This window comes from Venatorbacter sp. C2-1 (assembly GCF_022832715.1).
Lineage (GTDB): Bacteria > Pseudomonadota > Gammaproteobacteria > Pseudomonadales > Oceanobacteraceae > Venatoribacter > Venatoribacter alkanivorans.
On the sequence record NZ_CP094879.1, the window covers coordinates 288,357 to 335,000 of the forward strand.

Genomic DNA, 46,644 nt, shown 5'->3' on the forward strand with positions numbered 1-46,644 from the left:
GGAACTGGATCTGAAACCCGTTCCTTAAACCTAAAAACTGACTCTGGCCTTCATTCAGACCAGCTTCCTGCGCCCAGGCGGATAAATCCGCCGGTTCGAATCCCAGCCACAGATCGCCGCAGGATTCTCTGGCCCAGACCTGATCGTGACGACACAGATCGGTGACCAGCAAAGTACCGCCATCGCGCAACAGCTGTGCGACATCGGTGAAAATAGTTTTCGGTGCCGGCACGTGGTGCAACACCATATTGGCGACGGCAAAATCAAACTGACCGTCCTGCTGTGCGCGCAATGTGCTGGTGTCGCCCAGCACACAGTGCACATTCTGCAGCGCTTCGCGGCTGATGGTCTGCTGCGCCTTGCTGAGCATGTCCGGCGAAATATCCAGTGCCGTTACGGCACTGAAACGGCGTGCCAGCTGGGGTAAAAATGCCCCCTCGCCAGGACCGATTTCCAGAGCGTAGCCAGTGCTCACCGCTTTTCCTGCTTGTCCGGTCAGGGAGGCAAGAATGGTCGTCAGGGCCTCGCCATACTGATCCCAGGACGCGATCAGATCCTGCTGCTCTTTAAACTCACCGGCATGGCGGGCAAAGAACTCAGCACAGGCTTCAGCGCGTTCGCTCAGTACCTGCTCAACCGCGCCGCTGTCCAGCTCGGACGTTGCTGCATCAATGGCGCTGAACAGCGACTTTAACCACAGGCTCCAGTGACCATTGGCGGTCAGCAGCGGACGGCGGTAAAAAATACTGTTGCCTTCACGCTGGCTGCTGACCAGTCCGGCCTGAGCCAGCACCTTTAAGTGATGGCTCATCGCGGACTGTTTAATGCCAAACACCTGACACAGCTCCAGTACACCAAACGCGCCCTGACCCAGTAACTGCAGAATTCCCATACGCAACGGGTCGCCGGCGGCTTTTGCAGCCTGTGCCAATTGCTGCAGGCTCATTTCTGTCGCTGCGGGTAATTCAGATAAGGGGGGCGCGGTGTTCATGCTGCGCAGTTTAGACGCACAGGAAATCTATATCAATTTTTTTTGATATAGAATTTCCGGTCATTGTGGGTATCTGTGCAGTAGTAATGGTTTTAATAGAAAATTTGAATCAGCATCTTTTGGAAATACGATTTCAGCTATGAATGAATCCTGCTTAGTCTGTTGTTCATCCGGCACACAGATGCCATCGTCACAGGAGTAATATGATGAAACAGGTCCGAACTTTGCTCACTCAACTCAGCCGTCGCCGGAAAACCGTTGTGACCACGCAGTGTAACTTGCAGTGTAACTACAGCAACGATTACTACGGTGATCAGGTCTGTCAGCCACTGGTGAAGGGTGAAGTAAAGAAAGGTGATTAGATAAAAACAATCTAATGCCAAAGTACTGGCAAAAGCTTCCGCCGCTATACTGAAAGCAGTCCGACCGACGGTGTCTGTCTGCCGCCGGCCTTCTGCCTGTTGTGTTTCTGCGGGGGAGGCTGCTATGAAACATTCACTTTTTCTGGCCGGAGCGGCGGTGACCTTGTCACTGGCTCCGGCTGTCCGGGCTGATCACAACTGGAACGGTTATCACTGGGCCAGTACCGTCAGTCCTTTTACCCTGACCCTGATTAACAGCACGACCAGCGAGTGGGACCCCTTTGTCACCCAGGCGGTGGCCGACTGGTCGCTGTCCTCACGGTTGACGCTGGTGGAAAGTGAGGGCGATACCAGCAGTAAAACCCGGCGCAGCTGCAAAGGTGGCAGTGGGGGTATGCGTATCTGCAATCTGGCCTATGGCTATAACGGCTGGCTGGGTGTGGCGGGTATTTCGGTGGATGGTTATGGCCATATCACGTCGGCCTATACCAAACTCAATGATTCCTATTTTTCTCCGGGTTATGCCAGCGGCTACTACGACACTTTTGAGTGGCGTCAGAGTGTGACCTGTCAGGAGCTGGGCCACGATCTGGGTCTGAATCATCAGGATGAGGTCTTTGACAATCTGCCGCTGTTTACCTGCATGGATTATCAGGACCCGCCGTACCCTTACCCCAATGCGCACGATTATGAGGAGCTGGACAGTCTCTACAGCAGCCCTGACAGCTATGACTCTTACGCTGGTGGTGCTAGTGGTGGTGGCGGTGACAGCGGCGGCTGTAATGCGCCGCAGGGCAAAGGCTGTAATAAGGCCGGAGTGGAGGATCATCCCGGCTGGGGGATTTCAGTTTCACGCCGTGGTGATCTGGAAGTATTCCTGCGCATCGACAGTCAGGGCTTGCGCCATTACACCTTTGTGCACTGGGTTAAAGAGCACCGCCACTGAGCCCGGCTGCTGGCTCTGAACGGAACCTGAGCTGGCGCATCAGTCCGGTGACCAGCTCAGCAGCAGCATTGCCTGACGGCTGACCGGCTGGCCGACCAGCGGGCTGTCCTGCAGGGTGTCGTCCAGCCATTCCTGCTGCCAGCGCAGGCGCAGCAGCCACTGCGGACTGATGGGCCACAGCGCCTGCAGCGTCAGTTGCGGATTAAACGCCTGCTGCGGCTGGTATTCGGGGCGCAGTGCGTTGCTTTGTTCCGGGCTGATGCCATACACATAGCGGCTGTAAGATTCGCTCAGCCAGCGTGTACCGGCAAGCAGCTGGGCGCGCGTACCGCCCTGCAGATAAAACAGGGGCAAGGTGATGCTGGCATCGGCGGTCAGTGCGCCGGAGTGCGAAGAAATATCCTGCTCGACACCAGCATTCAGCCAGCCCCAGCCGCCGCGCAGCTGCAAGGTGGTATCGCCACCATCGCTGCGATAGCCATCAAATACCGGGTCATTGCTGTCGGCTTTGCCCCATAAGCGGCTGTCGAACACCTCATCCCGCAAACCGATGCCAGTACTCAGACTGATGCTGTTTTGCTGCCACTGATACTGCAGCAGGGCACCGTCGACGCCCAGGCGCCAGTTGCCGCGCCGGGCTGACAGCAGCGGAAAATTAAAATGTTGGCTCTCCGCCTGCTGCCAGGGCGTTGAGCGCTGCAGCGTGCCGGCGCCATATTCCAGCTGCCAGTATTCAGCCGGAGCCGTTTCACTGGCATACAGCGCCGGGCTCAGTGGCGCCATGCACAGGCTGCAGCTGACTGAGGTGAATAAAAGATAGATAACCTGATTCATACGTCGCTCCGCCGGTCAGTGGTATCCGATGCTAGAGCGGCGGGGCAGCGCTGCCTTGTGGCAAATGTCACGACAGCGGTGCGGCGGCAAATGTCACGACAGACGTGCGGCGGCACCGGGCCGACAGGCAGAAGATGACATTTGCCCTATTCAGCAACGGCAGCGCCTCTGGCACACTGCGGCCGTGAACAGAATCAAACCCAACCTCATTATTGCCGCCGATATTATTCTGGCGGCACTGACCATCGGCTTTCTGGCTGCGGCGCTGATCTTCCTCTGGCTGGGCCAGGTGGAGGCCGTTACCCGGGTGCCGGCGACCCCCGCCTGGATTGCACTGACAAGCGGCTTGTTCCTGCTGAATTTGGTTGCGAATGTGCTGGCACGTCTGCCGCCCTGGCGTGAGGCCCGGCGCCCGCCAGTCTGGTTGTGGCTGGCAATGGTCAGCGCTCTGTTGCTGATGTTGCTGTTTGGCAGTGGCATCTGTGCGGTGCTGTGGATTCTGGTGATTGCGCAGTTACCGCGTTATTTCAGCTGGCGCAGTTGCCTGCTGGCCGCGCTGCTGGTGCCGCTGCTGGTGGGCCTGTATCAGGGGCTGTTGTTTGACCAGGACTTTGTGCTGATTAATACCGTGCTCTATGCGCTGTTTAACCTCTTTGCGCTGTACATCTGTTTTACCCTGCAGGCGGAACAGCAGGCGCGGGAATATGCCTCGCAGCTGGTGCGTGAGCTGAAAGCCACGCAAAGCCTGCTGTCGTCGGCCAGTAAGCGCGATGAGCGTTTGCGTATTGCGCGCGAATTGCACGACCTGCTCGGGCACCATCTGGCAGCACTCAGTATTCAGCTGGAGATTGCCCGCCATACCGAAGCGCAACCGCGGGATCACGCGATTGACCGCGCCGGAACTATTGCTCATCTGTTGCTCAGTGATATGCGCGAGGCGGTGTCTGAATTCCGTGAACGGCGCGGGCTGGATTTGCGCCAGGCGCTGACCTCCCTGCTGGAAGCGGTGCCGCGTCCGCGGGTCTGGCTGCAGATTCAGCCGGGTCTGATTATCGATGATGTGCACTGCGCCGAAGTGATACTGCGTTGTGCGCAGGAAGCGCTGACCAATATTCTGCGCCACAGTCAGGCCGGTCGTGCGGCTATCCTGTTGCGGCAACAGGGCGCCAGCCTGCAGCTTACGGTAGAAGATAACGGCGGGCTGCGGCAGCTGCCGGTGCCCGGTAATGGCATGCGTGGCATGCAGGAACGGGCGCAGGATATCGGTGGCCGCTGCGACTGGGAATGTGGCCTGCATGGTTTAAAACTTACACTGACCCTGCCCTGGGATAATGGACTGCTCGTATGATCAATGTGGTGTTGATTGAGGATCAGCAACTGGTGCGTGAAGGCATCCGCACTCTGTTGCATCTGCGCCCGCTGTGCCGGGTGGTGGCCGAAGCCAGTGACGGCGTGCAGGGACTGGCGGCCATTGAAGAGCATCAGCCGGACGTCATCCTGCTGGATATCCGTATGCCGAATATGAGCGGCACAGAATTACTGGCAGAACTGCACCAGCGGCGCTGCAATATACCGGTACTGGTGCTGACCACCTTTGATGACCATGAACTGGTGCTGGAATGTATGCGCCGGGGGGCTCGTGGTTATCTGCGTAAAGACGTGGCGCTGGATGAGTTGCTGGCCGCCATCGAAACCCTGCATCAGGGCGGGCAATGGGTACAGCCGGCGGTGACGAGTAAGATCAGTGGGCACCGCCTTGAGCTGGAGTTTGACAGCAGCACCAGCCTGGCCGATGAGCCACTGACAGCGATAGAGCTGCAGGTTCTGCGGCTGGTGGCGGCAGGTTACACCAATCAGGAAATTGCCGGAGCCTTGCATAAATCGACGGGTACGGTGCGTAATCAGGTGTCCTTTATTCTGGCCAAACTGAATGTACGCGACCGCACCCGGGCGGTGCTGAAGGCCATTGATAATGGCCTTCTATAACGCTCAGACGCGGAAACGCGACAGGTTTGAGCTGATATCGTGACTCAGGGTATGCAGCTGGTGAGACTGCTGGGTTGCCTGCTCAACGTTAGCCGCCAGATCATCCGACGCTGCCTGAATGGCGGTGGCAATACGGCTGATTTCTTCGGTGGCGGCATGCTGCTCACGCGAGGCATTGGCGATGCTCTGTGAACGGCTGGAAATATCGTTAAGCGCATCGGCAATCGCGGTCAGACTGTCGGTCACCTGAATGGCGCTGCCGGCGGTTTCGGTGGTCAGCTGTTTGCTGGTTTCCATAATGCCCACGGCATTCTGGCTGTGGTGTTTCAGGCTGTCGATCATTTCCTGAATTTCGCCTGTGGCTTCGTGGGTACGCTGGGACAGGGTGCGAACCTCATCGGCAACCACGGCAAAACCACGGCCCTGCTCACCGGCACGGGCAGCCTCAATGGCGGCATTCAGAGCGAGTAAGTTGGTTTGTTCGGCAATGCCCTGAATCGTCGCGAGAATACCGGTAATCTGTTGCGCCTGACTGTCGAGCTGATTAATTACCTCGGTTGCGCTGTCCATCTGCTGCGATAAGCCATCCATACGGCGTTTATTTTCCTGCGCATTCTGAATGCCCTTATTACCTTCCGCGGTTGCGCTTTGTGCAGCATTGGCCGTATCGGAAGCATTGGTCGCGACTTCGGATGAGGTGGAAGACAGCTCGTTGACAGCTACCGCAACCTGACTGATTTCGTTCTGCTGCAACTGCACCGCCTGATTATTGTTTTCGGCATTTTCGCGTGCAGATTTGGCAATGCCATCCAGTTCGCGGGAAGAGTCGCGGCTCTGGGAAACCAGTTCATGGATGGATGAAACAAAGACATTGAAAGAGTTACTCAGTGCGCCAATTTCATCGTGCCGGGTCACCTGCAGGCGACGGGTTAAATCCGCTTCGCCCTGAGCAATGTCCGACATCGCACTGTTAAGCACGACCAGTGGTCGTAACAGGTAAGAGATAATCATGCCGGCAATCAGGGTTACCACTACGATGGTAAGAATGCCGATCAGCATGCTTGACCAGCGCAGGGTCGCCAGGCTGGCAAAGGCTTCGGCCTTATCCATCACCAGCAGCAGACGCCAGTCAGTACCGTCGATGGAGTAAAGCCCGACCAGACTATTGCGCTGATTAAAGCTGGCCTGCTGGATTTTATTCAGCTGCAGTTGTGTACCGTTGCCGAGAAGGGCAGAAACATTTTTACCCAGCAGCTTCTGATCCGGATGGACCATAAAATCGCCTTTGCTGTCGAGCAGGGCGGCATAGCCACTGTCTCCGAGCTCGATACCCAGTACTTCTTTTACGATGGCTTCGAGAGAAATATCCCCACCGATCACTCCGCCACGCAGCGGCTCGGCAAAGGTGACGATTAATTCGTTGGTGGTAACGTCAACATAAGGCGCTGTCAGAACCTGGCGTTTTTCTGCCATCGCCTGCTGATACCAGGGGCGGGTGCGCGGATCGTAATCGGCTGGTAACTCATCATCCGGACGCATGATCATTTCGCCGCTGTCGGTGCCCAGATAGAGGAACATATAGTCACCGGATGTCAGCCCCTGTTCGATCACCGTTATACGGTCGCCATTAATTAATGCTTTGGCGGTGCCACTTAAGACCTGACCTTTATTATTGATCCAGCTGCTGACGTAGCGGCTGGCACGTTCACCGGTTACCTGAATGCGCTCACCGATGGCTTGCTCGAGACTGCTGCGGGCCTGCTCGTAAGTAAAAATGCCACTCAAAGCAAGAAGCACCAGAATGGTGCCACCGACGGCGAGCATCATCTGTTTACGGATACTGTTACGCATAGGATTTATCCTGAAAAACGGGCTGTTTTCAGCATAGATCAAATATTGTACTGAGCGTTTTGTTAAAAGAGCCCGGCAATACGCGCAGGCGCTGGCACGTGAACAGGGGCTCGGCTATGATGAGTGCTGTATAAAAATACAGTTATTTCCATGCGCCTGATTATTGCCGAAAAACCCAGCCTTGGCCGTGCCATCGCTGCCGTGCTGCCCAAACCACACAGTAAGGGCGAGGGATTTATCCGTGCCGCCAATGGCGACGTGGTGAGCTGGTGTATCGGCCATCTGTTAGAGCAGGCAGAACCGGATGCTTACGATCCGGCTTTTAAGCAGTGGCGGCTCGATCATCTGCCGATTGTCCCTGCGCAGTGGCAACTGCAGGCCAAAGCGCAAACCCGTAAGCAGTTGAGTGTGCTGCGCAAGCTGGTTAAAGAAGCCGGCAGTCTGGTACATGCCGGCGATCCGGACCGTGAAGGCCAGCTGCTGGTGGACGAGGTTATTGAATTCCTGAAGGTGCCTGCTGCCAAACGCCAGGCCATGCAGCGACTGTTAATCAGTGATTTAAACCCGCAGGCGGTGAGCCGGGCACTGCAGCAGCTGCGTTCTAATCAGGAGTTTATTCCGCTGTCGGTTTCGGCGCTGGCGCGCTCCCGTGCCGATTGGTTGTATGGCATCAACCTGACCCGCGCGTACACCATAAAAGGTCGTCAGGGCGGAGTTAACAGCGTGTTATCCGTTGGCCGGGTGCAGACGCCGGTACTGGGGCTGGTGGTGCGCCGTGATGAAGAAATAGCTGACTTCATCAGCAAACCTTTTTACGAGGTGCAGGCAGCTGTTCATTTAACGGCAGAGTCCCCCCTGAGTTTTTACGCCAACTGGCAGCCGAGCGATGCCTGTGCCGCGCATCAGGATGAGGAAGGCCGGGTGCTGAATCCGAAGCTGGCCGCCAATGTGGCTGCCCGTATCCGTCAGCAACCGGCGCAGGTGGAACAGGTTGAGCGTAAAGAAAAAAAGCAGGCACCGCCGCTGCCGTTTAATTTATCGGCGTTGCAGATTGATGCCGCCAAAGCGCTGGGCATGAGTGCGCAGCAGGTTCTGGACGGAGCACAGAGCCTGTATGAAAAGCATCAGTTAATTACCTACCCGCGCTCCGACTGCCGTTACTTACCACAGGAGCATTTTGCCCAGCGCCAGCAGGTTCTGAGCGCTATCAGTGCGCACAGCGAAGCACTGGCTTCGGCCTGCGCTCAGGCCGACAGCTCAATCCGCAGTCAGGCCTGGAATGATGCGAAAGTGGGGGCACACCATGCGATTATTCCAACTGCCAAAGCACTGCCTGGCGGACGGCTGAGCAGCAGTGAACAAAAACTCTATGCGCTGATCGCCCGCCAGTATCTGCTGCAGTTTTGTCCGCATTATGAATACGCCGATACCAGAATCAGCCTGACCATCAGTGGTGGACATTTTACCGCCAGTGAGCGTGAAACCCTGAAGCCGGGCTGGAAAGTCTTACTGCCACAAAGGGAAAATCAGGCGACCGCCAAAGCACCATTGCCGCCGTTAACGGCAGGACAGATGCTGTGGAGCGGAGAACCTTTGCTGCAGGAAAAACACACCCAGCCACCGGCACATTTTACCGATGCCTCTTTGCTGGCAGCGATGACCGGTATCGGCCGCTTTGTGCAGGACAAGGCGCTGAAAAGCATTCTGAAAGAAACCGATGGATTGGGAACAGAAGCAACCCGCGCCGGTATTATTGAGCTGTTATTTAAGCGCCGGTTTCTGCAGCGTGAGGGCAAAAGTATCCGCGCTACTGCTCTGGGAAAAGCGCTGATTAATGCGCTGCCAGAAGCAGCCACAAGACCGGACATGACAGCGCAGTGGGAAAAGCAATTACAGGATATTGCCCATAAAAGTCTGAATTATACGGCCTTTATGCAGCCGCTTACTGAGCAGCTGCAGCATCTCATCAGCCTGGCGCTGACAGCCGATAGTGTGCAGTTTTCGGGGTTAGCGGGAAGTGCAGCGAATACTGCAGGCAGGCGCAAATACAGCACGGGAAAAAAGAGCGTCAGCAGGGCAGGTACTGCGGGAAAAAGTAAAAGCACAGCGGGCCGGCGCAGGACAAAAACACCGGCCGCAGGCCCTAAGGTGTTTTAACCGCGTGTCTCTGAGCCGGCAGCATTTAAGCCGGCTGATTTTCCTGCAGGCATTCCATCAGCGTGTTGTAGCAAGGCGTCAGATGCTGGCTGAGACTTTGCAGGCGGCTGTTATCCTGCTCACGGGCTGCCTGTTCCAGCAATGCACTGAGTGCCATTAACTGCATACCGCCAATATTTCCGGCTACGCCTTTCAGCGTGTGCGCCTGTGCCTGAATACTGCTGATATCCTGTGCCGCCAGCGCATCCTGCAATGCCTGCAGCGTTTCTCCGGAAGTATTGATAAATAATTCCACGACCCGGATCAGAATACTTTCCCTGTTCATCAGACGCTGTAAGGCGCCGGCACGGTCCCATACTGTCTGGCTGCTGACCTCAGCCGGAAGCCTGTCGTCATTCTGCATAAGATTGTCTGCCTGTCTCATATTATCCTCCCTGGAGGGTGGCTGTTTTTCTTTGCCGGGCGTCAGCCAGGCACTGAGAGCATGTTGAAAACTGTTTATATCGATAGGTTTACTCAGATAATCATTCATTCCGGACAACAGACAGCTCTCTTTGTCACCGGCCATTGCCCCTGCAGTCATGGCGATAATGGTGATTGACCGGTAGCGTTCACCGGCATTACCCGCGCGGATTTTTTTCGTTGCGGCAAAGCCATCAAGAACCGGCATCTGGCAGTCCATCAGAATCAGATCAAAAGGTTCGTCGTCGCTGCTTTGTTGCAGTTTTTCCAGAGCCGCCATGCCGTTGTCAGCACTGTCGACAGCAAATCCCATGCTTTCCAGCAGGCCACAGGCAACCTCCTGATTAATGGCATTGTCATCCACAACCAGAACATGATGACGGCGTCCGTCTGGAGTGCATAAAGGAAAACGGCTGTTGCTGCCAGCGGTGCTCAGGTGCGCACTATGTTCCGGAGTCCGCCCGCTGCAGACGGCGTCGAGATCAGCCGGCGCGACCGGGCGGGTCAGGCTGGTGGCCTGCAGTTCGGCTGGTAATTGGGGTAACTCATTGTCGTAGCCCGGAGGCACCAGCACGATCAGCCTGCCGCGAAAAATGCCTTGCTGCAGGCTGGTCAGCAGGGAACCGCGCAGCCAGTGGATATCGAGTAATAAATAATCCGCAGGTGGGGTATTACCGATCATCAGTCCGGCTTGCTCTGCGCTGTGTATCGCAAGAAATTCTCCGCCCCGCTTATGGATAATATTTCCCAGCGCCTGTTGCAGTGCTTTGTTATCACAGGCAATCAGCCAGTGTTGGTCATGCAGGGAGACGTCCGGAGTATCCTGGTCATTTCCGGAACCGGCACGGAGCAAAATATCGAAAGCGATGGTTGTGCCTTCTTCACTGCTGCCCTGCACGCTGATCTGACCCTGCATTAGCGTGCAAAGCTGTCTGCAGATAGACAAACCGAGGCCGGTGCCGCCGAATTTGCGGGTGGTGCTGTTATCGACCTGATTAAAGGCTTCAAACAGTTTTTCGTGATGATCAGGGGGAATTCCAATACCGGTATCCGTCAGCGAGCAGAACAGACGGATATCGCCATTGTCTTCTTCTGCAGTGGAAGCCTTGAGAATAATTTCGCCGGCGGGAGTGAACTTCACGGCATTGGATGTCAGGTTGGAAATAATCTGCTGCAGTCTGGCCGGGTCTCCTTGCACACGGTCATGCTCAATCGCGGCAATATCCAGTATAAACTCGATATTGGAATCAAATGCCGGAACCGATGCACTGGCGGCGATAGAACTGAGTAATGCCGTCAGACTGAAATCGGTTTGCTCAAGCTGCAGTTTGCCAGCACCTATTTTTGAAAAGTCGAGAATGTCGTTGATCTGTGCGGTCAGAGCCGAGGCGCTGCTTTCCGCTATATGGATATAGTGCTGTTGTTTCTCGTTACTGCACTCCCGTTTTAATAATGACAGCATCCCCATGATGCCATTAATCGGGGTGCGGATTTCATGGCTGACATTCGCGATAAACAGGCTTTTTGCCTGGCTGGCCTGCTGCGCTTCCTGTATTGCTTTTTCCAGCTCCTGAGTGCGCTCTTTTACCTGATCCTCCAGGCTAGCATTCATTCGTGCGATTTTTTCGTTCAGTAAATGCTGTTCGGTAATATCCCGGATACTGATTGCACAGCCAATAGTCTTTTGCTCAATAATAATGGGATAAATACTGGCCGAAATATGCAGTTTTTCACCCTTCTGAGTTCTTGCCCGGGTCTCACACTGGGTGAATACTTTGCCGGATAACACATCGGAAATCATATCCGGTGTGATCTGCTGATTATTACTGTCAAGAATCGTGTTAAATAGTGTTTTTCCTATCACTGTTTGTTCATGGTGGCCGAACATAACAGTGGCTCCACTGTTCCAGCTGTCGATTTTTCCATCCGGATTAATACCGATAATGGCATCGGTTGAATAATTAATAATGGCCCGGGCGGTTGATCTGGCCGTCAGCAGTGCCATACGTGCTTCGATGCGGCGCTGGTAAAGCCAGGCGATTGATATTGCGAATAACAGCAGTACGGCAATCAGCAACAGAACTTTAAGACGTATGCTGTCTAACTGGCTTTCTATATCTTCGGCAGAAAAGGCGGTATGCAGGTCAAGGTAGTGCCAGCTACCTGGGCCGTCGAGGAATATGCGACGGGAGTACGAATAAATAATATCATCCTTTGGACTGTTTTTACGTTTGAAGATGTTTTTGTGGTTATCAACTGCAACAGGTTCTGAATCGGTTTTCCAGTTGCTTTTCGGATCATATTCGTAACGGAACTCTTCTTTGGTGTCGGGATTTATCAGGTATCCGCCGGTATCGTTCAGCAGAAATATCTGCATATTGTTTGGGGTGTCACTTTTAAGATTTCTGAGCAGTGTCTCGGCATCAAAGTTAATAATTACAAAGCCAAAAAAACGGTTTTCTGAATCGAAAACAGACTCGGCAATCCGGTAGGTCGGCCAGGCCGGGGTCTCAATTTTATTGTGTTCACGGTTAAGGTTGATGGCCGAGATATAGATTTCATCTTTATTCAGTTTTTCGGCTTCAGAAAAGTAACTGCTTTGTCCTTTTTCCTGCAGGTCTTCCTCTGCGGTAATGCGGATCATGCCATTTTTGCGTTCGACCCTAACCAGCTCCCGGCCATTATTGGCTTTACCGATAAAGCGGATCTGACGGATCTCCTCATTGGCAGCAATAAAACCGGTAAAAATAGTCTGTAGGCGTTGTTTCCATTGTTGCGTTGTGGTGTTGTCGAGCTGATCTTTACCATTATTTTCTATTGCTCTGACAATGCCGCTGATGGGAGGGGTGCTATGAATAAAGCGGACTTTATCCTTATCGGTATTCAGCGTTTTCAGAAAATAATTAGCGCGCAATGCAGCCTGCTCACTCAGCTCAGAAAAAGCCCTTTTGTAGGCTTCGTCACGGCTGTGGCTCTCGATCAATGCCATCAGTATGCCGCATAGCAATAAAGCAACCAGACCGGTGACAATAAAAAACCTGCGCATTGTGGGCAGGTTAGCGCTGCTGCTCATGTTGGATCCTTGCCGCAGACCCGTGGTCTGCGAGCGGTGTTAGCTCCTGAAAAACGGAGCAATTCTCCTGGAATTTATGCTGGTCCGCTGCGCGGTACTGTCTGACATGATTTGTAGCGGCTACCTTCTGTAACACTGCATGATTACGGGTAACCGTGACAGGAGCAGCACCTCCGGGCATTGGATCCATCGACGTTTCCCAACGTATTAAACTTAGCTGCTATTCGTATCCGGTCAATGGCATAAGGCGGCATCTTCATCTTTCGTTCGTGCCTCTCTGCAGGTATCCTCTGCGCCCTCAGGTGCCCGGCTTATGCCGGGATAATCGGGAAACAGGTTCAATGCCTGTGCTGCCCCCGCAACGGTAATGACAGCCAGCCCAACGCTGTGCTGAACCACACACCACTGTCGCTGTAAGGCGTATGGGAAGGTTGTGGTGCTGCTGATGATCAGCAGAGTCTGAGCCCGGAGACCGGCCTGAATACAAACAGATAAACAGGCGGGGTGTCCTGGAAAGCTGGTTTCAGGTCGTCTCTGCTCTGCGCCCCGCGCAGTCTTCCCCTGTTGCTGTTTTCTGCTGCCCGCCGCGCCACTCTGGTGATTACTGACGGGTACCTGATGATGTCTTTGTTACGGCTGGCTTTGCTGGCACTCCTGTTTCTTCCGGCCCAGCTGCTGGCCGCTGCTGACCGGTACGCACTGGTACTGGTGTCAGACCGTTCGGCGGCAAGGATTGTGGCGGCAGCACATCAGTACCTGCAGCAGGCGGCGGAGTTATCCATTCAGGTACGGACTTCCAGTCAGATCAATCAGCTGGATGATGATCAGTTGCAGCAACTGGTTGCAGGTGCCGGACAGTTGCTGTTTCTGGGAATCTTTGCCGAGCCGGTAGAACGGCTGTTAGCACTTCCTTACTCCCCAACTCAGACCCGGATCATACTGAACAGCGACCGGCGTTTGCTGGCACTGCATCAGGATGATCTGGGGGGACGCTTTCCCGCGCTTTCATCCGCCGCCGCACAGCCCTTACTGCAGGCACTGAACCCCTCTGACGGAAACATGCAACAGCAATTGCAGGCCCTGCAGCAGCAGTGGCCTGCTCTGGCGCAGTGGTTACAGATGCGGGCTTACTGGCAAAACCGTGGGCAGCAGAATGATCAGGCCCTGCTGAATCTGCTGCTGCACAGCGGGCAGCCCTGGCAGCCAGTGCAGATCCAGCAGGACGAGCGCTATTTTCTCTATCAGGCTGCTCAGTCGCAGGCGCTGAGTGCAGCGGCACTGGGTCAGCGTCTGGCGCAGGAGCCGGCCCGTCCGCTGGTGATGATCATCGACCATGACAGTGGCGATCAGGCCGGTGAGTGGGATCTGCATCAGCAACTCTGCCGTTCTTTTACGTCGGCTTTGTGTGTATCTGCACTGGCTGCCTGGGGCGAGGCCAGTCGTCAGGCAAGCAGCCAGTTGCTGCAGTGGGCCTCGGATCGCCCGGCACTGCTGATCAGTCTGCAGGACTTCGTGATTGGTGGCGGCGATGGCCGTGAAGCCGTTACCCGTGCTTTCAGTTCTGCCAGTATTCCGGTGCTGAAGGGCATACGTCTGCTGGAGCAGAATGCGGCCAGCTATCCGTACAGCAGTGAGGGGATTCCCGCTGACAGCGTGCATTACCGGATAGCAATGCCCGAGCTGCAGGGAATCAGCCAGCCTCAGGTGCTGGCGCTGGCGAGTCCGGCGGTGCTGGACCGGCAGACCGGTGCGCGTCTGTTACAGAGTGCACCGCTGCCGGATGAAATCGCCCATTTTGCCCAGCGCGCACAGAACTGGCTGCACCTGCAGCAGAGCGCTAACTACGATAAACGCCTTGCCATCATTTACTACAACCACCCGCCGGGGCGGCACAATATCGGTGCCGACAACCTGAATGTGGTTGAGTCTCTGTGGCAGATACTGCAGCGCCTGCAGCGCGAAGGTTACGACCTGGGCGATCCACAGGCTTTGCCGGGCAGTGCTGCCGAGCTGCTGGATCTGCTGCAACAGAAGGCCGTCAATCTGCCGCAGGATGCCAGTGCCCTGCAGACGATGAGCGCCCAGGTGCAGAGCATGAGTGCAGCGACTTACCGCCAGTGGCTGCAACGTCAGCCGCCGCAGGTTCAGGCTGAGCTGGAGGATGGGCCGCTGTCGGCCCTGCATCAGAGCCTGCGGGAGTATGCCGCGCAGACCGCCGGGCTGGATGCACAGAGCCGGGTGACATTGCAGACGCTGCTGCAGGATCAGCTGCACAGCCGTCTGCACGATATCCGTTACGTACTCGACGGTGTCCGCAGTCAGTACCGCGAGCGGGCGCTGAATCTGCTCGGTCAGCTGCAGGCCCTGTATCCGTCACTGCTGCAGCAACCATTAACGGCCGAAGGCTGGGCGCAGGCTGATGCTCTGGTGCAGGCGTTGCTGGAGTTACGTATCGAAGGATTACGGGGCTGGGGCAAAGCACCGGGCAAGGTGATGGTGTGGAATGAGCGGCTGCTGTTGCCGGGCGTACAGTTTGGCAAGGTATTTCTGGGGCCGCAGCCACCCCGTGGCTGGGAGCTGAACGAAGAACTGCTGCATGCCAATATGACCTTTCCGCCGACGCATCAGTATCTGGCGTTCTATCACTTTCTGGCGGATGAATTCCGTGCCGATGCACTGATTCACCTCGGACGCCACTCCACCTACGAGTTTTTGCCCGGCAAGCGAACAGGGCTGCTGGCCAGTGATTATCCACGGCTGGTCGCGGCCGATATTCCCGGTATTTACCCCTACATCGTTGATGGCGTGGGCGAAGGTATTCAGGCCAAACGCCGTGGCTTAGCGGTGATGGTTGATCATCTGACGCCACCGCTGGCGACTACCCAGCTGTACGACGGTCTGCTGGAGCTGCGGCAGCTGATTGAAAGTGCCGAAGCGGCCAGCGACCCGCTCAGCAGGCAGAAAGCGGTCAGTCAGTTGCGCGAGCGTATCGACGCGCTGAACCTGCGGGATGAACTGAGTGCCAGCATGGATGAGGAATTACAGCTGCGCGGTATTGGTTTTAACGATATTGATGATGAATTCCTGTTGCATGAGACCGGCCACTATCTGACCCATCTGCAGGAAGAATTTATGCCCCTCGGACTGCATGTGTTTGGCCGCCGCTGGGATGACAGCGCGGTGGCAACCATGCTGACCTCAATGCAGCAGGACAATAACTGGAGCCCGGAGCGCCAGAGTCGCTACCGGCAGGCCCTAACCGCATCGCCCGATGCCGAAATGGATGCCTTGCTGAATGCCCTGAAGGGGCGCTTTGTGGCACCGGGTAAAGGCAACGATCCGATCCGGACACCGGAAGCATTACCTACCGGGCGTAATTTTTACGCGCTGGATGCCAGTCTGTTGCCGAGTCCGACCGGCGCTGCGGTCGGTCGTGAGCTGGCGCAGAAGGCGCGTGCTAAGACGCTGGCCGCCGGTGAAAAAGACGCTGTAATTCTGTGGGCCTCGGATGCTGTACGGGATGAAGGCGCGATGATTGCCTTTGGTCTGGATCTGCTCGGGATCGAGCCGGTCTGGAATGGCCGCGGCATTATCAAAGGGCTGAAGCGCCTGCCATTAAGTGCTGCACGGCCGCAGCGTCGTGATGTGCTGTTCACCAGTTCCGGTTTGTTCCGTGATTTATACGGCAGCCAGCTGGCGCTGCTGGACGAAGCCGTGCTGCTGGCGCTGGCGGCCAGCAGCACCACCATTGAACGTGACTACCCGGCGCTGAGTTATGCCCTGCAGCAGACGCTGGCACCGGTCTCGGCGCAGCTGGCAACAGAGAATGCCGGCGCGGATACTGTGCTCACGGATGAACCGCTGGAGCAGAATCTGGTTGCGCGTAACTGGGTTGATGAACTGCGGCGCCAATTGCAGGCACAGCCGTCGGCCGATGTGGCGGAGCTGGCACAGACGGCCAGTCTGCGCGTGTTTGCGGCAGCGCCGGGTTCTTATGGGGCCGGGATTAACCGTCTGGCTGAACGCTCATCTGCCTGGCAGGAACGCTCTGAACTGGCAGACGTTTTTATCCGCCGTATGGGACACGCCTACGGTCTGAAGGAGCGCTCGCTGAGTTCCGGCAGCGGCCGCCAGCAGGCTTATCAGCAACAACTGCAGGCGGTGGCCAACACCTACCTTGGCCGTGCCAGCAATCTCTATGGTCTGATGGATAACAATGACGCCTTTGATTATCTCGGTGGTCTGAACCTGGCGGTGGAAAGTCTGACCGGTAAAGCCCCGGCCAGTTTTGTGATTGATCACAGCAATAACGATCAGCTGCAGATTACGTCACTGCAACAGGCGTTACTGGGTGAGCTGCGCGGGCGTTTTCTTAACCGCCAGTGGATCAGTCCGTTAATGGCTGAAGGTTATGCCGGTGCGCGGACGATGGGCAGCGAGTTTATTGAGTACCTGTGGGGCTGGCAGGTAACGAGCCCCCAGCTCATTGATGACTGGGTGTGGGAAGACGTAAAAGCGGTTTATATCGACGACAGCCTGCAATTGGGTATGCAGGAGTTCTGGCAGGACGGCCACAACGTACAGGTACAGAGCAATATCCTCGCGGTGATGCTGGTGGCCGCCGATAAAGGTTTTTGGGATGCCGATCCGGCGACCCGGCAACAACTGGCGCAGATGCTGGCCGGTAATATTGTGCGCCATGGTTTACCCGGCAGTGGTCATACCCATGCCAATCATCCGTTGTATGAACAGGTAAAGCGTCTGATTGCGCCGGCGCTGGCCGCCGAACTGGAGCAGGTGCTGGCCGCCAGCCGCCTGCCTGATGATTCTGCCGCCGACACCAACGCGCCGCATCATATTCAGGAAATTATTCTGCCAGACGACAAACTGCAGGAACCGGCAATGGCCACTGACGGGCAAAGCTCCGGCAGTGCGGAGAAACCCGCGGCAGAAGCATGGCAATACGGCTGGCTATTACTGCTGGCGCTGTTGTTGCCGGTCGCGGGTATGTTCCGCGCTCGCCGGTTGTAAATAATCCGGGCCTGCTTTAACCGTGAACAGACACCGTTCAGCAACATTATTTTCAGGAAAAAACGATGGCTTTTAATATCAGCGAACTGGGCCTGACCCTGCTGCATCAACTGACCGGGCTGCTGCTGCAGCCGGTTATCTGGGCATTATTATTTTTCGTTTTACTGGCGTTATACGAGGCAGGCATTGCCTGCAGTGAGCGTCTTGGTGTGATCCGTCGTCTGGTGGCCAGAGGCGACCGCGATTATTTACTCAGCGTGGGAAAACGCCGGATCGAGCGTGCCGATTTTATTACCCGCATTGCACCGATGCTGGGCTTAATGGGGACATTAATTCCGCTTGGTCCCGGGCTGGCGGCATTGGGGGATGGCGAAATCCGCATTCTGACAACCGCCATGACCGTTGCCTTTGATACCACGGTGATTGGTCTGCTGGCGGGCATCGCCGGCTTTGTCCTCGGACGCTTACGCCGGCGCTGGTACGATGCCGGTTTACTGGAGCTTGAACGGCAACAAACACAGGCGCATACATTATGAGCGATCAGTGGCGCCGCAGTGCTTTTGACAGTGAAGAAAGTGAGCCCCTTGGCCCGCTGGCAAACCTTGTCGATATTATGCTGGTATTCGCCTGTGGCTTAATTGCGGCGCTGGTGGCGCTGAGCCCGGAATTACGCCAGCACTTTCAGTTGCCGGCGGCACAGCCGGTACAGGCCGGAAAAGAATTAACGCAGATGCCGGTACAGTTACAGCAACAGCTGCAGCAAAAAAGTGAAGGGCGCGAAGGGTATGAATCTCTGGGACAGGTTTATCGCGACCCGGAAAGCGGCCGCTTAATTCTGGTGAAGTAGCAATCTGTAAGTGGCGGTGTTTCATCCGCCGGACATATTTCCCGGTTATAACGTACCGATGAATATATCCACTGACTATCGTTACAGCGGTTTGCGCCGCAGCCTGCACTGGTTGTCAGCACTGGTGATTATCTGGGCTCTGATCAGCGGCACCTGTCTGGCATTTTTTCCTTTAACCGCGGATGTTCAGCAGTGGCTTGGCCGCTTTAATGTAGCGCTGACTCTGCTGTTTATTCCGTTCTTTTTATTGCGCTTGGTTCTGGCGGTACTGCAGCCGAAACCGGCGACAACAGCGCTGACTGTGCGGCAGCAGCGTCTGGCAGCCACGGGTCATGGGCTGATTTATGTTGCTGTGCTGGCTGTATTATTCAGCGGGGTGTTTATGCTGGAGCGTCCGGCTCCGGTGTTTGGTTTGACGGAATTAATGCCACCGCTCCGTGCCGGGGCAGCCACCGCCTTCTTTGCAGCCCTGCACCATTATTCCTGCGTGTTGCTGGCTCTGTTGGTGCTTGGTCATATTGCTGCGGTTATTGTGCACCAGCGCCGGGGAGTCCGGCTGATGCAGAAGATGCTTTAGTGCCGGTTATCTGGTGCCGGCCAATTTTTCAGTCGCCCAGTTCAGTTGGCCCGGTTCCGTCGGTTTTAATCAGCGCTTTCAGCTGATGCCCCAATTTTGCATGCTGGGTAAAACCCTGAAAATTCTGCAGTATCGGCTCTGGTCCGCTGATAACCACCGGCACCGGCGCTGCGGTATGAGTGCCGGTACTCCACACCACGCTTTGTGCGGAGGCCAGCTCACGAGCCAGTGCATTCAGGTAGCGCTCTTCGCGGTAGACATAAAAATCACTGAAGTCTTCGATATGCGGCTGAGTTGCGCCTGCCGGGTCATCGGTCTGCGGATCAAAATGCGGATTGGGATCGCGGCGCAATACCCGTTCGGCCTGTGTGCGCGAAAACGGAAAATCCAGTGCAGCATTCACTTCGGCCATTAACGAATCCGCTGTGGGTAACCCCTTTTGGCCGTCTGAGCTGGCATCCGTGCTGGTATCGGCCCAGAGGCGGTAATAGCCTTTTTTCTGTGCGTATAAACGATCGAGCAGACTCAGTGGCGCAAAATTATAGTTGGGGGCAAAAGCCTGACCGCGCATACCACTACCGGGTAGCGTTCTGGCCGCCGGAACATCGTGCGCGCTGTAGGAAAAACCAAAGCCGCCGGTCTCATGGTCGGCGGTTAATACCACCAGAGTATCATCGCGGTCTGCTGCCCAGTTCACCACTTCCTGAATCGCAGCGTCAAAACGCAACAGTTCATGCAGCAGGGCGCCGGCATCGTTATTGTGTGCTGCCCAGTCGATCTGGCCACCTTCCACCATCAGAAAAAAGCCGTGTTCAGAAGCGCCCAGTAACTGCAGCGCTTTGCGCGTTAATTCGTTTAAATCCGGTTGTGCGGAAGCCGGATTCTGGCTTGCATAAATTGCATCATCCATGGCCGAACTGGCAAATAAACCAAGCACAGGTAAATGTTGCTGTTGCGCTAATTGCTCGCGACTGAAGGCCAGTGCATAGCCCTGCTGTTGCGCTTCGCTGAGTAAATTACGCTGGTCCGTGCGTTTTGATTTTAAGGTTAATTGCGCTGCGCTGATTTGCTTTTGCTGCTCTGTGCTGATGTTTGCAGCGTCTTGCGGCAGAAAATAACGCAGTCCGCCGGACAGCATTAAATCCGGGGCGGTGGTTAACAGATCGGCGGCTATCTCATTTTCAAAGCGGCGATGTGGCTGGTGTGCGGCAAAAGCGGCCGGGGTGGCGTGGGTAATACGGGTGTCGGAAACCAGACCGGTACGCATGCCGGCACGTTTGGCTTTTTGCAGTATGGTTTCAACGCTGTCGCCACGGGCATTTAAGCCAATCATTTCGCTGCCACTGGCTTCGCCAATAGCGAGCTGTGTGGCTGAGCAGGCCGAGTCGGTGACCAGTACATCGTGCGGCCCGGTATCGGACAACAGTACTTTGCCCTGTTGCATTAACTGGCTGACCGCTGTTGGCCGGCCCTGATAAATACTGTTGGGTGCGCGGCGGGCATAACTTTCCAGCAGACCAAACTGCGCCGGGCCCATGCCATCACCGATTAACAAAATAATATTGCGAACGCTCGCAGGTTTATTTTCCCCGGCCGGTATATCCGCGCTGCAGCTCAGAACAGAAAACAGAGCAAGCAGCAGGGCAAAAAACAAGGCAGAAAACGGTGTTGAAAAACGCAGGCGCATCAGTTGCCTTCCCGTGGCGGCAGCGAGGTTAAACCTTCTGCAACCACTTCGCCCAGTTGCCATAATTTCCACTCGCCGCGCTGATAAATATGCCAGTCTTGCTCGGCGGTTAATGGCTCGGTGGCGATAATGCTGACCACATCGTTGGGGGTGGTTTCGGCGGCAAAGTCGACGGTAACGTCGGCATCTTTTAATTGTGCCGGGCCAAAAGGTGCACGACGGGTGATGCAGGCCAGCTTGGTGCTGCAGTAAGTAAACAACCAGTCGCCATTACTGAGCAGACAATTAAACACACCCTGCTGAGCGTATTCATGGGCAAAGCTGACCAGGCATTCGGCCAGCTGCTGTGGCATGGCATCGCGCGGTAATGTCTGACGCACGCGGTTCATTAAATCGCAGAAAATATTTTCACTGTCGGTATCGCCTACCGGTTCATACATACCGACATGGCGGACAAAATCCGGCACCTGTCCATTATGGGCAAACACCCAGTGACGACCCCATAACTCACGCACAAAAGGATGGGTATTGGCGAGGCAGATATCGCCGACATTGGCCTGGCGGATATGGCAGATCGCGTTTTTGCTTTTAATCGGATAGTTCTGCAGCAAGCCGGCGATGGGAGATTCGCAGCTGGGTTGCGGATCATGAAACTGACGTACGCCCTTACCTTCATAAAAGGCCACGCCCCAGCCATCTTTATGCGGTCCGGTATTACCACCGCGCTGGGTCAGGCCGGTAAAACTGAAGCATAAATCGGTCGGGGTGTTGGCACTCATGCCAAGGAGTTCGCACATTCTTAAATACCTTTAAGACTAATTTTTTGATGTTCAGGATTCCAATGAATCTTCTCTATATTTTGGTAATTATTACTTGTGATGGATTGATATATATTGGAGGCATAGGAATGCGATTTATTTATTATTTCTCTTAATTCGTCAGTGTCCGTCTTATATCCAGCGTAGATTTTACCTAGGCATCCAGTGGATGATCCTGGAATTCCGGTATTTAGGTTAAGAAAAAACATTGTATTATTGTTTCTGGATTCTAAGAAAATTCTTAAAAGCAGATTTGGGTCTATATTTACTAAGTCGGATACTAGTGTTTGATCAGTCTCATAGAATTCACTATCATCCCTTTCTTGGCGCCATTTATATCTTCTTCCGGTTATTTCTTCAATTTTATTTATGCTTGTTTTTGTTGTGATTAGGCCATTTATATAAGTGAATGGAACAATGAATCGTTGTTCGTGTTCGTATGACCAAGATCTATCTTTTACTATGTATTTTTCTGTGGCATGAGAGAAGTTGTATGGAAGGTTTCTATATATTACTTCGTAGAATCCGAAGTCGCTATCTTCTGGAGGCATGTATGATTTTGAAAATATCGACCAAGGATTTTTTTTGTTGACGAGAATCTCGACGACCACTCCGCGATGGTTATCAGCGTAGTGGGCCCACATAGGAGCAGAATAGAGATTAGAGCATAATGAAATTGCACCATGAAGATTCCTCATATCGGTACAATTAGTGCTTTCGCCATTAAAAAACTCAAAAGGATCGTTTTGCTCCCAGCTTGGCGTTACCCGTAGTCGGGGAATTTCTAGAAAACTCTTAAAGACGTCCATGTTCATGAATTTATAAAGTCGTTCGGTCATTCTTGGCTCCTTGATCAATTCTCCTTGAGCGTTAGTAATAAAAAACCCCGGCAGGCCGGGGTTTTTTATTACTAACGCTTAAAGCACCGGCTTATTTAACCGGAGTAACCCACTCAGCGTTAAACGGATCTTTAGCGGTTACGGTATCGAAATACATGGTTTGCAGCATTTCGGTTACCGGGCCACGGCGGCCTTCACCAATGATACGGCCATCCAGTGAGCGGATTGGCAGTACTTCAGCGGCAGTACCGGTGAAGAAGGCTTCATCAGCGATATACACTTCGTCGCGGGTGATGCGTTTTTCACGCACTTCGATACCACGAGCACGGGCCATTTCCATAATGGTGCGGCGGGTAATACCGTCCAGACAGGAAGTCAGTTCCGGGGTGTACATTACGCCGTTGGTCACCATAAAGAAGTTCTCGCCGGAACCTTCGGCCACGTAGCCTTCGTTATCCAGCAGCAGGGCTTCTTCACAGCCACTGTCCAGTGCTTCGCGCAGGGCGAGCATGGAGTTCATGTAGTTACCGTTGGCTTTGGCCTTACACATGGTGATGTTCACATGGTGGCGGGTAAAGCTTGAAGTACGGATTTTAATACCCTGGGTTTTGGCTTCTTCACCCATGTAGGCTGGCCATTCCCAGGCAGCAACCATCACGTGTACTTTCAGGTTTTCGGCGCGCAGGCCCATACCTTCAGAACCGTAGAATGCCATCGGGCGGATATAGGCGCTTTTCAGGTTGTTCTCACGCACAGCAGCACGCTGAGCTTCGTTAATCTCGGCTTTGCTGAAAGGCAGTTTCATGTTCAGGATGTGGGCCGAGTTGAACAGGCGGTCGGTGTGTTCCTGCAGGCGGAAAATCGCCGCGCCCTGTGCTGTTTCGTAAGCCCGCACCCCTTCAAAAACGCCCATGCCGTAGTGCAGGGTGTGAGTCAGTACGTGGACTTTCGCTTCGCGCCAGTCAACCAACTCTCCGTCTAGCCAGATCAGACCATCGCGGTCGGACATGGAAGGTAGCATAAGGACCTCACTCTAAATTCAGTAAAAAATATGTGTTCCGGGGATGATACGCGTAATCACGAGGCCGTATCAGTCTCCAACCAGAGTTTCCACAGTCGGGTCACATCGTTGCGCCGCGCATTGAAGCCAAGTTTGGACAGGGTGTCTGAATCCAGTAACAGCTTTTGTTTCTGCAATGCACGCCGGTGAGTTTCGGCTCGGTAGGACAGGTAGGTTTCCTGCAGGGTCTGACAATCTTGTGGATCCATCAGACCGGCTGTGTCGAACGCGTCCAGCAACCGCATGTTGTCGGTAACGTCTAACAGCTCTGGGTATTGGTGTGACCAGGCCAGAACCCCGTATTGAACCAGAAACTCGATGTCAACAATACCCCCGGCGTCCTGCTTCAGGTGAAATTGTTGGCCGCTTGTATCTTTGGAGCCGAGATTATCCACCATTTTCTGACGCATGGCTCGCACTTCTTCGCGCAGGCTACCAAGGTCGCGTGGCTGGCTGAGGGTGGCGTTGCGGATGGCCTGAAATTCATCCGCTGCCTGCTGGCTGCCACACAATACGCGGGCGCGTACCAGCGCCTGATGCTCCCAGGTCCAGGCGTGCTTCTGCTGATATTCCTCAAAGGCTTTCATCGAGGCGACGATCATGCCGGAGTTGCCGGACGGGCGCAGGCGCATATCGACTTCGTACAGATCGCCGGAGCGGGTCTGGGTGGTCAGGATATGAATCATGCGCTGGCCCATGCGGGTATAGAACACACCGTTGTCCTGGCTGCGCTCGCCGTCGGTATAGCGGCCGCTGGCGCTGTTGTGCAGTAACACCAGATCAAGGTCTGAGCTGTAGCTCAGCTCCAGTCCGCCGACTTTGCCATAGCCGATAACGGCAAATTCCGGCTGGCTTACCGCTTCGCCGGCGGTATTGGTCGGGTAACCGTATTTGGCCACCATCTGACTCCACGACAGCTCCATCACTGTCTGCAGCGTCACTTCCGCCAGCCAGGTCAGGTAGTCGCTGATTTTCATCAGCGGCAGGGCATCCATTACTTCACAGGCGGCGGCGCGCAGTTTGTGTGCGCGCACAAACTGACGCAGCTGTTCCATCTGCTGTTCCAGATCTTCCGGATCAACACGCAGCAGGCGCAGGTGTAATTCTTCTGCCAGTTCTTTGCGCTCCGGCAAACGGTAGAGGTTGGCCGGGCTTAATAATTCGTCCAGCAGCAGCGGCGTCTGGGTGATGTATTCCGCCACCCAGCTGGAAGCACCGCAGAGCTTAACCAGCTGGGTTAAGGCCTGCGGATTTTCTTTCAGCAGCACCAGATAGGCGGTACGGCGCACCACGGCTTCGAGCAGCGGCACGATGCGCTCCAGCGTGGTGACCGGCTCAGGCTGTTGCCACAGTTGCTGCAGCAGCAGCGGCATTAAGGCATCGAGACGCTCGCGGCCAATCTGCTGCATTTTCAGCACGGTACGGGAATCGCGGAAATTGCTCAGCTGCTGTTGCACTTCCGTTGAGTTAGCGCAGGGATGCTGCTCAAGAAAGGCAGCGGCCTGTTGCTCGTCCAGCTCGCCGAGCCAGAGATCGGTCCACACCTGCTGCAGCTCGTCGGTTTCTTCGTTGTCGTCATCGCTGGCGACGATCTGGGCGAAATGATGGCGCACTTTGCTGCGGTGCTGCTCCAGCTCGTTCAGGTAGCTGTCCCAGTCGCTGAAGCCCAGCGCTAAAGCCACCCGTGCGCGCTGGCTGTCGTCTTCCGGCAGCAGCTGGGTCTGTTCGTCGTTTAATGCCTGCAGCGCGTGTTCGCTGTCGCGCAGAAATAAATACGCCTGTTTCAGCTCGTCGCAGGCGGCGGCAGGCAGATAACCTTCGGCCTGCAGAATGCCCAGCACTTTTACCAGCTCGCGGGTCTGTAAGCTCTTATCCTGACCACCACGGATCAGCTGAAAGGCCTGTACGATAAATTCCACTTCGCGGATGCCACCGGCGCCGAGTTTCACGTTCATTTCCAGACCACGGCGGCGCACTTCGGCGTTGATCATCGCCTTCATCGAACGCAGCGAGGCAAAGGCGCTGTAGTCGACGTATACACGGTAGGTAAAGGGACGCAGAATGCTCAGCAGCTCTTTCGCTTCTGCACTTTGCTCGCCGTTCATAATGCGCGCCTTAACCATGGCGTAGCGTTCCCAGTCGCGGCCCTGATCCTGGTAATACTCTTCTACCGAGGCAAAGTTCATCACCAGCGGACCGCTCTGGCCGTAAGGACGCAGGCGCATATCGGTGCGGAAAACAAAGCCATCGGCGGTGTGTTTATCCAGCGCCTGAATCAGCTTCTGTCCGAGTTTTACAAAAAATTCCTGATTGGTAATCACCTTCGGCCCGCTGGTTTCGCCGCTTTCCGGATAGGTAAAAATCAGGTCGATATCGGAGCTTAAATTCAGTTCATAGGCGCCAAGTTTGCCCATACCCAGCACCAGCATCTGCTGCTCATTGCCGCTTGTTTTGCCGATGGGGTGGCCATGACGTTCAAATAATGAACGGCTCAGAAATTCCAGCGAACGCACCACACACTCATCGGCCAGATCGGACAGTGCGCGGGTGGTTTCCAGTGTTGGTGCCAGACGCAGCAGGTCGCGCCAGATAATCTGCACCATCGCCCGGCGGCGTAATACGCGCACCGCCTTGTGCCAGTCTTCGTCGCTTTCTGCGCCGGCGCTCAGTTCATCCAGCCACTGGCTGATGGTGGCACGTGGCAGCGGTTGCGACAGCCGGTCTTCTGCTAACGCGGCGGTGAACCACTGCGGCTCGCGCGGCAGGGCGTCGGCCACGTAGTCGCTGATGCTCAGCACTTTTTGCGCCTGTGCCTGTTGTTCGGTACTCAGGCTTTGCCACAGCGCGGGCCAGTCGAAACCGGTGCGTTCACCGTGATCGGTCAGGCCGGTGGTAACCTGTTGCCAGTGGTCGTGCAGCGCGGCGGACAGCATAAAAGGCGGGCTCCGTTATTGATTAAAACAACAAGCCAATACTCTAGCGGTTTTTCGGGGGTAAAAAACAGAGGCAGGACAATTAATAAAGGATAAGGGGATGAGGTGTGGGAGCGGCATTGCTGCCGCGATGATTTTTGTGGGAGCGGCATTGCTGCCGCGATGAGTATCGTGACTGAAAGTCACTCCCACAGAGTTGTCAGCTCTTACGCTGCGCCTTCAGCTCTTTGCGGTACATGGTGACACCGGCAATTAATACCGCGGTGGATACCACGGCGATAATAATGGTCGCCAGTGCGTTAATCTGCGGGCTGACGCCCAGACGCACGCTGGAATACACCACCATTGGCAGGGTCGTTGATCCCGGACCGGAGACAAAGCTGGCGATCACCAGATCATCCATCGACAGGGTAAAGGCCAGCAGCCAGCCGGCGGCCAGCGCCGGAGCGATCATCGGCAGGGTAATGGCAAAAAAGACTTTTACCGGCCGTGCGCCCAGATCGAGAGCCGCTTCTTCAATGGAAGTATCCATATGCGCGAGACGGCTCTGCACAATCACCGTGACATAAGCCATGGAGAAGGTAACGTGCGCCAGCAGAATGGTGGTCTGACCACGGCCAGCGGGCCAGCCGATTAAATCTTCCATCGCCACAAACAACAGCAGCAGCGATAAACCGATAATAATCTCCGGCATAACCAGCGGTGCCGTCACCATGACGCCAAGGCTTTTATGACCGCGGATACCGCGCAGACGCACCAGCGTCAGTGCCGCCAGCGTACCCAGCACTACCGCAAGCGATGCGTTTAATGCCGCAATTTTAATGCTTAGCCAGGCGGCATCGAGCAGCGGACCGTTGTTGATTAATTCGCCGTACCATTTGGTACTGAAACCACCCCACACGGTGACCAGACGGCTTTCGTTAAACGAATAAATAATCAGGCTGAAAATTGGCAGATACAGAAAGGCGTAGCCGAGAAACAGCAGACCAAACAGCAGTGGATAGCGTTTTAACATATAACTTTTCCCCTACTTCAGTTCTTCGGCGGCTTTCTGTTCGTAATGACGCATCAGCACGAACGGAATAATCAGTACCACCAGTAATACCGACGCCAGCGCCGAGGCTAATGGCCAGTCTTTATTACTGAAGAACTCGGTCCACATCAGCTTACCGATCATCAGGGTGTCGGGGCCACCAAGCAGATCAGGAATCACGAATTCGCCCATCACCGGAATAAATACCAGCATCGAACCGGCTAAAATTCCGGGTACCGACTGTGGCAGGGTAATGGTTAAAAACTGTTTCCATGGTCGCGCACCGAGATCAGCGGCGGCTTCCAGCAGCGTGTTATCCAGCCGCACTAAGGTGGCGTACAACGGCAACACTAAAAACGGCAGATAGCTGTACACCACGCCGATATATACCGCGGTGGGCGTATGCAGAATTTCCAGTGGCTGATCGATCAGGCCGATACTCATTAAAAAATGATTGAGCAGACCGTTATTTTTTAAAATACCAATCCAGGCGTAGACGCGGATCAGGAACGAGGTCCAGAACGGCAGAATCACCAGCATCAGCAGTGGCATGCGCCAGTGCGTCGGTGCCAGGGCAATGGCATAGGCCATCGGATAACCGATCAGCAGGCAGAAAAAGGTCGAAATCGCAGCAATTTCAAACGAGCCCCACAATGCATCGCGGTAGAGCTCGTCTTCCCACAGCATGGCGTAGTTGCCGAAATTCAGCTTAATGGTGATCAGGCCGTCTTCAATTTCGCGGATCCAGTCCTGATAGGGCGGTTGTGCCAGTTGTGGTTCGGCCAGGCTGATTTTCAGTACAAACAGAAAAGGCAGTACAAAAAACAGCGCCAGCCAGAACCAGGGCGCGCCAACAATCAGACCCTTACCCGGCGCCAGCGCGCGGGTGCGGTTGTGTAATTGCTGCAGCCAGCCGTTCATTGAGTCAGCACCCCACAGCTGTAAGCGTTCCAGTTCAGTGCGACTTCCTGTCCCCAGGTCAGTGGTTGTTCGGCCAGAGCCAGAACGTTTGACTGGGTAAACTGCACACGCTTACCGCTTGGCAGTTCAACGTGGTAAATGGATACGTCACCGAGGTAAGCAATTTCCTGAATAATGCCGTGAATGCTGTTCGGATCATCGCCGTGATGATCACGTACGGCGATTTTTTCCGGACGGATAGCCACGGTCACTTCCATGCCCGGGTTCAGCGGCTGACTGTGATGCACCAGCAGATCGCTGCCGGCTTCTTCCGAATGAATCAGCACCATGTCATTTTCATGGGACACCACATGGCCGTTAAACAGGTTAACCGAGCCGATAAAGCTGGCGGCATAACGGGTGGCCGGAAATTCGTACATACGGCGCGGCGCATCGACCTGCTCGATACGGCCATCGTGCATCAGGGCGATACGCGATGACATGGTCATGGCTTCTTCCTGATCGTGGGTCACGATAATAAAGGTAATGCCCAGACGCTCCTGAATATTCACCAGCTCGAACTGGGTGTGTTCGCGCAGTTTTTTATCCAGCGCGCCCAGCGGTTCGTCGAGCAGCAGAATCTTTGGCTGTTTGGCCAGAGCCCGTGCCAGTGCCACACGCTGACGCTGACCACCGGATAACTGATGCGGTTTACGCGTTGCCAGTTTTTCGATCTGTACCAGCGCCATTACCTCGGCGACGCGTTCGCGGATCAGGGCCGACGGCATACGTTCCTGCTTCAGACCAAAGGCAATGTTCTGCGCCACATTCATATGCGGGAACAGCGCATAACTCTGGAACATCATATTGATCGGGCGCAGGTACGGCGGCACATCGGTCACGTCCTGACCGTCGATATAAATCCGGCCGGAGGTCGGGGTTTCAAAACCACCGAGCATACGCAGCAGGGTGGTTTTGCCACAGCCTGACGCACCCAGCAGCGAGAAAAATTCGCCACGGTGAATATTCAGACTGATTTCATCGACGGCGTAGGTAGAACCAAAGGTCTTGGTTACCTTGTCGATGCGGACAATAGGCTCTTCTTCAGGCGCAGCCCAGGGCTGCTCAGAGGATGCTGGACGAATCTGTGTCATCTCGTTCCGGACGCTCCAGTGAAACGGTTAATAGGTTTGCCGATAAATGAAAAAACCCCGCAACCAACGTTGCGAGGTTCTGGTCGGCGTAATCCGGTGAACAGCGAATTATTTACCGGTTTTCGCCCGCGTCCACATACGGGACATATTACGTGCTTCTTTATCGGTCGGCGTTTTCAGCACTACCAGTTTTTCCTGGGTAGCAGCCGGCGGATAAATGCCAGGGTTGTTACGCACTTCGGCATCAACCAGCGGAGTGGCTTTGGCGTTGGCGTTGGCATAAGCCACATAGTTGGAAATAGGCGCAATCACTTCCGGCTGCAGCAGGTAGTTGATGAACTTATGTGCTGCAGCTGGGTTTGGCGCATCGGCTGGAATGACCGCAACGTCGGTCCATACCACAGCGCCTTCGCTCGGTACGATGTATTCAACGTTGACGCCGTTGGCTGCTTCGGCAGCGCGGGCCTGAGCCTGCAGCATATCGCCGGAGTAACCGTGGGCTACACAGATATCGCCGTTGGCCATATCGTTAATGGTCTGTGAGCTGTGGAAGTAACGGATGTTGGCGCGTACTCCGGCGATTACATCGGCCGCTTCCTGAATGGCTTTCTTACTGAAGTCGTCGGTTGGTTTGCCAAGATAAGCGCGGGCCGCAACGAATACTTCCGTCGGGTCGTCCATCAGGGCAACGCCACAGGCTGACAGCTTCTTGCTGATTTCCGGGTCGAATACCAGCTTCCAGCTGTCCAGTGGCATATCGTCGCCCAGGATCGCTTTTACTTTGTCGACGTTATAAGCAATACCGGTAGTACCCCACATATAAGGCACCAGATACTGGTTGCCCGGGTCGATATCGCTCAGGGATTTCAGGATAACTTTATCCAGATTGTCGTAGTTGCTCAGCTTGCTCTTGTCATAAGGCTGATACAGCTTGGCGCGGATCAGTCGGTCGGCAAACGGGCGCGCGGTCGGGAAAGCCAGATCATAGCCGCTGCGGCCAGCCAGCAGTTTGGCTTCCAGAACTTCGTTGGAGTCGTATACGTCATAGGTCACCTTGATACCGGACGCCTTTTCAAAATTGGCGATGGTGTCTTCGGCGATATAATCAGACCAGTTATAAATATGCAGTTCTTCCTGAGCAGATGCAGTAACAGCAGTTGCCATCAGTGCGGCTGCCATGGAACCAATACCCAATAAACGCATTTTCATTAAGCCAGTTCTCCAGCTCCGTTCCCCGTGAGGGAAGCCAATAAAACAGATAAACCTTCAGCGGTTTATCCGGTCTCATAAGAAATTCAGGAGTATCTTAATGCCACCTGCAGACCGAAGCCCGAGGTAAGAGTACGCCATTTCTTAGTGCCAGTTTGCATAGACAGATCGCCATATTCGTCGCCCTGCTGCTGCGCGCCATAATGGCAATATTCCGCAAAAAATACAGATAATAGATTGGATTGTCACGATTAATATCTCTTGTTCAAATGACGGCCGCTTTATGCCTGTCAACTGCGGCGGAAACCCGCGCTGCAGCTGCAACCGCAGGCCTTGCAGCAGCGTACGGCAGAGCACCATAAATGCAGGCCCTGTGTCCGCGATTCGGCACTTAACTGTCCTCATTGTTATTTATGATGATGTCAGGGAACAGGCATATACCGCGTGTAGCTGTCGTACGCTCGTCATCTTTGCTGTTCAGAATGACAGGTTCGCAGACAGCCGGTTTCTGTCATCCGGCGCTCTGATATCCACCTGTTTGTAGTTATGGCTGTAGAGCGGGTTGCTGTTAGGCGGGTAAACAGTGGCCTGTTATGATGCCGCCAACGATAAAAAGTGAAGGTTCTGATGGTTTCCCGTAACGGTAAAAAGACGTCCCGTTCCCCCTCAGCCAAGCGTTCAGCTTCCCGCCGTCCGGCGGCCCGGAATAAAGACAAAGCCTGGCCACGTTGGCTGGTGTGGCTATTACGACTGATGCTGGTGGGGCTGGTGCTGACTCTGGCCGGGCTGGTGTATCTGGATGCTCAGGTAAGAGCCAAATTCGATGGCAATAAATGGACGCTGCCGGCCAAGGTGTTTGCCCGGCCGCTGGCATTGTATCCGGGGCTGCTGCTCAGCCCGGAGCAATTAAAAGCCGAACTGGAATGGGCCGATTACCGTGAACAGGCCGGGGCGGTGCGTCCGGGCAGTTATTACCGCGATGGCGATGACTGGGTGGTTTATCGCCGTGCTTTTCCGTTCTGGGACGGTCAGGAACCGGCGCGCAAGCTGCGGCTGGAATTCGCTCAGGGACGGGTCAGCAACATTGTTGAAGACGGCGACGACCAGGCGCTGGTGCGGCTGGAGCCCCAATACATCGGCGGTATTTTCCCGGCTCATAACGAAGACCGTGAACTGGTTAAGCTGGAGCAGATTCCGCCGGCCTTAGTCGCCGCGCTGATCGTTACCGAAGATAAAGCCTTCTTTGATCATTGGGGCGTATCGCTGCGTGGTATTGCCCGCGCCATGCTGGCCAACGTCAAGGCCGGTGGTTTTGTGCAGGGGGGCTCGACCCTGACCCAGCAGCTGGTGAAGAATTTCTTTTTAACCAGCGAGCGCACTTTGGCACGTAAGGTTCAGGAAGCCTTAATGGCATTGCTGCTGGAGCTGCATTACAGCAAAGAGCAGATTCTGCAGGCCTATTTAAATGAAGTGTATTTAGGGCAGGCCGGACGCCGGGCGATTCATGGCTTTGGTCTGGCCTCGCGTTTTTATTTCGGTAAACAGGTGCAGGAGCTGAATACCGCCGAAATCGCCACACTGATCGGGCTGGTCAAAGGCGCGTCTTATTATAATCCGCGCCGTAACCCGGAACGCTCGAAACAGCGCCGCGACCTGATTCTGGGGTTAATGGCCGAGAACGGCATTATCTCCGATGCCCAGCGCATTCTGGCGCAGGGTCAGCCGCTGGTGACCGCCGATTCGCGCCGCGCCGGTCAGCGTGAATATCCGGCCTTCCTTGAACTGGCCAAAGCGCAGCTGCAGCGTGATTACCGGCTGGAAGATCTGCAAAGCGAAGGTCTGCATATCTTCACCACCCTCGACCCCTGGGCCCAGCATGCGGTAGAGCAGGCGGCCGAACGTCAGCTGGCACAGCTGGAAAGCCGCTCGGCCAAACTCAAAGGTCAGCTCGAAACCGCAGCGGTGATTACCAGCGTCGATGGCGGCGAAGTGCGGGCGTTGCTGGGCTCGCGTCAGGCCGAATTCTTTGGCTTTAACCGCGCTCTGGCGGCCAAGCGTGCCATCGGCTCGCTGGCCAAACCGGTGGTGTATTTAACCGCGCTGCAGAGTGGTCGTTACCACTGGGGCACGCCGCTGGAAGATAAACCGGTGTCGGTATCCGGCCCCGGCGGCCAGTTATGGCAGCCGCAGAATTACGATCACCGCTCCCACGGCGTAGTGCCGATGGTCGATGGTCTGGCGCTGTCGCTGAATCAGGCCACCGCCCGTCTGGGGATGAAAGTGGGGCTGAGTAATGTTGCCGCCACCTTCCATAAACTGGGCCTGCAGGCCGAAGTGCCACCGTATCCGTCGATGCTGTTGGGGGCTATTTCGCTGTCGCCTTATGAAGTCGCTGGCATGTATCAGACCATCGCCTCACAGGGCTTCGTGATGCCGTTGCGTTCCATCGAAGCGGTCACCACCGCACAGGGGCAGACGTTATCGTCCTATGCGCTGCGTGGCGACCAGGCCTTCGATCCGGCGATGATGCAATGGCTGCGCTATGGCATGGAACAGGTGGCTGAACGCGGTACCGCACGGCGTTTAACCCAGATACTTAACGGCCCGCTGGCGGCGAAAACCGGTACCAGTGATGACCAGCGCGATGCCTGGTTTGCCGGTTTCGATAACCGCTATCTCGGCATTATCTGGGTCGGACGCGACGACAACCAGCCGATGCCTTTCGCCGGTTCCAGCGCCGCTCTGCCAATCTGGCTCGATACCTTCCGCACGGTAGGCAGCGAACCGCTGCAGCCTGCCTCTGCTCTGCGTACTGCCGCGGTGAATGAACGTGGCGAGCTGGTGGGCGGCGGTTGCCGTGGTACGCTTTATCCTTTTATCAGCAGCCGTTTACCGGCTTCGCTGCCTGACTGTCAGCCGCTTCAGCCTGAACCGGCGCCTGAGGAGAAAAAATCGTGGTTCGACTGGTTGTTCTGAGTGCAGTATCTCTTCTTATCTTACTGGGTGGGCTGAGCGGCTGTACGCCGCTGCCGCCAAAACCGGAACAGCAACAAGCAACGGCCGACGACCTGCCCCAGTGGCAGGACGGTATGCTGGCCTCACTCAGTCAGGGCGAACACCACCCGGCGGTCGCCAGTTTGTTTGCCAAAGCCGAACAGGCACGCCAACAACAGCTGTGGCGTAAAGCCATGACTTACCTTGATCAGGCGCGCCAGATTCAGCCGCGCAACCCGGCGGTATTTTATCGTCAGGCCTGGGTCAGCCTGCAGATGGGCGATGCCGTACGCGCCGAACAGTTACTGCAGCGCGCGCTGGTATTTGCCGGTGGCGACATAGAATTAACCCGGCGCCTGCGTTTGTTAATGGCCGAAGCACTGGATGCGCAGGGGCGTGGCGCCGAGGCGGATAACCTCAGACGGCAGGCGGCGTTGGGGTAACAGTAAAAGCATACTGTTAGTTATGTCAGTTGTTGGTAATGTCGCGTTATAAGCTCATGCTGTGCCTAAACATCCGGAGCGGATGCCGATAACAGGTTAAAGCCGCAGAGTAAGGACGACTCGCATGGACATTACCACTCCGTTATCGGCTGTCATGCAGGCAGCAAACCTTCCGGCCAGTCAGCAGGCCGACAGCCAGGCGAATGGCCCGGTTGAACCTTATCCCCTTGAGAATCTGGTTACTCACCATGGCGGCATCAGTGTGGCTGCTCCAACGACGCAGGTGTCTCTGCAGGTCTGGCAGGATGCTCAGCGCTATGTCGGTTACCAGCAGAATGGCGCGGGTTCCGGCAGTCAGATCAACCTGCTGGATGACAACAAGAACGTCGTGGATTTCACCTCCGATCAGTCGCTGCACTATATGGAAATTTCCAATGCTCAGGGTTTGGCCGATGATGAGAAAGCCCGTCAGGTAAATGCCGACCTTATCAGCGGCAAGCTGAACCCTGGCCATGATCTGGCGCTGTTCAGTGCAGGTCAGGCTTCGGGCAATATGAAGCTGGAATACGGAGTCGCGGAATATTCACCTTCGATGATGTACAGGCAGGATGAGGTTACTTACGGCCCCCGCCCTAATGACGCTTCCAAAGGGGGCGGCATTGTCACCAACGAATTTAACGCATCTGCGTCCCTGACTCTGCCGAGTGGCAACCGCATCAATCTCGATTTCTCATACAAGGAAGAGCTGCTGGTTGGTAAACCAGGCAGTATTTCTATGGGTGCTTTGGAAACGTTTGAGGAATTTGAAGCACGGGTTGAAATATGGCGGAGAACAAAACCGGAGTCAGAATCGGATTACCGAAGCCTCGCGATCCAGTACTCATCCGGCAAACCTCTTTCTGAGGAAGATGTCAAATACATGGATCAGATCAATCAGTACCTGATGAGCATGGCGAAAGTGGCCGGACGGGGGCAGATGAATAATCAGAGCCGTGGGCTCGAGACTGTGCTTAATCAGGTTCAGTCGCTGGGTGTTGATATGAAAATGAACGCCACTTATCAGGGCTATGCCCAGGGCGATACCGAAATAACGTTGTCTTTACTGGGCAGTCAGAGTGAGCTGCGGGTGAAATCAGAACCTGTATTGCCGGTAAATCAGAATCCGGTTGTTGATGAGTTCTGGTAAAGCACCGGCTTGTGGTAATTCATGTTGTTAATTCTGGCTCAGATGGGGAGAAGGGAAAAACTCCCTCCTTTTTTTGAACAGACCGATCAGCGCAACCGCTCCGCCCATATCGGCATCACACTGATGCTGGTCATACTTAACCAGAATAGCAGCGGCTCCGGCTGATTCTGACTGGCTGATATCCAGGCCAGTGCGCCGCAGGCCATGATCAGTTGCGCGGCCAGCCAGATGCGGATTTTTGCCAGTTTCCACAGCGCCAGCAGCAGGGCGATTACGGCTGCCGCAGCGATGGTAATCAGCAACGCATCGAGCTGGTTATTACGGCGGCAGAGTTCAAACACCACACATAATGCCAGCAGCACCCGTCCCCAGATCATCCGTGACCACTGATACCCCAGCGCCTGAGCGCCGAGCACAATAATCAATAACGGCAGGGCAGCGTACAGGCTCAGCTGTTGCAGTAATAATGTGGCCGCGGGCGGCAGTTGAAGCAGTTCGGCGGCCGCCGCGCAGAGCAGCAACAGGCCCGCAGCAAAACGCGCGGCCGATTCGCCGCGCCATTCTGCTTTTATTCCGCCATTTGGCTGTTGCTGGTTCGGGCGCTGCTGCAGGCACAGCCAGGCGCTGACCAGCAACAGCATTAATGCAGCAAATAACGGATCCATCACAGCGTTGCCATTACCCGATCGGCGGCGGCGATGGTTTCCAGAATATCCTGCTCGCTGTGGGCGATGGACATAAAACCGGCTTCAAAAGAACTTGGTGCCAGGTAAACGCCTTCTTTCAGCATGCCGTGGAAGAACTGATTAAAGCGCGCACCATCGCAGTGGTCGGCCACGTCGCGGAAGGTGTTTACTTCTTTCAGCCCGGTAAAGAAGAAACCAAACATAGAACCGGCGCTGTTGTGGGTAAACGGAATATTGTGCGCATCGGCAGCGGCCTGCAGGCCGTTCAGCAATAATTGCACGCGGGCGTTCAGCTGGTCGTAGAAGCCGGGCTTCTGAATGGCTTTCAGCATGGCCAGACCGGCGGCCATGGCCAGCGGGTTACCCGACAGCGTTCCGGCCTGATAGACAGGGCCCAGCGGCGCCAGATATTCCATAATTTCGCGCTTACCACCAAAGGCACCGACTGGCAGACCGCCGCCAATCACTTTGCCCAGACAGGTCATGTCCGGCACGATGCCGTAATATTCCTGAGCGCCGCCCAGTGCTGCGCGGAAGCCACTCATGACTTCATCAAAAATCAGCACCACGCCGTGCACGGTGCACAGCTCACGCAGACCCTGCAGGAAGGATTTGCTTGGCGGAATGCAGTTCATATTGCCGGCTACCGGCTCGATGATCACACAGGCAATTTCGTCACCCATTTGCGCGAAGCATTCTTTGACACTGTCGAGATTGTTGTAGTCGAGGGTGATGGTGTTGGCAGCAACGGCGGCTGGTACGCCCGGAGAGGTCGGTACTCCTAAGGTCAGCATGCCGGAGCCGGCTTTTACCAGCAGTGAATCGGCGTGGCCGTGGTAGCAGCCTTCAAATTTCACCAGTTTATCGCGGCCGGTAAAACCACGTGCCAGACGAATCGCACTCATGGTGGCTTCGGTGCCGGAGTTCACCATACGCACCATATCCATGGATGGAATCAGTTTGCACACTTCTTCGGCCATTTCGATTTCGATATGGGTCGGTGCGCCAAAGCTCAGGCCTTTATCCATACGGGCGCGTACGGCATCGAGAATTTCATCGGCGCTGTGGCCCAGAATCATCGGCCCCCAGCTGCCCACATAATCGATATAGCGGTTGCCGTCGGCGTCAAACACATAAGCGCCTTTGGCATGATCGAAGAAAATCGGGGTGCCGCCCACGCCTTTAAATGCACGCACCGGTGAATTAACTCCGCCGGGAATGTGTTTTTGTGCGGCGGCAAACAGGGCTTCGGACTGGGCGATGGAATAACTCATAGCACTCTCTTTTTACAAGAAATTAAAACGGACGCACGACCACCAGAATAACAATGGCGATCAGCATGAAGACGGGGATTTCGTTAAACCAGCGGTAGAACACATGGCTGCGCTGGTTGTTATCGTCGCGGAATACTTTTAATAAGTGGCCGCAGTAAAAATGGTAAATCACCAGCAGGGCAACCAGCGTCAGCTTGGCGTGCATCCAGTGGCTGTCGATAAAGTAGTAGCGCGGATTAAATGTCAGCAGCCAGGCGCCCAGAGCCAGTACCACAATCATCGACGGCGTCATAATGCCGCGATACAGCTTACGTTCCATGATTTTAAAACGCTCACGCGACACCTGATCTTCGGCACTGGCGTGATAAACAAACAGACGTGGCAGATAAAAAATCGCGGCAAACCAGGTGACGACGGCAACAATGTGAAAGGCTTTTACCCAGAGCATCAACGGCCTCTTGGCTGGTAGTGATAGAAGTGTTCAATGTGTGTGCGAGAGACAATACCAACACAGCGGCTGGACTGGTCATCGCGGTAAACGGCCAGCCATTGTAAGTGATGCTGCTGCATCAGGTCTAAGGCATCCTGCAGATTGGCTTTAAGCGAAATACGCTCAACCTGCTGACGGTCGGCGGGGATGGCAATCAGATCAATATCGTCATCGTTGCGCTCACCGCTTTCTTCTTCCTGCTCTTTACGCAGGCTCAGCGCCTCGGCCACAGCCGCGGGCGGCAGAATAACGTTTTCTTCTTCCAGTAACAGCCACTCCGGTTCGCGTTGCAGGATAAATCCGGCGGCTTCCGGTGACAGATGACGCGAGGCGGAGACAAAAGATTGTTCCATCGCTTCGGCCACCCAGGTATTGCGCAGCATCTGCTGCACCGGGTCGGGCTGCTGATAATTGTGGCCGCCGCCGAGCTGCACCTCAAAGACTGATGGCAGACGGAAGATTTCACTCACCACCAGACTGGCAATCACGATGGTTAGCATGCCGGGCATAATAATGTTCGGGTTGGCGCTCAGTTCCAGCAGTGCCACCAGAGCGGCCAGCGGCGCGCGTAATACCGCGCCCATTAAAGCAGCCATACCGAGCAGAGCATAAAAACCGACGGACACCGGATACTGCGGCAGCCACCAGGCCGATAACTGGCCGAGCAGGCCACCCAATGCGGCACCGATAAATAAGGTCGGGCCGATTAAACCGGCGGGAAAACCCACAGCGGCGGCCCAGGCGGCCAGCACCAGTTTGGCCAGCAGTAAGCCAAACAGGGTTCCCATTACCACCTTGCCGGCCAGGGCATCGTTCACCGTGTCGTAGCCGATGCCCATTACCTGCGGCAGGTACATGCTGATCGCCACGGTAACGGCGGTCAGTCCGCCCCACTTAAGCCACAGCGGCAGAGGATTCAGGCGCTGAAAAAACCGTACCAGCAGAATAAAACCGCTGGCGACGATGCCGCCAATAATGCCGAGGGCAAGAATATAAGGAATTTCCAGCAGCGAATTCATATCAACGCCGGGCACGGCAAAGGCGGTCTGCGCACCGAATACCGCTTCACTGACAATGGCACCGGCGACCGAGGCGAGAATAATCGGAATAAAACCGCGGATATTGTATTCCAGCAGCACCACTTCCATAGCGAAGATGACGCCCGCCATCGGTGTGTTAAATGACGCCGAAATCGCACTGGCGACACCGGCCCCGGCAATAATCCGCAGGCGGTGATGCGCCAGACCAACGCTCTGGCCAATCTGGCTGGCGGTACCGGCACCAAGATGAATGGCCGGCCCTTCGCGCCCAACGCTGTGGCCACTGATAATGGCGATCACCGCGGCAAACCACTGCAGCACAATATTCGACTGCGGCAGATAGCCCTGATGCGATTCCATCCGTTGCAGCACATGGGTTACGCCAACGCCGCGGCGCTCGGGTTTAACCAGATAAAAGATAACAATCAGCAGCAGGCTGCCACCACACAACAGAGCGATACGGGCAATTTCGCTGAGGTGCTCGAAGTCGTCGGAGTTGGCAACCGGCAGCAGAGTGACAAAGGGAAATTCAATCGCCAGGCGGAACAGGGTGATCACCAGCGCACTGGCCAGGCCCGCCAGCAGGGAGAGTAACGCCAGACCGATCTGGTTATCTGACAAAGAAATCAGGCTGAGCCACTGTTGTCTGAGGCGCTTCACGGTAAACCGGCATCCTTATCCGGTAATGGGCTTACCGGCGTGGTGTCAACGGGGGACAAGAATCAGTATTATAACTGCCTTTCTGTATTTAACCGCTCCCCGTTTTTGCGGGGCGGTCTTCTGACATACGAGGTTTGGCGTGATTAAAGTCGGTATCGTTGGTGGCACCGGATACACCGGTGTAGAACTGCTCAGAATTCTGGTAAACCATCCGGACGTTGAGCTGAAGGTGATCACCTCGCGCAGTGAAGATGGTCTGCCGGTGGCTGATATGTTCCCCAACCTGCGTGGTCATACCGATCTGCGCTTCAGCGTACCCGATGTACAGACGCTGGGTGAGTGCGATGTGGTGTTTTTTGCCACGCCACACGGTGTTGCTCACTCGCTGGCGGAAGAAATTCTGAATACCGGCGCCCGCGTGATCGACCTGTCCGCTGACTTCCGTCTGCAGGACGCAGTTGAGTGGGAAAAATGGTACGGCCAGCCACATGGTGCCAAAGGCATTCTGCCGCAGGCGGTATATGGTCTGCCGGAAGTAAACCGCGCACAAATTAAAGAAGCGCGTCTGATTGCGGTGCCGGGCTGTTACCCAACCTCGGTACAGCTGGGTTTCCTGCCGCTGCTGGAAAATAACCTGTTACCTGAGCAGATGCTGATTGCCGACTGTAAATCCGGTGTCAGCGGTGCCGGTCGTGGTGCCAGCGTGGGTTCGCTGTTGTGCGAAGCCAGCGAATCGATGATGGCCTATGCGGTTAAAGGGCACCGTCATTTACCGGAAATCCGTCAGGGTATGGAACGCGCCGCGGGTAAAGCGGTCAACCTTACCTTTGTTCCGCATCTGACGCCGATGATCCGTGGAATTCATTCTACACTCTATGCTCAGGCTCCGGGGCTGGCAGAAGATCTGCAGGCGTTGTACGAAGCACGTTACGCTAACGAACCCTTCGTTGACGTTATGCCTGCCGGCAGTCACCCTGCCACGCGCAGTGTGAAAGGCAGCAACGTCTGTCGTATTGCCGTTCATCATCACGCTCATACCGGTCAGGTGATCGTGTTGTCGGTTATCGACAACCTGGTTAAGGGCGCGTCGGGTCAGGCAGTACAGAACATGAACATCATGTTTGGTCTGGCCGAAGATGCCGGCCTGAAACAGGTTGCCCTGTTGCCCTGATACGTTTTAAACACATGGATCAATAAGGACACACGCATGGCGGTAGTAAAAGGTAGCCAACAGGATCAGCTGATTATTCGACAGTACCGGCCGTGGGAGCGCTTCCGCCGCTCACTCTATATGGTGCTGTTTATTGTGGCGGTGGGTGTTGGTGGTTACTTTGGTGGTGTTTATGACAGCATGAGCAGCATTCAGCAGCTGACCACCGCCCGTGATACGTTACAGTCGGCGCTGCAGGATGCCGAGCGTACCATTACCAATCTGACCCAGCGTGTGGGTGTTCTGGAGAAAGGTGGCCAGGTTGACCGTAAGGCCACCGAAGGTATCCGCCAGACGGTTAAAGAGCTGAAAGCGCAGATATCCACCCTTGAAGAGGAAGTGGCTTTCTATAAAGGCATCATGGCACCGAGTGCCAATGATAAAGGCCTGCGCATTAGTAAAGTTGAGATTCAGCCGCAGGAAGGTGCCGAAACCTTCCGCTACTCCATCATGATGACTCAGGTTGCCGACAACAGTTCTTATATTTCCGGGCTGGCGGCGGTGAATTTTGTCGGTATGCAGGGCGCGGAAAAAGTTATCCTGCCGTTACGTGATCTCGACAGTAATGTGACCGATCTGGGCGTAAAGTTCAGGTTCCGTTATTTTCAGGAAGTAGCAGGTGATCTCAGGTTACCGGCTGGTTTCGTGCCGCAGCAGGTGCAGGTGGTTCTGCAATCCACCGGCGGCAAAGCACAGCGCGTCGAACAAACCATCGACTGGCCCCAATAAGGAGAGGCTTAATGTTCAGCAGTAAAGACAAGGGCAGCAACACTCATTACGACACCCTGATTTCCGTTAAAACCGAAATTACCGGCGATGTGAAGTTCACCGGCGGCCTGCACATCGATGGTGTGATCAAAGGTAATCTGGTGGCCGAGGCCGGCAGTGGAGCCGTTGTGCGTGTCAGTGATAAAGGCCGGGTTGAAGGCCAGATCAGTGCGCCCAATATCATTATTAACGGCAAAGTCATTGGTGACGTGCATGCCGGTGAATACATTGAGCTGGCGAAGAAAGCTCAGGTAACCGGTGATGTGTACTACCAGATGATGGAAATGGTGATGGGCGCCGAAGTGAACGGCAAGCTGCACCATCAGGCGAAGGGCGACAACCGCAAGAAGCCTGAGCCGGTAGCCGTGGTTGCTACGCCTGAGGTTAAAGTTGACTAAATTAGTCGGAAAAACCGATAATTTGCCGATATTCAGCAAGCCGGAATCATTATGAGTGCAGTACAACAGGCCAGCCCGATCGAACTCAGCCAGGCAGCACAGGAGAAAATCCGTGAGTTGCTGCTGGAAGAGGCAGACGACGAACTCTGTTTAAGGGTTTTCGTTACCGGCGGTGGCTGCTCCGGCTTTCAGTATGGGTTTACCTTTGACGATGAACGCGCCGAAGACGATACGCTGATCAGTATGGACGGTGTGCGTGTGCTGGTGGACCCGCTCAGTTACGGTTATCTGGTTGGCTCGGTACTGGATTATAAAGAAGGGCTGGAAGGTTCACGCTTTATGGTGAATAACCCCGGCGCTTCATCCACCTGTGGCTGTGGATCGTCGTTCTCCATCTGATAAGGATTGCCCGATGGCCCTTTCCCGCGTTGTTTTACTCTCTTCTCTGTTGCTGGTGCAGCCTGCTTTAGCGGCACTGGTGCCGCTGACGGAAGATGAACCAGCCAATGCGGTTTCTCCTGCTGTCGCCGATGCCGTGGTTTTACCTCAGGAAGGTATCGCTCCGTCCGGTGAGCAGGGCTTGCAGCCCGGCAGTAAAATTCAGGCGGTGGTGAAGTTGCACACCGCAGAAGAGCTGCAGGCCTTACTGACCCGCGCTGAAGAACTCTCCCGCAGTGTCGACTATCGCAATAACGAACCGGTCAGACTGGTACTGAGCGGTGATGAAATCGCCATCTTCGTGCGTAGTAGCTATCGCGGCAACAAGGCGCTGGTTGATCTGGCGGCCCGTCTTGATGCCTTTAATGTTGTCGAATTGAAAGTGTGCCAGAACTGGATGGCGCGTAACAAAGTCGAAACCGCAGACCTGCCGGCTTTTCTTGATCCGGTGACCAACGGTGCAGAAGAAGTGACGCGTATGCAACTCGAAGGCTACGCCAGCTTCTGACACTTCCCTCCGCGTATGCCACCGGTATGCGCGATCAGCTCCTTGATGCTATGTTGTGCTGACGGAATTGCCCCAGCCGCGTTCAGGAGCCAGATATGAAATCCCTCTTTTTTGTTTTGTTAACCTTACTTTTTCTGCCAGCACAGGCCGAAAGTGTGGGCGTGATCAGCGTGAGTGTCGGCGAGGTCAGTTGGTATCGTGCAGGTAATGAGTTACGGCTGCAGCGCGGTGATGCGGTAGAGCAGGGCGATAAAGTATCCACTGGCCGCAATGCCCGTCTGGTGCTGAAAATGAATGAAGGCAGCGTGATTACCCTCGGAGCCGACACCAGCGTGCAGCTCAGTGAGTGGCAGTATGCCGCTGGCAGCGACAACAATTCAGCGCGTCTGGAGTTTGTCGAAGGCGCCTTCCGTTTTATTACCGGCTTAATAACCCGTCAGGCCGATCCGCAGCTGACGGTCACCACGCCAGCCGCCACTATTGGCATCCGTGGCACCGATTTCTGGGGTGGTTATCTGCAGCCGGATGTACTGGATGTCATCATGCTGGAAGGTGAGCATAAACTGGAAATCCGCAATGACGCCGGGGTGGTGTTTATTAATGAACCGGGTTTTGGTGTGTCTGTAGTGGCCGGTGAGTCACCACGCCAACCCCTGAAGTGGGGCGAAGAGAAAGTACAGCGGGCGGTTCGCAGCGTCAGCCTGCCCTGAGCCGCCTGACGTATCAGGCGGGATAAATCCCGCCCAGAATACGTTCACCACTGGCGCCGGTAACGGCCGGCGCATTACCGCTTAAGCCTTCCAGCGTGCGCTGCGCCAGCCAGGCGAATGCCATGGCTTCCATCCAGTCAGGATCAATGCCGCGTTTGGCACTGCTCTGCACCTGCAGTTGTGGCAACACCTGTTGCAGGCGCTGCATCAGATAATGGTTATGTACACCGCCACCACATACCAGCAACTCACCTGTGGAATGACCAAATTGCCTGATCGCCAGTGCGATACTCTGCACGCTCAGTTCGGTCAGTGTGCTCAGCACATCCTGCGGATCTTCATGGCTCAGGTCGCCCAGATGCTCCAGGCGGAACAGTTCACGACCGGTACTTTTCGGCGGTGGTAGCTGAAAGTACGGCTGGCTCAGCCAGTCTTCCAGTAAGTAGTTAATGATGTTGCCGTTGGCCGCAAGCTGGCCACGGTCATCGCGCTGGCAACCAAAATATTGCTGGCACCATTCATCCAGCAGCGCATTACCCGGACCAGTGTCGAAGCCCATCATGCTGTCGGGCTGGCTGTCGGTTGGCAGTACGGAAAGATTGGCTATACCGCCGATATTCAGCACCTGCACATTGCGGCCAAAACAATGCTGATGGAAAGCCGGAACCAGCGGAGCGCCCTGACCGCCAGCGGCGATGTCACGGCGGCGGAAGTCGGCAATGCAGCAAATGCCGGTATGCTCAGCAACCCAGCTCGGGTCATCCAGTTGCCAGCTGAAACCATCTGGCTGACTGCGGTGGCGCAGGGTATGTCCATGGGAGCCGATAGCACGGATATCCGCAGCACTGAGGCTGTTACGCTGCAGTAATTGCATCACGGCTTCGGTTGATAAGGCCGCAATACGGCGTTCGAGCAGCGCGATGCTGTTGATATCAGCTTCGCGGGCAACGGCGAGGGTACGCAGCTGCTGGCGGAAAGCGGCATCATAAGGCAGGCAGAGCGCATCCAGTAAGCGCGGAGCGCCCTGGGCAAAATCGACCAGAGCGGCGTCCATTCCATCGGCACTGGTGCCGGACATCAGGCCGATATAAAGGGTCACTGAAACGCTCCGATACGGTTATCTTCGTTTTCGTTATAGCTGTTCAGCCAGCTAACCATGCTCTGAGACTTCTGGCGGAACGCGGCTTTTTCCTGAGACGGAATAGAGTCAGCCTTTGGCAACTTAACCCGTAATGAATCACGGTGCACACCGTCAACGCGGAATTCGTAGTGCAGGTGCGGGCCGGTTGCCAGACCAGTGCTGCCGACATAACCGATCACCTGACCCTGCTTGATGCTGCGGCCAACCCGGGCGCTGCGGTTAAACTTACTCAGATGTGCATATAACGTTTGATAGCGCGATCCATGCTGGATAATCACACAGTTACCAAAACCACCTTTGCGCCCGGCGAACACAACTTTACCGTCGCCAGCCGCTTTAATCGGAGTGCCGGTTGGTGCCGCGTAGTCGGTCCCTTTGTGGGCGCGCAGGGTATTCAGTACCGGATGTTTACGGTTCAGGTTAAAGCGTGAGCTGATTCGGGCGAAATCAATCGGGTTACGCAAAAAGGCTTTGCGCATACTCTGACCTTCCGGCGTGTAGTAGTTGGCGTAGCCGTTTTTATCTTCATAGCGCACGGCCGTAAGCTCACGTCCCTGATTGGTAAAGCGCGCAATCAGAATATTGCCGTTGCCGATTTTTTCACCGTCGAGGAACACCTCGTCATAAATCAGGCTGAAGCGGTCGCCCTGGCGGATATCCAGAGCGAAGTCGATATCCCAGCCAAAGATCGCGGCGAGTTCAATCAGAATCTGTTCGGGAATATCGGCACGGGAGCCATCAAGAAACAGTGAATTTTCAATGGCGGTACCGACAAAGCGTGGGCGGTAATCGGCATGACGCTCTGCCAGTTCGTATTTCAGGCTGCCATCGGTGGTGCGCTCAAAGGTATGACGGGCAAGAGGAGATAATTCAATCTGGAATTGCTGTATATGGTTATCCTGCGAGCGCACCCAGTGCAGTGTCTGGCCGGGTTTAAGCTGGATAGCTTCCTTTGGCGCGACGGCGGCAATTTCAATAACATCGGCGGCGCTGAGGTTATGGCGACTGAACAGAATGGACAGGTTATCGCCGGGGCGTACCGTGGTTTCTTCCCAGTTGAGTGCTGCTGCTTCAGCCTCTGGTTCAGCCGGAGTGTCCGGCATTTCAATAATATAGCGGGTCTGTTGCAGATTCTTTTCTGGTGCCTGAGGCCAGAACAACAACATCAGCAACACAACCAGAGCGGTCAGAACACCGAGTAAGTGAGTCAGAGGGAAATACTGCAGGCGTCCCGACAAGGCCATAGCGATCTGGTCGTCCTTATTCTGTAAATGATTGAATGCTTCACAAGTGTAAACAATTCGCCGGCATTTTACCCAGCGAACTTGATTTTGCACATTGATCAGGTATGTTCACCAACCTTTCTAATACCGACACAATTCAGAGTGCTCCCATGACAGCTGCATTATTAGACGATTTAAAAGCACGCGGTCTGATTAATCAGGCGACGGCGGATGAGGAACTGACCAAACATCTGGAATCTGGTTCCATCACCCTGTATTGCGGCTTTGATCCGACGGCTGACAGTCTGCATCTTGGGCACCTGGTTCCGCTGCTGGTATTGACCCGCTTTCAGAATGCCGGACACAAGCCGATTGCACTGGTGGGCGGAGCAACGGGTCTGATTGGTGATCCGAGCTTTAAAGCCGCCGAGCGTCAGCTGAACACCGCCGATGTGGTTGCCGGTTGGGCCGATAAGATCCGTCAGCAGGTCAGTCAGTTCATTAAATTTGATGGCATCGACAACGCCGCTACCGTGGTGAATAACCTCGACTGGGCCGGGCAGATGAACGTGCTCGATTTCCTGCGTGATGTCGGTAAACACTTCTCGGTTAACGCCATGATTAACAAAGAATCGGTACAGCAGCGTCTGAACCGTGAAGGTGCCGGTATTTCCTTTACCGAGTTTTCCTACGCACTGCTGCAGGGGATGGACTTTGCAGAACTG

38 protein-coding genes and 1 riboswitch (2 of these 39 running past the window's edge) are annotated in these 46,644 nt (G+C 55.2%); of the genes, 19 read left to right on the top strand and 19 right to left on the bottom strand.

What is annotated here, in order from left to right:
* A protein-coding gene (locus tag MT343_RS01230) for a metalloregulator ArsR/SmtB family transcription factor (protein ID WP_243989446.1) crosses the window boundary here: on the bottom strand, positions 1–946 show its 5' portion. The gene continues 38 nt to the left of window position 1, outside the view; 946 of the gene's 984 nt are visible here — the first part of the coding sequence; it begins with the start codon at positions 944–946; its stop codon lies beyond the left edge, outside the window.
* A 248-nt stretch (positions 947–1,194) separates the two neighbouring features.
* Between MT343_RS01230 and MT343_RS01235 the strand changes: the two genes are divergently transcribed.
* A complete protein-coding gene (locus tag MT343_RS01235) occupies positions 1,195–1,353 on the top strand; it encodes a hypothetical protein (RefSeq protein ID WP_186435792.1) in 159 nt (52 codons plus the stop codon).
* A gap of 124 nt (positions 1,354–1,477) precedes the next feature.
* Positions 1,478–2,299: a hypothetical protein gene (locus tag MT343_RS01240; protein WP_145466871.1), complete on the top strand. Its 822-nt coding sequence runs from the start codon at positions 1,478–1,480 to the stop codon at positions 2,297–2,299.
* A gap of 39 nt (positions 2,300–2,338) precedes the next feature.
* Here MT343_RS01240 and MT343_RS01245 read toward each other — a convergent pair whose 3' ends face one another.
* Positions 2,339–3,133: a MipA/OmpV family protein gene (locus MT343_RS01245; RefSeq protein ID WP_145466869.1), complete on the bottom strand. Its 795-nt coding sequence runs from the start codon at positions 3,131–3,133 to the stop codon at positions 2,339–2,341.
* A 184-nt stretch (positions 3,134–3,317) separates the two neighbouring features.
* Here MT343_RS01245 and MT343_RS01250 point away from each other — a divergent pair, with 184 nt between their 5' ends.
* Both MT343_RS01250 and MT343_RS01255 read left to right on the top strand, forming a co-directional pair.
* Positions 3,318–4,481 carry a sensor histidine kinase gene (locus MT343_RS01250; RefSeq protein ID WP_186435791.1) on the top strand — a complete coding sequence of 388 codons (1,164 nt, stop codon included), beginning with the start codon at positions 3,318–3,320 and terminating at the stop codon, positions 4,479–4,481.
* Positions 4,478–5,119 carry a response regulator transcription factor gene (locus MT343_RS01255; RefSeq protein WP_145466865.1) on the top strand — a complete coding sequence of 214 codons (642 nt, stop codon included), beginning with the start codon at positions 4,478–4,480 and terminating at the stop codon, positions 5,117–5,119. Before MT343_RS01250 ends, MT343_RS01255 begins: the two co-directional genes overlap by 4 nt.
* A gap of 3 nt (positions 5,120–5,122) precedes the next feature.
* On the opposite strand, the gene MT343_RS01260 is transcribed toward MT343_RS01255, so the two are convergent.
* Positions 5,123–6,970 (bottom strand): methyl-accepting chemotaxis protein, encoded by a 1,848-nt coding sequence (locus MT343_RS01260; RefSeq protein ID WP_145466863.1) that lies wholly within the window; start codon positions 6,968–6,970, stop codon positions 5,123–5,125.
* Positions 6,971–7,120: 150 nt separating this feature from the next.
* Here MT343_RS01260 and MT343_RS01265 point away from each other — a divergent pair, with 150 nt between their 5' ends.
* A complete protein-coding gene (locus tag MT343_RS01265) occupies positions 7,121–9,127 on the top strand; it encodes a DNA topoisomerase III (protein ID WP_145466861.1) in 2,007 nt (668 codons plus the stop codon).
* 25 nt (positions 9,128–9,152) lie between these two features.
* Here the strand turns inward: MT343_RS01265 and MT343_RS01270 are convergent, their stop codons facing one another.
* Positions 9,153–12,662, bottom strand: coding sequence for an ATP-binding protein (locus MT343_RS01270; protein ID WP_145466859.1), 3,510 nt, complete (start codon positions 12,660–12,662; stop codon positions 9,153–9,155).
* 283 nt (positions 12,663–12,945) lie between these two features.
* A riboswitch (cobalamin riboswitch) is annotated at positions 12,946–13,157 on the top strand.
* 123 nt (positions 13,158–13,280) lie between these two features.
* Here MT343_RS01270 and MT343_RS01275 point away from each other — a divergent pair.
* The 4 genes from MT343_RS01275 (at position 13,281) to MT343_RS01290 (ending at position 19,117) form a co-directional block, all read left to right on the top strand.
* Entirely contained in the window at positions 13,281–17,693 is a 4,413-nt protein-coding gene (locus MT343_RS01275; protein ID WP_222428490.1) for a cobaltochelatase subunit CobN, read from the top strand.
* Between the two features lie 65 nt (positions 17,694–17,758).
* A complete protein-coding gene (locus MT343_RS01280; protein ID WP_145466857.1) occupies positions 17,759–18,229 on the top strand; it encodes a MotA/TolQ/ExbB proton channel family protein in 471 nt (156 codons plus the stop codon).
* Entirely contained in the window at positions 18,226–18,540 is a 315-nt protein-coding gene (locus tag MT343_RS01285; protein WP_145466855.1) for a DUF2149 domain-containing protein, read from the top strand. Before MT343_RS01280 ends, MT343_RS01285 begins: the two co-directional genes overlap by 4 nt.
* Positions 18,541–18,598: 58 nt before the next feature.
* Entirely contained in the window at positions 18,599–19,117 is a 519-nt protein-coding gene (locus MT343_RS01290) for a cytochrome b (RefSeq protein WP_145466853.1), read from the top strand.
* A 28-nt stretch (positions 19,118–19,145) separates the two neighbouring features.
* On the opposite strand, the gene MT343_RS01295 is transcribed toward MT343_RS01290, so the two are convergent.
* From MT343_RS01295 to MT343_RS01335, 9 genes are all read right to left on the bottom strand, one after another.
* Positions 19,146–20,804, bottom strand: coding sequence for an alkaline phosphatase (locus MT343_RS01295; protein ID WP_186435790.1), 1,659 nt, complete (start codon positions 20,802–20,804; stop codon positions 19,146–19,148).
* Positions 20,804–21,601: a class II glutamine amidotransferase gene (locus MT343_RS01300; RefSeq protein ID WP_145466849.1), complete on the bottom strand. Its 798-nt coding sequence runs from the start codon at positions 21,599–21,601 to the stop codon at positions 20,804–20,806. Before MT343_RS01300 ends, MT343_RS01295 begins: the two co-directional genes overlap by 1 nt.
* A gap of 2 nt (positions 21,602–21,603) precedes the next feature.
* Positions 21,604–22,461 (bottom strand): DUF2971 domain-containing protein, encoded by an 858-nt coding sequence (locus MT343_RS01305; protein WP_145466847.1) that lies wholly within the window; start codon positions 22,459–22,461, stop codon positions 21,604–21,606.
* A 91-nt stretch (positions 22,462–22,552) separates the two neighbouring features.
* Positions 22,553–23,482, bottom strand: a complete 930-nt coding sequence (locus MT343_RS01310; RefSeq protein WP_145466845.1) for a branched-chain amino acid transaminase — start codon at positions 23,480–23,482, stop codon at positions 22,553–22,555.
* 56 nt (positions 23,483–23,538) lie between these two features.
* Positions 23,539–26,454: a bifunctional [glutamate--ammonia ligase]-adenylyl-L-tyrosine phosphorylase/[glutamate--ammonia-ligase] adenylyltransferase gene (gene glnE, locus MT343_RS01315; RefSeq protein WP_145466843.1), complete on the bottom strand. Its 2,916-nt coding sequence runs from the start codon at positions 26,452–26,454 to the stop codon at positions 23,539–23,541.
* A gap of 199 nt (positions 26,455–26,653) precedes the next feature.
* On the bottom strand, positions 26,654–27,469 hold the full coding sequence (locus MT343_RS01320; protein WP_145466841.1) for an ABC transporter permease subunit: 816 nt from the start codon (positions 27,467–27,469) through the stop codon (positions 26,654–26,656).
* 12 nt (positions 27,470–27,481) lie between these two features.
* Positions 27,482–28,408 carry an ABC transporter permease subunit gene (locus MT343_RS01325; RefSeq protein ID WP_145466839.1) on the bottom strand — a complete coding sequence of 309 codons (927 nt, stop codon included), beginning with the start codon at positions 28,406–28,408 and terminating at the stop codon, positions 27,482–27,484.
* Positions 28,405–29,541, bottom strand: coding sequence for an ABC transporter ATP-binding protein (locus MT343_RS01330; protein WP_145466837.1), 1,137 nt, complete (start codon positions 29,539–29,541; stop codon positions 28,405–28,407). The genes MT343_RS01325 and MT343_RS01330 overlap by 4 nt, the downstream gene beginning before the upstream one ends.
* Before the next feature lie 108 nt (positions 29,542–29,649).
* Entirely contained in the window at positions 29,650–30,744 is a 1,095-nt protein-coding gene (locus tag MT343_RS01335) for a polyamine ABC transporter substrate-binding protein (RefSeq protein WP_222428515.1), read from the bottom strand.
* A gap of 633 nt (positions 30,745–31,377) precedes the next feature.
* Between MT343_RS01335 and mrcB the strand changes: the two genes are divergently transcribed.
* From mrcB to MT343_RS01350, 3 genes are all read left to right on the top strand, one after another.
* Positions 31,378–33,726: a penicillin-binding protein 1B gene (gene mrcB, locus MT343_RS01340; protein WP_145466833.1), complete on the top strand. Its 2,349-nt coding sequence runs from the start codon at positions 31,378–31,380 to the stop codon at positions 33,724–33,726.
* Complete coding sequence (locus MT343_RS01345; protein WP_145466831.1) at positions 33,705–34,187, top strand: tetratricopeptide repeat protein; 483 nt, start codon at positions 33,705–33,707, stop codon at positions 34,185–34,187. Before mrcB ends, MT343_RS01345 begins: the two co-directional genes overlap by 22 nt.
* A 124-nt stretch (positions 34,188–34,311) precedes the next feature.
* Positions 34,312–35,373 (top strand): hypothetical protein, encoded by a 1,062-nt coding sequence (locus MT343_RS01350; RefSeq protein WP_145466829.1) that lies wholly within the window; start codon positions 34,312–34,314, stop codon positions 35,371–35,373.
* An 86-nt stretch (positions 35,374–35,459) separates the two neighbouring features.
* On the opposite strand, the gene MT343_RS01355 is transcribed toward MT343_RS01350, so the two are convergent.
* Genes MT343_RS01355 through MT343_RS01370 form a run of 4 tightly spaced genes read right to left on the bottom strand, consistent with a single transcriptional unit; the run spans position 35,460 to position 39,523 of the window.
* A complete protein-coding gene (locus tag MT343_RS01355; protein WP_145466827.1) occupies positions 35,460–36,041 on the bottom strand; it encodes a hypothetical protein in 582 nt (193 codons plus the stop codon).
* On the bottom strand, positions 36,038–37,333 hold the full coding sequence (hemL, locus tag MT343_RS01360) for a glutamate-1-semialdehyde 2,1-aminomutase (RefSeq protein ID WP_222428489.1): 1,296 nt from the start codon (positions 37,331–37,333) through the stop codon (positions 36,038–36,040). The genes MT343_RS01355 and hemL overlap by 4 nt, the downstream gene beginning before the upstream one ends.
* Before the next feature lie 22 nt (positions 37,334–37,355).
* Entirely contained in the window at positions 37,356–37,781 is a 426-nt protein-coding gene (gene hemJ, locus MT343_RS01365) for a protoporphyrinogen oxidase HemJ (protein ID WP_145466825.1), read from the bottom strand.
* On the bottom strand, positions 37,781–39,523 hold the full coding sequence (locus MT343_RS01370; protein ID WP_145466823.1) for a chloride channel protein: 1,743 nt from the start codon (positions 39,521–39,523) through the stop codon (positions 37,781–37,783). The genes hemJ and MT343_RS01370 overlap by 1 nt, the downstream gene beginning before the upstream one ends.
* Positions 39,524–39,662: 139 nt before the next feature.
* Between MT343_RS01370 and argC the strand changes: the two genes are divergently transcribed.
* From argC to MT343_RS01400, 6 genes are all read left to right on the top strand, one after another.
* On the top strand, positions 39,663–40,694 hold the full coding sequence (argC, locus tag MT343_RS01375; protein WP_145466821.1) for an N-acetyl-gamma-glutamyl-phosphate reductase: 1,032 nt from the start codon (positions 39,663–39,665) through the stop codon (positions 40,692–40,694).
* A gap of 36 nt (positions 40,695–40,730) precedes the next feature.
* Positions 40,731–41,462 carry a DUF6776 family protein gene (locus MT343_RS01380; protein WP_145466819.1) on the top strand — a complete coding sequence of 244 codons (732 nt, stop codon included), beginning with the start codon at positions 40,731–40,733 and terminating at the stop codon, positions 41,460–41,462.
* 11 nt (positions 41,463–41,473) lie between these two features.
* Positions 41,474–41,899 carry a bactofilin family protein gene (locus MT343_RS01385; RefSeq protein ID WP_145466817.1) on the top strand — a complete coding sequence of 142 codons (426 nt, stop codon included), beginning with the start codon at positions 41,474–41,476 and terminating at the stop codon, positions 41,897–41,899.
* A 51-nt stretch (positions 41,900–41,950) separates the two neighbouring features.
* A complete protein-coding gene (gene erpA, locus MT343_RS01390) occupies positions 41,951–42,298 on the top strand; it encodes an iron-sulfur cluster insertion protein ErpA (protein WP_145466816.1) in 348 nt (115 codons plus the stop codon).
* A 13-nt stretch (positions 42,299–42,311) separates the two neighbouring features.
* Positions 42,312–42,845 (top strand): DsrE family protein, encoded by a 534-nt coding sequence (locus MT343_RS01395; RefSeq protein ID WP_145466814.1) that lies wholly within the window; start codon positions 42,312–42,314, stop codon positions 42,843–42,845.
* Between the two features lie 95 nt (positions 42,846–42,940).
* Positions 42,941–43,555: a FecR family protein gene (locus MT343_RS01400; protein WP_145466812.1), complete on the top strand. Its 615-nt coding sequence runs from the start codon at positions 42,941–42,943 to the stop codon at positions 43,553–43,555.
* A 13-nt stretch (positions 43,556–43,568) separates the two neighbouring features.
* Here the strand turns inward: MT343_RS01400 and MT343_RS01405 are convergent, their stop codons facing one another.
* A complete protein-coding gene (locus MT343_RS01405; protein WP_145466810.1) occupies positions 43,569–44,654 on the bottom strand; it encodes an anhydro-N-acetylmuramic acid kinase in 1,086 nt (361 codons plus the stop codon).
* Positions 44,651–45,940 (bottom strand): peptidoglycan DD-metalloendopeptidase family protein, encoded by a 1,290-nt coding sequence (locus MT343_RS01410; RefSeq protein WP_145466808.1) that lies wholly within the window; start codon positions 45,938–45,940, stop codon positions 44,651–44,653. Before MT343_RS01410 ends, MT343_RS01405 begins: the two co-directional genes overlap by 4 nt.
* A gap of 149 nt (positions 45,941–46,089) precedes the next feature.
* Here MT343_RS01410 and tyrS point away from each other — a divergent pair, with 149 nt between their 5' ends.
* On the top strand, positions 46,090–46,644 hold the 5' portion of the coding sequence (tyrS, locus tag MT343_RS01415) for a tyrosine--tRNA ligase (protein ID WP_145466806.1). Its footprint extends 747 nt past the window's final position; 555 of the gene's 1,302 nt are visible here — the first part of the coding sequence; the start codon lies at positions 46,090–46,092; its stop codon lies beyond the right edge, outside the window.

Coding starts and splice junctions, on each gene's coding strand:
- hemL (WP_222428489.1), bottom strand. CDS start 37,333: ATGAGTTATTCCATCGCCCAGTCCGAAGCCCTGTTTGCCGCCGCACAA.
- MT343_RS01265 (WP_145466861.1), top strand. CDS start 7,121: ATGCGCCTGATTATTGCCGAAAAACCCAGCCTTGGCCGTGCCATCGCT.
- mrcB (WP_145466833.1), top strand. CDS start 31,378: ATGGTTTCCCGTAACGGTAAAAAGACGTCCCGTTCCCCCTCAGCCAAG.
- MT343_RS01330 (WP_145466837.1), bottom strand. CDS start 29,541: ATGACACAGATTCGTCCAGCATCCTCTGAGCAGCCCTGGGCTGCGCCT.
- MT343_RS01295 (WP_186435790.1), bottom strand. CDS start 20,804: ATGCGCCTGCGTTTTTCAACACCGTTTTCTGCCTTGTTTTTTGCCCTG.
- MT343_RS01395 (WP_145466814.1), top strand. CDS start 42,312: ATGGCCCTTTCCCGCGTTGTTTTACTCTCTTCTCTGTTGCTGGTGCAG.
- hemJ (WP_145466825.1), bottom strand. CDS start 37,781: ATGCTCTGGGTAAAAGCCTTTCACATTGTTGCCGTCGTCACCTGGTTT.
- MT343_RS01280 (WP_145466857.1), top strand. CDS start 17,759: ATGGCTTTTAATATCAGCGAACTGGGCCTGACCCTGCTGCATCAACTG.
- MT343_RS01325 (WP_145466839.1), bottom strand. CDS start 28,408: ATGAACGGCTGGCTGCAGCAATTACACAACCGCACCCGCGCGCTGGCG.
- MT343_RS01300 (WP_145466849.1), bottom strand. CDS start 21,601: ATGTGCGAACTCCTTGGCATGAGTGCCAACACCCCGACCGATTTATGC.
- MT343_RS01305 (WP_145466847.1), bottom strand. CDS start 22,461: ATGACCGAACGACTTTATAAATTCATGAACATGGACGTCTTTAAGAGT.
- MT343_RS01310 (WP_145466845.1), bottom strand. CDS start 23,482: ATGCTACCTTCCATGTCCGACCGCGATGGTCTGATCTGGCTAGACGGA.
- MT343_RS01410 (WP_145466808.1), bottom strand. CDS start 45,940: ATGGCCTTGTCGGGACGCCTGCAGTATTTCCCTCTGACTCACTTACTC.
- MT343_RS01335 (WP_222428515.1), bottom strand. CDS start 30,744: ATGCGTTTATTGGGTATTGGTTCCATGGCAGCCGCACTGATGGCAACT.
- MT343_RS01275 (WP_222428490.1), top strand. CDS start 13,281: ATGATGTCTTTGTTACGGCTGGCTTTGCTGGCACTCCTGTTTCTTCCG.
- MT343_RS01380 (WP_145466819.1), top strand. CDS start 40,731: ATGGCGGTAGTAAAAGGTAGCCAACAGGATCAGCTGATTATTCGACAG.
- MT343_RS01285 (WP_145466855.1), top strand. CDS start 18,226: ATGAGCGATCAGTGGCGCCGCAGTGCTTTTGACAGTGAAGAAAGTGAG.
- MT343_RS01350 (WP_145466829.1), top strand. CDS start 34,312: ATGGACATTACCACTCCGTTATCGGCTGTCATGCAGGCAGCAAACCTT.
- MT343_RS01270 (WP_145466859.1), bottom strand. CDS start 12,662: ATGAGCAGCAGCGCTAACCTGCCCACAATGCGCAGGTTTTTTATTGTC.
- MT343_RS01245 (WP_145466869.1), bottom strand. CDS start 3,133: ATGAATCAGGTTATCTATCTTTTATTCACCTCAGTCAGCTGCAGCCTG.
- MT343_RS01400 (WP_145466812.1), top strand. CDS start 42,941: ATGAAATCCCTCTTTTTTGTTTTGTTAACCTTACTTTTTCTGCCAGCA.
- MT343_RS01235 (WP_186435792.1), top strand. CDS start 1,195: ATGATGAAACAGGTCCGAACTTTGCTCACTCAACTCAGCCGTCGCCGG.
- MT343_RS01290 (WP_145466853.1), top strand. CDS start 18,599: ATGAATATATCCACTGACTATCGTTACAGCGGTTTGCGCCGCAGCCTG.
- MT343_RS01240 (WP_145466871.1), top strand. CDS start 1,478: ATGAAACATTCACTTTTTCTGGCCGGAGCGGCGGTGACCTTGTCACTG.
- MT343_RS01255 (WP_145466865.1), top strand. CDS start 4,478: ATGATCAATGTGGTGTTGATTGAGGATCAGCAACTGGTGCGTGAAGGC.
- MT343_RS01320 (WP_145466841.1), bottom strand. CDS start 27,469: ATGTTAAAACGCTATCCACTGCTGTTTGGTCTGCTGTTTCTCGGCTAC.
- MT343_RS01260 (WP_145466863.1), bottom strand. CDS start 6,970: ATGCGTAACAGTATCCGTAAACAGATGATGCTCGCCGTCGGTGGCACC.
- MT343_RS01385 (WP_145466817.1), top strand. CDS start 41,474: ATGTTCAGCAGTAAAGACAAGGGCAGCAACACTCATTACGACACCCTG.
- erpA (WP_145466816.1), top strand. CDS start 41,951: ATGAGTGCAGTACAACAGGCCAGCCCGATCGAACTCAGCCAGGCAGCA.
- glnE (WP_145466843.1), bottom strand. CDS start 26,454: ATGCTGTCCGCCGCGCTGCACGACCACTGGCAACAGGTTACCACCGGC.